General features: G+C 58.2%; 49 protein-coding genes and 2 pseudogenes (1 of these 51 running past the window's edge). 28 read left to right on the forward strand and 23 right to left on the reverse strand.

Annotated features, from left to right (window positions below; translation table 11 throughout):
* Both CKW23_RS26340 and CKW23_RS20005 read left to right on the forward strand, forming a co-directional pair.
* Window positions 1-109: IS3 family transposase (locus tag CKW23_RS26340; RefSeq protein ID WP_130926105.1), on the forward strand; the 109-nt coding region annotated here is incomplete at its 5' end.
* Window positions 110-122: 13 nt separating this feature from the next.
* Window positions 123-959: pseudogene (locus CKW23_RS20005) on the forward strand (Fic family protein); the annotation flags it as partial.
* Between the two features lie 172 nt (window positions 960-1,131).
* Here the strand turns inward: CKW23_RS20005 and CKW23_RS20010 are convergent.
* Both CKW23_RS20010 and CKW23_RS27025 read right to left on the reverse strand, forming a co-directional pair.
* Complete coding sequence (locus CKW23_RS20010; protein ID WP_200986463.1) at window positions 1,132-1,422, reverse strand: DUF6429 family protein; 291 nt, start codon at window positions 1,420-1,422, stop codon at window positions 1,132-1,134.
* A gap of 115 nt (window positions 1,423-1,537) precedes the next feature.
* Complete coding sequence (locus CKW23_RS27025) at window positions 1,538-1,663, reverse strand: hypothetical protein (protein ID WP_095068185.1); 126 nt, start codon at window positions 1,661-1,663, stop codon at window positions 1,538-1,540.
* Window positions 1,664-1,840: 177 nt separating this feature from the next.
* On the opposite strand from CKW23_RS27025, the gene CKW23_RS20020 reads away from it, so the two are divergent.
* On the forward strand, window positions 1,841-2,902 hold the full coding sequence (locus tag CKW23_RS20020) for an SDR family oxidoreductase (RefSeq protein ID WP_095068186.1): 1,062 nt from the start codon (window positions 1,841-1,843) through the stop codon (window positions 2,900-2,902).
* An 85-nt stretch (window positions 2,903-2,987) separates the two neighbouring features.
* Here CKW23_RS20020 and CKW23_RS20025 read toward each other — a convergent pair whose 3' ends face one another.
* From CKW23_RS20025 to yiaY, 4 genes are all read right to left on the reverse strand, one after another.
* Window positions 2,988-4,052 carry a DUF4118 domain-containing protein gene (locus tag CKW23_RS20025; RefSeq protein WP_025261605.1) on the reverse strand — a complete coding sequence of 355 codons (1,065 nt, stop codon included), beginning with the start codon at window positions 4,050-4,052 and terminating at the stop codon, window positions 2,988-2,990.
* Between the two features lie 85 nt (window positions 4,053-4,137).
* A complete protein-coding gene (locus CKW23_RS20030) occupies window positions 4,138-5,652 on the reverse strand; it encodes a sensor domain-containing diguanylate cyclase (protein WP_095068187.1) in 1,515 nt (504 codons plus the stop codon).
* Window positions 5,653-5,766: 114 nt separating this feature from the next.
* Complete coding sequence (locus CKW23_RS20035) at window positions 5,767-6,090, reverse strand: DUF2025 family protein (protein WP_095068188.1); 324 nt, start codon at window positions 6,088-6,090, stop codon at window positions 5,767-5,769.
* A gap of 10 nt (window positions 6,091-6,100) precedes the next feature.
* Entirely contained in the window at window positions 6,101-7,249 is a 1,149-nt protein-coding gene (yiaY, locus tag CKW23_RS20040) for an L-threonine dehydrogenase (RefSeq protein ID WP_095068189.1), read from the reverse strand.
* A gap of 237 nt (window positions 7,250-7,486) precedes the next feature.
* On the opposite strand from yiaY, the gene CKW23_RS20045 reads away from it, so the two are divergent.
* Window positions 7,487-8,386, forward strand: a complete 900-nt coding sequence (locus CKW23_RS20045; RefSeq protein ID WP_025261608.1) for a DMT family transporter — start codon at window positions 7,487-7,489, stop codon at window positions 8,384-8,386.
* Here CKW23_RS20045 and CKW23_RS20050 read toward each other — a convergent pair.
* The 3 genes from CKW23_RS20050 to CKW23_RS20060 form a co-directional block, all read right to left on the reverse strand.
* Entirely contained in the window at window positions 8,379-9,596 is a 1,218-nt protein-coding gene (locus CKW23_RS20050; RefSeq protein WP_025261609.1) for an SAM-dependent methyltransferase, read from the reverse strand. The genes CKW23_RS20045 and CKW23_RS20050 overlap by 8 nt on opposite strands.
* 244 nt (window positions 9,597-9,840) lie before the next feature.
* The gene (locus CKW23_RS20055) at window positions 9,841-10,458 is read right to left on the reverse strand and encodes a TPM domain-containing protein (RefSeq protein ID WP_095068190.1); all 618 of its coding nucleotides are present in this window, start codon (window positions 10,456-10,458) and stop codon (window positions 9,841-9,843) included.
* A 13-nt stretch (window positions 10,459-10,471) separates the two neighbouring features.
* The gene (locus CKW23_RS20060; protein ID WP_095068220.1) at window positions 10,472-11,182 is read right to left on the reverse strand and encodes a YgcG family protein; all 711 of its coding nucleotides are present in this window, start codon (window positions 11,180-11,182) and stop codon (window positions 10,472-10,474) included.
* A 260-nt stretch (window positions 11,183-11,442) separates the two neighbouring features.
* Here CKW23_RS20060 and bglX point away from each other — a divergent pair, with 260 nt between their 5' ends.
* The 8 genes from bglX to CKW23_RS20105 all read left to right on the forward strand — a co-directional run bounded on the left by bglX (window position 11,443) and on the right by CKW23_RS20105 (window position 23,279).
* Window positions 11,443-13,749, forward strand: coding sequence for a beta-glucosidase BglX (gene bglX / locus CKW23_RS20065; RefSeq protein WP_095068191.1), 2,307 nt, complete (start codon window positions 11,443-11,445; stop codon window positions 13,747-13,749).
* 77 nt (window positions 13,750-13,826) lie between these two features.
* Complete coding sequence (locus CKW23_RS20070) at window positions 13,827-15,596, forward strand: ATP-binding protein (protein WP_095068192.1); 1,770 nt, start codon at window positions 13,827-13,829, stop codon at window positions 15,594-15,596.
* Window positions 15,590-16,912, forward strand: coding sequence for a sigma-54 dependent transcriptional regulator (locus CKW23_RS20075; RefSeq protein ID WP_095068193.1), 1,323 nt, complete (start codon window positions 15,590-15,592; stop codon window positions 16,910-16,912). The genes CKW23_RS20070 and CKW23_RS20075 overlap by 7 nt, the downstream gene beginning before the upstream one ends.
* A 78-nt stretch (window positions 16,913-16,990) precedes the next feature.
* A complete protein-coding gene (locus tag CKW23_RS20080; RefSeq protein ID WP_025261615.1) occupies window positions 16,991-18,685 on the forward strand; it encodes a molecular chaperone HscC in 1,695 nt (564 codons plus the stop codon).
* Window positions 18,686-18,690: 5 nt separating this feature from the next.
* On the forward strand, window positions 18,691-20,289 hold the full coding sequence (locus CKW23_RS20085) for a molecular chaperone DnaJ (RefSeq protein WP_095068194.1): 1,599 nt from the start codon (window positions 18,691-18,693) through the stop codon (window positions 20,287-20,289).
* Window positions 20,290-20,472: 183 nt separating this feature from the next.
* Window positions 20,473-21,801, forward strand: coding sequence for an MFS transporter (locus CKW23_RS20090; protein ID WP_025261617.1), 1,329 nt, complete (start codon window positions 20,473-20,475; stop codon window positions 21,799-21,801).
* 355 nt (window positions 21,802-22,156) lie between these two features.
* Entirely contained in the window at window positions 22,157-22,549 is a 393-nt protein-coding gene (locus tag CKW23_RS20100; protein ID WP_095068195.1) for a hypothetical protein, read from the forward strand.
* A 106-nt stretch (window positions 22,550-22,655) separates the two neighbouring features.
* Window positions 22,656-23,279 carry a flavin reductase family protein gene (locus CKW23_RS20105; protein WP_025261620.1) on the forward strand — a complete coding sequence of 208 codons (624 nt, stop codon included), beginning with the start codon at window positions 22,656-22,658 and terminating at the stop codon, window positions 23,277-23,279.
* Here CKW23_RS20105 and CKW23_RS20110 read toward each other — a convergent pair whose 3' ends face one another.
* On the reverse strand, window positions 23,280-23,519 hold the full coding sequence (locus CKW23_RS20110) for a hypothetical protein (protein WP_025261621.1): 240 nt from the start codon (window positions 23,517-23,519) through the stop codon (window positions 23,280-23,282). It abuts the gene before it with no gap.
* A 175-nt stretch (window positions 23,520-23,694) separates the two neighbouring features.
* On the opposite strand from CKW23_RS20110, the gene CKW23_RS26720 reads away from it, so the two are divergent.
* Together CKW23_RS26720 and CKW23_RS20115 are read left to right on the forward strand one after the other, a co-directional pair.
* Complete coding sequence (locus tag CKW23_RS26720) at window positions 23,695-23,865, forward strand: hypothetical protein (RefSeq protein ID WP_162883700.1); 171 nt, start codon at window positions 23,695-23,697, stop codon at window positions 23,863-23,865.
* 86 nt (window positions 23,866-23,951) lie between these two features.
* A pseudogene (locus CKW23_RS20115) lies at window positions 23,952-25,476 on the forward strand (MDR family MFS transporter).
* A 3-nt stretch (window positions 25,477-25,479) separates the two neighbouring features.
* On the opposite strand, the gene CKW23_RS20120 reads toward CKW23_RS20115, so the two are convergent.
* Window positions 25,480-26,610: a DUF3396 domain-containing protein gene (locus tag CKW23_RS20120; protein ID WP_025261623.1), complete on the reverse strand. Its 1,131-nt coding sequence runs from the start codon at window positions 26,608-26,610 to the stop codon at window positions 25,480-25,482.
* Window positions 26,611-27,079: 469 nt separating this feature from the next.
* Window positions 27,080-27,712 (reverse strand): TetR family transcriptional regulator, encoded by a 633-nt coding sequence (locus CKW23_RS20125; protein ID WP_025261624.1) that lies wholly within the window; start codon window positions 27,710-27,712, stop codon window positions 27,080-27,082.
* 236 nt (window positions 27,713-27,948) lie between these two features.
* Here CKW23_RS20125 and CKW23_RS20130 point away from each other — a divergent pair, with 236 nt between their 5' ends.
* The 3 genes from CKW23_RS20130 to CKW23_RS20140 are packed head-to-tail and all read left to right on the forward strand — an operon-like array spanning window position 27,949 to window position 33,704.
* Window positions 27,949-29,109: an efflux RND transporter periplasmic adaptor subunit gene (locus tag CKW23_RS20130; RefSeq protein ID WP_025261625.1), complete on the forward strand. Its 1,161-nt coding sequence runs from the start codon at window positions 27,949-27,951 to the stop codon at window positions 29,107-29,109.
* Window positions 29,110-29,112: 3 nt separating this feature from the next.
* Window positions 29,113-32,247 (forward strand): efflux RND transporter permease subunit, encoded by a 3,135-nt coding sequence (locus CKW23_RS20135; protein WP_025261626.1) that lies wholly within the window; start codon window positions 29,113-29,115, stop codon window positions 32,245-32,247.
* Window positions 32,244-33,704 carry an AdeC/AdeK/OprM family multidrug efflux complex outer membrane factor gene (locus CKW23_RS20140; protein ID WP_025261627.1) on the forward strand — a complete coding sequence of 487 codons (1,461 nt, stop codon included), beginning with the start codon at window positions 32,244-32,246 and terminating at the stop codon, window positions 33,702-33,704. Before CKW23_RS20135 ends, CKW23_RS20140 begins: the two co-directional genes overlap by 4 nt.
* A gap of 58 nt (window positions 33,705-33,762) precedes the next feature.
* Here CKW23_RS20140 and CKW23_RS20145 read toward each other — a convergent pair whose 3' ends face one another.
* The 5 genes from CKW23_RS20145 to pcaR form a co-directional block, all read right to left on the reverse strand.
* A complete protein-coding gene (locus CKW23_RS20145; RefSeq protein WP_025261628.1) occupies window positions 33,763-35,067 on the reverse strand; it encodes an MFS family transporter in 1,305 nt (434 codons plus the stop codon).
* Between the two features lie 128 nt (window positions 35,068-35,195).
* Window positions 35,196-36,407, reverse strand: coding sequence for a 3-oxoadipyl-CoA thiolase (pcaF, locus tag CKW23_RS20150; RefSeq protein ID WP_176767535.1), 1,212 nt, complete (start codon window positions 36,405-36,407; stop codon window positions 35,196-35,198).
* The gene (locus CKW23_RS20155; protein WP_025261630.1) at window positions 36,404-37,183 is read right to left on the reverse strand and encodes a CoA-transferase subunit beta; all 780 of its coding nucleotides are present in this window, start codon (window positions 37,181-37,183) and stop codon (window positions 36,404-36,406) included. Before CKW23_RS20155 ends, pcaF begins: the two co-directional genes overlap by 4 nt.
* On the reverse strand, window positions 37,183-38,040 hold the full coding sequence (locus tag CKW23_RS20160; protein WP_025261631.1) for a CoA transferase subunit A: 858 nt from the start codon (window positions 38,038-38,040) through the stop codon (window positions 37,183-37,185). Before CKW23_RS20160 ends, CKW23_RS20155 begins: the two co-directional genes overlap by 1 nt.
* A 151-nt stretch (window positions 38,041-38,191) precedes the next feature.
* A complete protein-coding gene (pcaR, locus tag CKW23_RS20165) occupies window positions 38,192-39,034 on the reverse strand; it encodes a pca regulon transcriptional regulator PcaR (protein ID WP_025261632.1) in 843 nt (280 codons plus the stop codon).
* 796 nt (window positions 39,035-39,830) lie between these two features.
* Here pcaR and CKW23_RS20170 point away from each other — a divergent pair.
* Complete coding sequence (locus CKW23_RS20170) at window positions 39,831-40,028, forward strand: hypothetical protein (protein ID WP_025261633.1); 198 nt, start codon at window positions 39,831-39,833, stop codon at window positions 40,026-40,028.
* Between the two features lie 210 nt (window positions 40,029-40,238).
* Entirely contained in the window at window positions 40,239-41,711 is a 1,473-nt protein-coding gene (locus tag CKW23_RS20175; protein WP_025261634.1) for an inorganic phosphate transporter, read from the forward strand.
* A gap of 42 nt (window positions 41,712-41,753) precedes the next feature.
* Here CKW23_RS20175 and CKW23_RS20180 read toward each other — a convergent pair whose 3' ends face one another.
* The 3 genes from CKW23_RS20180 to purU form a co-directional block, all read right to left on the reverse strand.
* The gene (locus tag CKW23_RS20180) at window positions 41,754-43,232 is read right to left on the reverse strand and encodes a helicase HerA-like domain-containing protein (RefSeq protein WP_025261635.1); all 1,479 of its coding nucleotides are present in this window, start codon (window positions 43,230-43,232) and stop codon (window positions 41,754-41,756) included.
* Between the two features lie 111 nt (window positions 43,233-43,343).
* On the reverse strand, window positions 43,344-43,520 hold the full coding sequence (locus CKW23_RS26510; protein WP_117148172.1) for a hypothetical protein: 177 nt from the start codon (window positions 43,518-43,520) through the stop codon (window positions 43,344-43,346).
* Between the two features lie 113 nt (window positions 43,521-43,633).
* Entirely contained in the window at window positions 43,634-44,485 is an 852-nt protein-coding gene (purU, locus tag CKW23_RS20190; RefSeq protein WP_025261636.1) for a formyltetrahydrofolate deformylase, read from the reverse strand.
* Between the two features lie 349 nt (window positions 44,486-44,834).
* Between purU and mvaT the strand changes: the two genes are divergently transcribed.
* Window positions 44,835-45,212 carry a histone-like nucleoid-structuring protein MvaT gene (mvaT, locus tag CKW23_RS20195; RefSeq protein ID WP_025261637.1) on the forward strand — a complete coding sequence of 126 codons (378 nt, stop codon included), beginning with the start codon at window positions 44,835-44,837 and terminating at the stop codon, window positions 45,210-45,212.
* Between the two features lie 78 nt (window positions 45,213-45,290).
* Here mvaT and sbcB read toward each other — a convergent pair whose 3' ends face one another.
* Window positions 45,291-46,727: an exodeoxyribonuclease I gene (gene sbcB, locus CKW23_RS20200; RefSeq protein ID WP_025261638.1), complete on the reverse strand. Its 1,437-nt coding sequence runs from the start codon at window positions 46,725-46,727 to the stop codon at window positions 45,291-45,293.
* Between the two features lie 128 nt (window positions 46,728-46,855).
* On the opposite strand from sbcB, the gene CKW23_RS20205 reads away from it, so the two are divergent.
* From CKW23_RS20205 to CKW23_RS20235, 7 genes are all read left to right on the forward strand, one after another.
* The gene (locus tag CKW23_RS20205; protein ID WP_025261639.1) at window positions 46,856-47,581 is read left to right on the forward strand and encodes an RDD family protein; all 726 of its coding nucleotides are present in this window, start codon (window positions 46,856-46,858) and stop codon (window positions 47,579-47,581) included.
* Window positions 47,578-48,558 carry a stage II sporulation protein M gene (locus CKW23_RS20210; protein WP_025262630.1) on the forward strand — a complete coding sequence of 327 codons (981 nt, stop codon included), beginning with the start codon at window positions 47,578-47,580 and terminating at the stop codon, window positions 48,556-48,558. Before CKW23_RS20205 ends, CKW23_RS20210 begins: the two co-directional genes overlap by 4 nt.
* Window positions 48,545-50,134 carry a DUF4129 domain-containing protein gene (locus CKW23_RS20215; protein WP_095068196.1) on the forward strand — a complete coding sequence of 530 codons (1,590 nt, stop codon included), beginning with the start codon at window positions 48,545-48,547 and terminating at the stop codon, window positions 50,132-50,134. The genes CKW23_RS20210 and CKW23_RS20215 overlap by 14 nt, the downstream gene beginning before the upstream one ends.
* Complete coding sequence (locus CKW23_RS20220) at window positions 50,131-51,360, forward strand: DUF4350 domain-containing protein (protein WP_095068197.1); 1,230 nt, start codon at window positions 50,131-50,133, stop codon at window positions 51,358-51,360. Before CKW23_RS20215 ends, CKW23_RS20220 begins: the two co-directional genes overlap by 4 nt.
* Window positions 51,361-51,526: 166 nt before the next feature.
* A complete protein-coding gene (gene hmpA / locus CKW23_RS20225) occupies window positions 51,527-52,714 on the forward strand; it encodes an NO-inducible flavohemoprotein (protein ID WP_025261642.1) in 1,188 nt (395 codons plus the stop codon).
* A gap of 226 nt (window positions 52,715-52,940) precedes the next feature.
* A complete protein-coding gene (locus CKW23_RS20230) occupies window positions 52,941-53,996 on the forward strand; it encodes a MoxR family ATPase (protein WP_025261643.1) in 1,056 nt (351 codons plus the stop codon).
* Complete coding sequence (locus CKW23_RS20235; RefSeq protein ID WP_095068198.1) at window positions 53,993-55,336, forward strand: DUF58 domain-containing protein; 1,344 nt, start codon at window positions 53,993-53,995, stop codon at window positions 55,334-55,336. Before CKW23_RS20230 ends, CKW23_RS20235 begins: the two co-directional genes overlap by 4 nt.
* A 10-nt stretch (window positions 55,337-55,346) precedes the next feature.
* Here the strand turns inward: CKW23_RS20235 and CKW23_RS20240 are convergent, their stop codons facing one another.
* Both CKW23_RS20240 and CKW23_RS20245 read right to left on the reverse strand, forming a co-directional pair.
* Window positions 55,347-55,706: a PilZ domain-containing protein gene (locus tag CKW23_RS20240; protein WP_025261645.1), complete on the reverse strand. Its 360-nt coding sequence runs from the start codon at window positions 55,704-55,706 to the stop codon at window positions 55,347-55,349.
* Between the two features lie 199 nt (window positions 55,707-55,905).
* Window positions 55,906-56,280, reverse strand: coding sequence for a tol-pal system YbgF family protein (locus CKW23_RS20245; protein WP_025261646.1), 375 nt, complete (start codon window positions 56,278-56,280; stop codon window positions 55,906-55,908).
* A gap of 178 nt (window positions 56,281-56,458) precedes the next feature.
* Between CKW23_RS20245 and pyk the strand changes: the two genes are divergently transcribed.
* Window positions 56,459-57,671, forward strand: partial view of a pyruvate kinase gene (pyk, locus tag CKW23_RS20250; protein ID WP_095068199.1) — the 5' portion only. It continues 239 nt past the right edge of the window; the window shows 1,213 of its 1,452 coding nt (coding positions 1-1,213); the start codon lies at window positions 56,459-56,461; the stop codon falls past the right edge of the window.

Genomic DNA, 57,671 nt, shown 5'->3' on the forward strand with positions numbered 1-57,671 from the left:
CGACTACATCGAGATGTTCTACAACGCAAAACGCCGGCATGGTTTCAACAATCAGCTGTCACCGGTAGAGTTTGAAAAGCGTTACGCAATGAGCTTGCAAGGTGTCTAGAGAATCCGGGGCGATTCATCATGCCTGGGAATATAGAGATAGAGCGCTTTCGTTAGACTTGATCACGGGCTTGCATCAAGCGGGCGTCGAAGGAATAGACGATGACCGGTATCACCCAGGAGAATTGTGCCACGATAACGACGTTGTAGTTGAAGACGGAAATGGCGATGTCGTCCACCAACCGCCTCCCGCAGAAACACTCGAGAAACGTTTGAATCTGGTTATCGACTGGGTCAACACGAATCACACTGACATCAATAGCAAAAACTATATTCACCCTTTGATCAAAGCCATCGTCATTCACTTCATCATAGGCTTTGAACACCCCTTCCACGATGGCAACGGCAGGGTCGCAAGATCGCTATTTTACTGGTATTTGTTCAAAAGCGGTTTTGGCGGATTTCGCTATATTGCGATAAGCACGCTTCTGAAGACGGCTCCTGTCCAGTACGGGCAAAGCTACCTGTACACAGAAACCGACAACATGGATTTAACCTATTTCATTGACTATCAATGCCGGGTTATTGCGCGAGCCATCAGCGAATTTAAAAGCTCATACGACTCGACGGTGGAATCCATCAACCAATTCAATACATTCCTCTACGAATCAGGCCTGTACAGCAAGCTTTCTGATAAGCAAAGAGTTGTGTTCAACGTGGCGAAATCAGGTAGCAACCAGGAGTTCACCGTGACAAACGTCAAGGAAAACCTGGGATGCGCCTATAACACTGCCGCCACGGTCTTGAATGGGCTGGTAGAGCTCAAGCTGTTCACAAAGCGCAAGCAAGGTAACGAGTGGACGTATTCGATGATCGACGCCAGGCAAATCTTGAAAAGCTGGAAGGCTTAGGCGCGTGGCTGCAGGAAATCACCCGCGGCTTCGCCAACAGGCAGGAGCAATCGGGCGGCGCTCCGCTTCTTCGCGAGAGGCGCGTACACCCGAACAAAATGTATCGCCTCCAATGACGTCTCGCGGATAAATCCGCTCCTACCTGCTAATACCGATAAATTGAGGTCATAAATCACTTTGTGGGAGGCGGCTTGCTGGCGACTTCAGTTTCAGAGTTTGATATCTGCCCTGCTTCGACAATCCCCCCAAATAACCGGTCAGCTATCTGCCGACCTCGCTCCAGACCTTCCTCCGTCAACCAGATCGATTTATTCCTGTTCACCGGATCACTGATGAAACCGTGCTCATGCAATCGATTCATGACCTCGAAATCGAACCCTTTCCAGGCATTACCTCGGTCAAAACTGAACGTTGCCAAGAGGGCAAGCACGGCGTCTTCAATCAGTTTGTCGTCGTATTTCATGATCGTTGCTCCGCTCGTATTCAGTAGTGACGTCGTTTTTTTGGGATAACGACATAACACTCAAAGCCTGCCTCGGCTATTCGCGGATGACAAGCTTTGACGTGAACACCCGACCTCAGCATGCCCCAGGCGGAATACCGTCTTTGTTGAAGTCCTTCAGCCGCTCCCGTTCCTTCTCGGTCGAATGCGCGGGGGTGTCGTTCTCGGGTTTTTCCTGTTGTTTCTGCTTCTCGTCGCTCATGATTTGATCTCCTTTAGCCATCAGTCCAGACAGGTTTTACGCCTGGTATTCAAAAGAGCCTGACAAGTGGATAACAGTTCCTGCGGATTGCCCCATTGCAGAAAAACGCCGGAGTAACGGCTTTGAACTTTTCCGGAACGATGGGTTTCAGACACCTGAATTCATGGAGAAAACCTTATGACCCAGACAGCATTGGTCGTCGGTGCCAGCGGCATCGTCGGTAGCGAAACTACTCGACTCCTGATTGAAAACGGCTGGCAGGTTGCGGCGCTTTCGCGCAATCCATCCCCCGCGAAAGGCGTGATCCCGGTCGCGGCTGATCTTCAGGACCCCACATCGCTGCGCTCGGCGCTGGCAGACCTGAAACCTACTCATGTATTCATCACGACCTGGTCACGGCAAGCGACCGAAGCCGAGAACATCCGGGTCAACGCCGCCATGGTGCGCAATGTGCTGGATGCCGTTCGCCCAGCCGCAAGCGTGAAGCACGTAGCACTGGTCACGGGCTTGAAGCATTACCTCGGCCCTTTCGAGGCCTATGGCAAAGGCAGCCTTCCACAGACGCCGTTCCGTGAGGATCAGGGCCGTCTGGACATAGAGAATTTCTACTACGCGCAGGAGGATGAAGTGTTCGCCGCCGCCGAAAAGGACGGTTTCACCTGGAGCGTACATCGCCCGCATACAGTCACAGGTGTCGCCGTGGGCAACGCGATGAACATGGCGACAACCCTCGCCGTCTACGCCACCATCAGCAAACACACCGGACGCCCGTTCGTGTTTCCCGGCTCACGGGTGCAATGGGACAGCCTCACTGACATGACCGACGCCCGGCAACTTGCCAGACAGCAGCTCTGGGCCGCGACTACACCAACGGCGGCCAATCAGGCATTCAATATCACCAACGGCGATGTATTTCGCTGGAAATGGATGTGGGGCCAGATCGCCAATTACTTCGGCCTGCAGCCGGCCGACTTTCCATCGGCGCCCTCTCCACTCGAAACGCAGATGGCCAACGACCAGAGCGCCTGGAGTCAGATCGTTGCCGAGCATGATCTGCGCGAAGCCGACATCAGCCGCCTGATATCTCCCTGGCATACCGATGCAGACCTGGGACGCCCGATTGAAGTGGTCACCGACATGTCGAAAAGCCGGACATTGGGGTTCAGCGCCTATCAGGCCAGTGACCAGGCCTTTTTCGATGTCTTCGACAGGTTACGTTCGGAGCGTTTGATACCCTGACTTATAAGGAGAGGCCTTGGCCGCGACAGCATGAAGTCGCGTCCAAAGCCCCTCTCACAGGGTGTAAGTGCCATCCCTGTCTGCATCAATTCTGCACCACCGGAAAACTCAAGACGGTCGTAGCCCCGGTCGGATCTCCCGTGGTCGCGACAAGCTCGCCACCCAATTGCGCAGCCAATGCCCGGGTGAGTTTACGACCCAGCCCTTTGCGTTGCAGCGTGGAGTCATGGGTTTCGTCAGGCAAACCGATCCCGTCATCTGAAACCGTCAGTACAAACTGTTGGTCAGTGCGACAAAAATCCACGGTAATTTTACCTGTGCGCCCATCGGGGAATGCATGCTTCAAGGCATTGGTAATGAGTTCATTGGTGATCAGCCCCACAGAACCGGCACGATCCAGAGGGAGTTTAAGAGCCTGCGCCTCAACGAGTATTTCAACGGGCCGGGTTTCGGCCATGCTGTAATTCAACCCGGTGACCAGGTCCTGGAGGTATTCATTCATGTCTACGGACATTTCACCATCGTGATGAGCCAGCCGATCATGCATGGAAGCGACAACGTTTATCTGGCTGGCCGCCTGCCTGAGGGCAGAGGCGACGTCGGGAGCCGAGTGGACGGCTTGCAGATGCAGGGTGGCGATGGTGCGCTGCATGTCGTTTTTAACCCGGTGCCCGAACTCGACGAGCAGCAACTGCCGTTCGCGCTCGCCTTTTTCGGCCAGGGCACGCGCCTTCTCTGCATCCTCATGGGCGATAGCCGTCTGACGTTGTAATTGCTCGCTTCGGAGGTAGGCATTACGCAATGCCGAGCCCATTACCGTAATAAGCGCGCTGGTCAGGATGAACAACGCGAGGCTGAAGGCGGCATTGGGCGCAGCAATACCCAGATTGCCAATCGGAGGAAGGAAGAAATAAGCAGCGATAACTGAACTCAGGGCTGTGGCAAAAAAACCGAAACGCCGTCCGAAAAAAATCGCCGAGAACAGAATGGCCGGCAAAAAAAACAATATGGGCAACGGTGGAACAGCGGTGAATACTTTTGCTCTCAACAAATACGCGACCCATACAATCAGCAACGTTACTGCCCATTTAAGGGGCTGGGGCACATCCAGACGAATCAATGCGTGTACATCAAACCGGGTAACAGACATTACGTGTTCCTGAATAACCTGACTGACAAAACTCCCTTTCGTGACCGCTCAAACAAAGACTGAGCACAGCGCCATGATGCAAGGATCACCCTGTTTCAACCCGATTACGTCCCTGACTCTTCGCCCGATACAACAACCGATCCGCCACGCCCAGATTTGCAGCATAGCTTTCACCCTCAGCCAACCGTGCAGCAACCACACCGCCACTGATGCTGACGACATTCAAAGGGCTGGCCGAATGTTCAATACCCTCGGCAAATATGGCTGATCGTATGTTTTCGGCCACATTCAATGCACCCGCCAGGTCTGTATCCGGCAGCAGGACGACAAACTCTTCACCGCCATAGCGTGCGAGAAGATCGGCAGGGCGGCGGATGTTGGCTTGTATAAGGCGCGCAACCTGTTTCAGGCATTGGTCGCCTGCGACATGGCCGTAGGTGTCGTTGTATTGCTTGAACCAGTCGATATCGAGAAGGATCAGCCCGATACTTTGTCCGCTGCGTCGGGCCTGGGCTTCTTCTTTCTGCAACGCTGTATCAAAGCATCGTCTGTTGGCCACATTGGTGAGGCTGTCTGTTTGCGCCAGGATTTCAAGTTCGCGGCGGGCGATATTCAGTTCTTTTTCAGCGTTCAGCAGTTTCTGAACCTGGCTGTAAAGTACAACCCCCAGCAAAGTCAGTGCTGAAGTAATCAAGCCGACAATCGCGAACGAGCGATAGGCGTATATCCACCAGTTGGCGAATACGTAATCGTACGAAAAGCCCGCAGCCGCCACCATGGGCAGGCCTTGAAGACGCCGATAAGCATATATGCGCTCTATATCATCCACTACGGAAGTCATGATGGCGGTGCCACTGTCGCTTGTGCTCAAGTACTTGCTGAATATTTCACCCTTGGAAATATTGGTCACCACCAGGGTGCCAACGGCCGGGCGACGGGCCAGCAAGTCGCCATTTTCAAGGGCGAGAAAGATGACGCCTGTGTCATCAACTTCCATACGCTCGAAAAAACGCTGGAAATAAGCGGCTGAAATCGTGGCCAGTGCAACGCCGGCAAAACGACCATCCGGGTACTGGATACGGCGACTGACCGGAATCACCATTTCTCCGGTCGTGCGACTTGTGATGATCGAACCGATATGAATCGAGTCGTCGTTGTTTTCACGGTGATAGATGAAGTAGTCGCGGTCGCTGTTATTTTTCTTGCTGACATTTGGCGAAAAGGAGTTGGCAACCCAGTTTCCGTACTCGTCGTAGATGAAGAGCCCCTGGATGCTCTTCATGACGGCAGTGTCCTCGGACATGAGCTTGTGCAGGCGCAGTTGCTGAGCCCGGTTCATGTCCTCGCTTTCTACCCGTTCAACGATATCGCGCAGCTTGTAGTCAGCCTGACGAATGGTGTCCTGAGCCTGTTGCTCGGCAGCATTCACGATATTGGCAACATCCATTTCTGCATCGGCCAGACGTTCATCGGCCGATTGTTTCATCTGCCAGGCAGTGGCCAATATCAGGGAAGAGCAGACCAAAACGATGAAACCTATGAGCGCTGCCGACAGGCCTCTAGGTGTAAGTCGTGCCGATACGAAAGGTATGGGCTTCATGGTTTCTCGTCATGTTTTTGGCACATCCGTGCTTTCCTGCACATTTCGTACCGAAGGTGATGACGAAAATCGTAGGACACGACCCTGTCGCTGGCAAGCCGCCAACCTCAGACACTACACCTTCACCCAGCGCTCCACCTTGATCTCCGGTAAATCCTGGCGGCGCATGTAAAGACGCAGCGGTTCAGTGATGCTCAGGCGGCTGTCGATGTTCTGGTCGAGCAGCAGTTGCAGGCGTTCGCGGCTCAGGCTCATTTGTGCGCCGCTGCCCACGCTCCAGACGAACTCACTGGTTGGGGTAATGCTGTCTTGCGTGACGTCCATGCCGAAGGCGTCTTCGCTGAAGCGCACGATAAAATGCTTGTGCTTATGGTGGTAGCCCACAAAGCCTTCAAGTTGCTCGGCCGCCGCGCAAATGTCGCTGGAAGTGGTGCTCATCGTGGTGTCCTCAAAGAGCCTGACGGAAGATGCCTTCAATCTGTTGCTGAGTAGCCGGGCGCGGGTTGGTCAGGCCGCAGGCGTCTTTCAGGGCATTGGCGGCGAGCGTCGGTATGTCCTCCTCTTTCACACCCAAGGCCACGAGGCCCGAAGGGATTTCCACCGAAGTGGACAGCTTGCGGATCGCCGCAACTGCCGCACGCGCGCCATCCTGTGGGGACAGACCGCGAATGTCGGCGCCCATGGCGTGGGCCACGTCAGTCAGGCGAGCGGCACTGACCGTTGCGTTGAAGCTTTGTACATGAGGCAGCAATACCGCGTTGCAGACACCATGGGGCAAGTCATAGAAACCGCCCAACTGGTGCGCCATGGCATGCACGTAACCCAGCGAAGCGTTGTTGAACGCCATACCCGCCAGGAACTGCGCATAGGCCATGTTTTCCCGGGCGACGATATCCGTACCGTCAACGACCGCCTTGTACAAGTTGCCCGCGATCAGGTTCACGGCCTTGATCGCACAAGCGTCGGTGATCGGGGTTGCGGCAGTCGATACGTAGGCTTCGATGGCGTGGGTCAGTGCGTCCATGCCAGTGGCCGCGGTCAGGGATCTGGGCATGCCGACCATCATTTTCGGGTCGTTCACCGACAGGATCGGTGTGACGTTACGGTCGATGATCGCCATTTTCACGTGACGCACTTCATCGGTGATGATGCAGAAGCGGGTCATCTCGCTGGCGGTACCGGCAGTGGTGTTGATCGCAATCAGCGGCAGTTGGGGTTTTTCCGAGCGGTCCACGCCTTCGTAGTCGCTGATATGCCCGCCGTTGCTGGCGCACAGGGCAATGCCCTTGGCGCAGTCATGGGGTGAGCCACCGCCGAGGGAGATCACGAAATCGCATTGGCGTTCTTGCAGCAGCGCGAGGCCTTTTTCCACGTTGCTGATGGTCGGGTTGGGCTTGGCACCGTCGTACACCACCGCATCGATGCCCTGCTCCAGCAGCAGACCCGCGACCTGAGCTGCGATACCGGCCTTGGCCAGCCCGGCGTCGGTGACGATCAGGGCCTTGAGGAATCCGTATTTGCGGATGGCTTGCATGGCTTCCTCAATACAACCGGAGCCAATGATGTTCACGGCGGGAATGAAAAAGGTGCTGCTCATGGCTGATCCTCGTCTCTGGCTGGCTCAGATGACGGGCTCCTGAGCCTTGGGTTTGCCAGTAGCTTCGGCCTTCCGGCAGACGGCAGCCTTGATCCAGCTCAATGAAGCGCAACTGCAGGCTACCGGTGGTCGCAACTGTACGGTTGAATCAGTGCATAGCTGTAGGCGTCCGATCTGGCTGACCTGTGGCTATATGCCCATTCTGTATACAAAAAACATTAAAAATGGATTGGGATCATGTCTTCTCGTGAAAACACCGGTATGGCTCTGGGCCTGCTGGGCGTCATCATTTTCAGCCTGACGCTGCCGATGACTCGCATCGTGGTGCAGGAACTTCACCCACTGCTCAACGGCATCGGTCGTGCGCTGCTGGCGGCGATTCCGGCGGCGGCCCTGCTGTACTGGCGTCGTGAAAAATGGCCGACCCGGCAACAGCTCAAAGGCCTGACCCTGGTCATTCTGGGCGTCATCATCGGCTTTCCGGTGCTGTCGGCCTGGGCCATGCAGACCTTGCCCGCCTCCCACGGTGCGCTGGTCAACGGTATACAACCGCTGTTTGTCGCGATCTATGCGGCGTGGCTTTCCCATGAGCGTCCATCCAAGGCATTCTGGGGCTGCGCGGCACTGGGCAGCGCCTTGGTGCTCGCTTATTCACTGATGAGTGGCGCTGGCGGCATTCAGGTCGGGGACCTCTGGATGCTGGCTGCCGTTGCTGTGGGCGGGCTGGGTTACGCGGAAGGTGGCCGACTGGCCAAGGAAATGGGCGGCTGGCAGGTGATCTGCTGGGCCTTGGTGCTGTCGAGCCCCTTGCTGATCGGCCCCTTTATCTATTTCGCCGCACAACACCAAGGGCCCGTGTCTAGCGGAACCTGGTGGGCCTTTGCGTATGTGGCGTTTTTCTCGCAGTTCCTGGGCTTCTTCGCCTGGTATTCAGGGCTGGCGATGGGCGGGATTTCGCGGGTCAGCCAGGTTCAACTGCTGCAGATTTTCTTCACCATCGCCTTGTCGGCGATGTTCTTTGGCGAGCATGTCGAACCCATTACCTGGGTCTTCGCCGCTGCCGTCATTGCCACGGTGATGCTGGGGCGCAAGACCTCGGTCATTGCGCCGCCAAAACCGGCCACGTCACTCAGCTGAGAAATCCGTCTGCCTGGAGCAAGGTTTCCAGGCAGTGCTCGGTAATGCCGTAGAACGCCTTGAGTTCCTGGATGCGCGCCAGCAACTGCGCCGGGTCGACCGGCTCGGCGCGTTTGACCGCCAGGATCATCTTGTTCTTGTTGGTGTGCTCCAGGGAAATGAACTCGAACACCTTGGTTTCGTAGCCACAGGCCTCAAGCAGCAAGGCACGCAGGCTGTCGGTGACCATTTCCGCCTGCTGCCCCATGTGCAGACCGTATTGCAGCATCGGGCGCAGCAAGGTCGGGCTCTGGATCTGCAGGCGGATCTGTTTGTGGCAGCACGGCGAGCACATGATGATCGACGCACCGGAGCGAATGCCCATATGGATCGCGTAGTCGGTGGCGATATCGCAGGCGTGCAGGGCAATCATCACATCCAGGGCGCTGGGCGCCACGCTGCGTACGTCACCATGCTTGAACACCAGGCCAGAATGCTCAAGCCGTTCGGCTGCGGCGTTGCACAGGTTCACCATGTCTTCGCGCAGTTCAACGCCGGTCACCTGCCCTTGGGCCTGCAAGGTGTTACACAGGTAGTCGTGTATCGCGAACGTCAGGTAACCCTTGCCGGAACCGAAGTCCGCCACCTTTACCGGCTGATCGAGCTTGAGCGGCGATGAAGTCAGGGCGTGGGAAAACACTTCGATGAACTTGTTGATCTGCTTCCATTTGCGCGACATGGCCGGGATCAGCTCATGCTGCTTGTTGGTCACGCCCAGATCCGTGAGAAATGGACGGCTGAGTTCCAGATAGCGTTTCTTCTCACGATCATGCCCGGCCGATGGCGCCTCGCGTTCTTGCTGTGCCTTGCTCTTGAACAGCGTGCTCTTGCCCTTCTTGCCGAACTCCAGCTGTACCTCATCGGTCAGCGACAGCAAATGAGCATTCTTGAACGACTCGGGCAGCAGGCCAGCAATGACATCCACGGCCTCGCTCAACGGGAAGTTCTTGGTGATGTCGCGGGTTTTATAGCGATACACGAACGACAGGCAGGGCTGATCCTTGACCGTCAGCGGCTTGATGATGACCCGCTGCAACTCGGCTTCGGAGCCCACGTATCTGGCCAGAACCAGCTTGATGAGGGAGTTCTGGGAAAGGCTGGTATCCAGCAAACCCAGAAACTGCGCGCGATGATCCGGCGCGGGTTTGGAGGAAGTGACAGTGGCTGACATCGAAAAACGCCTCGGGCGGCTGGAGCTGAACAGGAAGCGGGCTATTTTAGGCGGGTTGAAGGTTCAGGGTTAATAAATATGCATGACCACCGGCACTCACGTACCCGTAATGCCGATCAGTGAAGGCCATAAATAATCTTGTGGGTGGCAGCTTGCTGGCGACTTCAACATACAGACGCAGAATATCTGCCGGTTTTCAGGTCTTTTTCGCCAGCAAGCGGCCTCCTGCAAGTTTGTGTGTGCCTTATCCCAGGACCACCAGCCGGTTGGTCAACTCGCTGCGTTCACGGGTCACCGGCACATGATCGGCCAGCAATTCGCCGCAGGCATGAATACAGCCCAGGAAGCCCTGCAATGCCTGCCCGTCCCTGATCTGCTGGGTAAAGACATCGACCATCGCTTTCCAGGTGTCGCTGTGCAGGCGAGTGGCAATGCCGTGATCCACCAGAATTTCGACGTAACGCTCGGCCTCGCAGACGAACACCAGAATCCCGGTGCCTCCCGTCGTCTTGTGCAGGTTCTGTTCGAGAAACAGCCGACGGGCCAGGTTCCCGGCCCGCCAGCGCCGAACCGCGGTCGGGACCAGATGACTGGTGACCGCCGGAATACGACACAGCAGGGCCACGATGATAAAGGTACTCATCTGCGCCAGCAGTAATTCATTGGCGCTCAGCACGTCCATGAAGAAATTGATGATGCCCGGCAGCAGCAAACCGATCAGCCCGGCCCATACCAGCGGCATGTAGGCGTAGTCGTCGGCCCTGGCCGCCAGGACCGTGACCAGCTCGGCATCGGTGCGCAGTTCAAGGCGGTCGATTGCTTCTGCAACCTGCTGTTGTTCGTCTGTATTGAGTAAAGCCATTTCCAGAGTCCTGTTACCAGTTGCCCGAGGCGCCGCCGCCAAATCTGCGAGTGCCGTTTGCCGAACCTTCACGCGAGCTTGCGCAGACAAGCACGGCCCGTCTCAGACAGACGAACACGATGAGCAACACCACGACAATCAATCCACCGGCAATCTGCCAGGCCACATCGCTGCTGGCCTGCACATCATAAACACTGAACTCGGTGGATGGCTCGGGCTCTTCGGGCACATGCCCGCCCAGCGCCATGACCATGGCCCGGGCGCCGCGCTCGATACCCGTGGCAAAACGGCTGCGGTTGAACTCCGGCAGGATCAGCATGTTGATGATGAGCGAAGCCTGGGCGTCGGTAAGACGATCGTCCAGAGCGGAGCCCGCCTCGATCAGGACACTGCGCTTGTCGCGCACGACGATCAGCAGGGCGCTGTCGTCCCGGCCATTGCTGCCCAAGCCCCAGGCGCTGCCCAGTCGTGAACCGTAGTCCGCGAGGGTCGTGCCTTGCAGGTCGACCACGGTCACCAGCACGACCCGTTCCCCGGTCGCCTGCTCATGGGCCTGGAGCATTTTCGCCAGACGCACCGTAGCCTGACTGTCGAGCATCTGCGCCGAATCAACCACATTGCCGGTCATGGGCGGGAACACAAGAGCGACCTGTTCCGCCTGGGCCTTTAATACGACTCCCCACAACACCACCGCATAAAACACATGCTGTAACACAAACTTCAACACCTGACCTCCGGTGATTTTTGTTCTATTGGATGGCCACTCCTTAGCCAAAATAGAAGTTCCCCGGCATAATCCCTCGCCAACGCCCAGGCAAGTCGAATCTGACAGGATTCGATATGCTGCAGGCCACGAAACGAACAGCGTCTACCTGCGTCTATCCTTCGCGCTGTTCGCACAATAAATGCCAAAGGTCTAAAACCCAAAATATGGCTACCCGGTATTAAACGCGAGTTACTGGCAAAAGCCTTGAGAAATCATTCATGAATAAGCTGTGTTTATTAGGTCTGCTGGTCGGTCTGGCCAGTCAATCGGTAATGGCCGACACCACTTCCATTGCAGCTCCATCCGCCCAAGCCACACTGCAAGCCAAGAATGCCTTCATCTCCAAGCTGATGAAACAGATGACCCTCGATGAGAAGATAGGCCAGTTGCGCCTGATCAGCATCAGCGGCGATATGCCTCAGCCAAAGATTCTCAAGGAAATTGCCGCAGGTAGAATCGGCGGAACGTTCAACTCCATTACACGCGCAGAAAACCGTCCATTGCAAGAAGCGGCTGTCGCTCATAGCCGTCTGAAGATTCCGATGTTCTTCGCCTATGACGTGATTCATGGCCATCGCACGATTTTCCCGATCAGCCTGGGCATGGCTGCCAGCTGGGACATGGACGCCATCGCACTGACTGGCCGTGTTTCCGCCAGGGAAGCCAGTGCCGATGGCCTGGACATGACCTTTGCGCCGATGGTCGATATCTCCCGTGACCCACGCTGGGGTCGCAGTTCCGAAGGTTTCGGCGAAGACACTTATCTGGTGTCGCGCATCTCCGAAGTGATGGTCAAGTCCTTCCAGGGCAAGAACGTCGCCGCGAACGACAGCATCATGGCCGCCGTCAAACACTTCGCCCTGTATGGCGCAGTCGAAGGCGGACGTGACTACAACACCGTGGACATGAGCATGACGCGCATGTACCAGGATTACCTGCCGCCTTACCGCGCAGCCACCGATGCCGGTGCGGGTGGCGTCATGGTCGCCCTCAACTCGATCAACGGCGTTCCCTCCACCTCCAACATGTGGCTGATGCAAGACCTGCTGCGCAAGGACTGGGGCTTCAAGGGCGTGACCATCAGTGACCACGGCGCCATCAAGGAATTGATCGAGCACGGCGTGGCCAAGGACTATCGCGAAGCGGCCAAGCTGGCGATCAAGGCAGGCGTCGACCTGAGCATGAATGACGTGGCCTACGGCGAGCAATTGCCGGGGCTGGTGAAGGATGGCGAGGTTTCCATGAAGGAAATCGACAACGCCGTACGCGAAGTGCTGGGCGCCAAGTACGACATGGGCCTGTTCGCGGCACCTTACGGTCGTATCGGCGTTGCTGCCGATGATCCGGCCGACACCTATTCCGATGATCGTCTGCACCGCGCAGAAGCCCGTGATGTGGCTCGCAAGACCCTGGTCCTGCTGAAAAACCAGAACGAAACCCTGCCGCTGAAGAAGGAAGGGACCATCGCTGTGATTGGCGGCCTGGCGAAAAGTCAGCTCGACATGCTGGGCAGTTGGTCAGCAGCCGGCCGGCCGAACCAGTCGGTTACCGTCTTCGACGGTCTGGCCAATGCCGTCGGCGACAAGGCCAAGCTGGTTTATGCCCGTGGCGCGAACGTCAGCGACAACGAACACATCCTCAACTACCTGAACTTCATCGAACACGAAGTGGAAGTCGATCCACGTCCTGCCCAGGAAATGATCGACGAGGCCGTGAAAGTGGCCGAGCAGTCCGACGTGATCGTGGCCGTTGTGGGTGAATCCCGTGGCATGTCCCACGAGTCCGCAAGCCGCAGCAGCCTGAACATTCCGGGCAAGCAACGCGATCTGATCAAGGCCCTGAAAGCCACCGGCAAGCCGCTGGTGCTGGTGTTGATGAATGGCCGTCCGCTGGTACTGGTCGACGAACTGGAACAGGCCGATGCCATGCTCGAAACCTGGTTCCCGGGCACCGAAGGCGGTAACGCCGTGGCTGACGTGCTGTTTGGCGACTATAACCCGTCGGGCAAACTGGCCATGTCCTTCCCGCGTTCGGTTGGCCAGTTGCCGGTCTACTACGCACACCTGAACACCGGTCGTCCCTACACGCCGGGCAAGCCGGGCAACTACACCTCGCACTACTTCGAGGAACCCAATGGCCCGCTCTTCCCGTTCGGTTATGGCCTTAGCTACACAAGCTTCGACGTGTCCGACGTCAAGCTGTCGGACAACAAAATGGCCCGCAAAGGCAAGCTGACCGCCAGTGTCACCGTCAAGAACACCGGCAAGGTCGCTGGCACCACCATCGTGCAGTTGTACTTGCGTGATGTCGCGGCGTCGATCAGCCGTCCGGTAAAAGAGCTGAAAAACTTCGAAAAGGTCACGCTTGAGCCAGGCGAGGAAAAAGTCGTTAACTTTACCCTCAGCGAGGACGACCTGAAGTTCTACGACTCGAAGCTGAAATACGCTGCCGAGCCGGGTGAATTCAAAGTCATGATCGGTCTCGACTCCGAGGCAGTGAAACAGGCGAGCTTCAACCTGCTGTAAATGCCGATAACGGCGTATTCGCGAGTGCAAGCGCTTGCGAATACGCTGGTTTTGAAACCCCAGGCAGCCCACGCGATATGATTTTCAAACATCGCAACTTGCGTATTTCCCTCTATACCCTCCTGATTCTGGCTGGCGCCGCCTTGTCTGCCGGCGTGGCCATGCTGCAGGCTCAGCGACATGCCCTGTCACAGGAAGCCACCCGTGCCAGCGGGCAAATGGTGCTGTACGCCAACACCCTGCATACCCTGATCGAACGCTATCGCGCCCTGCCCTCGGTGCTGGCGCTCGATGCTGAAATTCGCGCAGCCGTGAGCGGCCCGCTCACCGAAGGCGCCCGGCTTTCGCTCAACCTCAAGCTGGAAAAAATCAACGAGGCCGCCCACTCTTCCTCTCTGGAACTGCTGGATCGAAACGGGCTGGCCGTCGGAGCCAGTAACTGGCGACACCCCAACAGCTATGTCGGCCACAACTACGGGTTTCGTCCCTACTTTCAACAGACGAAGACCCAAGGCATCGGGCGCTTCTATGCCGTCGGTGTCACCACCGGTATTCCGGGCTATTTCCTGTCCAATGCCGTGCGCGATGACGAGGGTAATTTCGGCGGCGCCATGGTGGTGAAGCTGGAATTTCCCGATATCGAGCAGGAATGGAGCCAGGGCGACGATCTGCTGCTGGTCAGCGACAACAAAGGCATTGTGTTTATCGCCAGCCGCAGCGAATGGCGCTATCGCGAGCTGGAACCCATTTCCCTCGAAAACCGTGCAGAGCTGCTGCGCACCCGACAGTACGACAAGAAGCCGCTGTCACCGCTGCGCAGTCGCCTTCTCGATCAGGTCGGGCCGCAAAGCCATTTGAGCCGGGTCGACGGCCCCGATGGCACGACTGATTACCTTTGGCAGTCCATGCCGCTTCCCGACGAAAACTGGACATTGCACCTGCTGCGCAAACCACAGTTGGTCAATGACGATATCCGTAATGCCGCACTGGCGGGCGCCGGTATCTGGCTGACGCTGGTGTTTCTGGGACTGTTCCTTTATCAGCGCTGGCGCTTGTCGAAACTGCGCGAACGCAGCCGCGACGAACTGGAACGTCAGGTTCAGGAGCGCACCCGTGACTTGCGCACCGCCCAGGAGGGCCTGGTGCAATCGACCAAGCTGGCGGCGTTGGGACAAATGTCTGCGGCACTCGCCCACGAGATCAACCAGCCGCTGACGGCCCAGCGCATGCAACTGGCAACCTTGCGCCTGCTGCTCGATCAGGGCCGCATCGAGGATGCCTGCAAGTCCCTGGATCCGCTGGATCAGCAACTGACCCGCATGAGCGCACTCACGGGCCATCTGAAAACCTTCGCCCGCAAGAGCCCCAGCGGCCTGCGTGAGCGACTGGATCTGGCGACCGTGGTCGATCAGGCCTTGCTGCTGCTGGACCCGCGCATTCGCGAAGAGCGAGTCAGTTGCGTGTTGCATATGTCCCGTCCGGCCTGGGTACGTGGTGATTCCATTCGCCTGGAACAGGTGCTGATCAACCTGCTGCGCAACGCCCTGGACGCCATGCGCGACAAACCCCTCAAGCGTCTGGAAGTACGCATCGATGCCCAGGCGCAGCACTGGCAACTGAGTGTCATCGACAGTGGCGGTGGTATTGCGCAGGAGCATCTGGGCAATATCTTCGATCCATTCTTCACCACCAAACCGGTGGGCGACGGGCTTGGCCTCGGGCTGGCGGTGTCTTATGCGATCATTCACGAACTCAAGGGTCGCCTGACAGCAGAAAACCGGGATAACGGTGCGGTGTTCTGGTTCAGCCTGCCCAATGACCTCATAGAGACTCAAACCCCATGCTGAACTCGGTCATCGTTGTCGACGACGAAGCCCCCATCCGCCAGGCCATCGAACCCTGGCTGACGCTGTCGGGCTTTCAGGTGCAGGTCTACAGCCGCGCCGAAGAATGCCTGGAGCATTTGCCCGAACACTTTCCCGGCGTGATCCTCACCGACGTGCGCATGCCGGGCATGGGCGGCCTTGAGTTGTTGGCCCGCCTGCAAGCGCTCGACAAAGACCTGCCGGTTATCCTGCTCACCGGCCACGGCGATGTGCCCATGGCGGTCGAGGCCATGCGTGAAGGTGCCTACGACTTTCTGGAAAAACCCTTCAGCCCGCAGACCCTGCTCACCAACCTGAGCCGGGCCATGGAAAAACGCCAGCTGGTCCTGGAGAACCGCCGCCTGACCGAACAGGCCGATGCCCGCACCCAACTGGACGCCACGCTGCTGGGTGTATCGCCCAGCCTGCAAGTCTTGCGACGCAATGTGCTGGAGCTGTCGCAACTGCCGGTCAACGTGATCATTCGTGGCGAAACCGGCAGTGGCAAAGAACTGGTCGCCCGCTGCCTGCATGATTTCGGGCCGCGAGCCAGCAAGCCCTTTGTTGCTCTCAACTGCGCCGCCATTCCCGAGCACTTGTTTGAAGCCGAACTGTTCGGCCACGAAAGCGGAGCCTTTACCGGCGCCCAGGGCAAGCGCATCGGCAGGCTGGAATACGCCGACGGCGGCACGCTGTTTCTCGACGAAATCGAAAGCATGCCCATGGCCCAGCAGGTCAAACTGCTGCGGGTGTTGCAGGACAAACGCCTGGAACGGCTGGGCTCCAATCGCAGCATTGACGTGGACCTGCGGATCGTCGCCGCAACCAAGCCGGACTTGCTGGAAGAGGCACGGGCCGGACGTTTTCGCGAAGACCTGGCCTATCGCCTGAATGTCGCGCAACTGCATCTGCCGCCACTGCGTGAACGGCGCGAAGATATCGTGCAGCTCTTCAATCACTTTGCCCGCACGGCTGCGGCCCGTATGGGTCGCGAAGCGCCTGCCCTCAGCGCCTTGCAACTGGGGCAGTTGCTCAGCCATGACTGGCCGGGCAATGTTCGCGAACTGGCCAACGCTGCCGAGCGCCAGGCACTGGGGCTGGATATCGCCGAAGCCCCACAACAGGGGCAATCGCTGGCGGCGCAACAGGAGGCGTTCGAGGCTCAATGTCTGCGCGCTTCCCTGACCCGTCATAAAGGCGATATCAAATCCGTGCTCAATGAGCTGCAACTGCCGCGTCGCACCTTCAACGAAAAAATGCAGCGTCACGGGCTGGTGCGAGAAATGTTTCTGGCATGAAACTATTCATGGAATCGACCGATCAACCTTATCCCCCTTTAGAATCCGGACAGTGAATACGCAAGGAGAAAGCATCACATGATCGTCGGTATAGATTTGGGCACGACCAACAGTCTGGTCGCCGTCTGGCGCGATGGTAAAACCCAACTGGTTGCCAACGCACTGGGCGAAATGCTGACGCCCAGCGTGGTAGGGCTGGACGACGATGATCAGATCCTGGTGGGAAAAGCCGCACGCGAGCGCCTGCAGACTCATCCTTCCAGAACCGCGGCACTGTTCAAGCGCCACATGGGCAGTGCGCAAAAGGTCAGCCTGGGAGCAAACGCTTACCGGCCCGAAGAGCTTTCGGCACTGGTCCTCAAAAGCCTCAAGGCCGATGTGGAACGGGCTTTCGGAGAAACCGTGACCGAGGCCGTGATCAGCGTGCCCGCCTACTTCAGCGATGCCCAACGCAAGGCAACTCGAGTGGCAGGCGAACTGGCAGGCCTGAAAGTCGACAAGCTGATCAACGAACCCACCGCAGCAGCGCTCGCATACGGCTTGCATCAGAAGGAAGGCGAAACCTCGTTCCTGGTGTTCGACCTGGGTGGCGGCACCTTCGATATCTCGATTCTTGAACTGTTCGACGGCGTGATGGAAGTACGCGCCAGCGCCGGTGACAACTTTCTGGGAGGCGAAGACTTCGACCTTTCGCTGGTCGATCACTTCATTGACCTGCATCGCAACGAAACCGACTTTCCGCCCAAGGCCAGCATCGGCCCGTCTTTGCGCCGCGAAGCCGAGCGCGTGCGCAAGGCGCTGGGACAAGAGAGCAGTGCCGAATTCGTACTGCGCCATGCCGACCGTGAATGGCGCAAGACCATCACTCAGGAGCAACTGAGCGAGTTGTACGCGCCGCTGCTCTCCCGATTGCGCGCCCCCATCGAGCGAGCCCTGCGGGACGCGAAAATCCGGGTGGCCGACCTCGACGAAATCCTGCTGGTGGGCGGCACCACGCGCATGCCGCTGATCCGCAAGCTCGCGGCGGGTCTGTTCGGGCGCTTTCCGTCCATTACGCTCAACCCCGATGAAGTGGTCGCCCAAGGCGCTGCCATCCAGGCGGCGCTCAAGCAAAGAGACGCGGCGCTGGAAGAGATTGTCCTGACCGACGTGTGCCCTTACACCCTGGGCATCGAAACCTCCAATCGCTTTGGCAACTCCATCGAAGGCGGTCATTACCTGCCGATCATCGAGCGCAACAGCGTGGTCCCGGTCAGTCGCGTCAAAACCGTGCAGACCCTGAGCGACAACCAGAAGCATGTGCTGGTGAAGATCTATCAAGGCGAAAGCCGCTTGGTAAAAGACAACATTGCACTGGGTGAACTGGATATTCCGATCCCACCTGCCAAGGCCGGGGAAGTCGAGCTGAATGTGCGTTTCACCTACGACAACAACGGTCTGCTGGAAGCCGACGTTCAGATCCCGATGACCGGCCAGAGCCACAAGCTGGTGATCGAGAACAACCCTGGCGTCATGACCCCGGAGGAAATCCAGGAACGTCTTCAGGTGCTTTCAGCGCTCAAGGTTCATCCTCGCGAGCAGCAGGTCAATACACACATGAGCGCCCGTCTGGAAAGGCTGTATCAGGAATACCTGGGCGAAGCCCGGGAAATGATCGGCTACTGGGCCAGCCAGTTTCAGCGTGTGCTGGAAACCCAGGATGAGCGCCAGATCAGCGAGATGCGCAAAAGCCTCGAACAAGAGATCGATCGTTTCGAGCGGGGCGAGAGGTAACAGGGATGAATTGCTGGAGCGTCCTTGAGCTGGACAGAAATGCCGACGAGCGCAGCATCAAACGCCAGTACGCAAAGCTGCTGAAAGTGAACCGGCCCGATGAGGACCCGGACGCCTTTCAGCGATTGCGCGACGCTTATGAGCAGGCGCTGGATCAGGCACGCAATCGCTATGAGGCGGATGAAGACGAGTACGAAGAAGTCGATGCGAGCCCTGAACCGCTCATGCATCTGCAACTCGTCGAGACCGTACAGGTTTCAGAGCCAACGGTTGTCAGCACGCCTCCGCCTGTGGAGCAGAGCTGGTACGAAGTGGCACACAGGACCACAGCGCAAAACCTGCACTCACAACATCAGTTGGCCAGGGATCTGGGGGCGGATGCTCAGTTTCAGCAACATCTCGTACAGCGCTGCCTGATCGACACCGACGACAATCTGCAACTGCTCAAGGCGGCTGTAGCCCAGTTGCAATGGCTGACGCCCTGGCAAAAGGTGACGCTCAGTGCCCATCAGGAAAAACGCCTGACCCAGGCGCTGCTCGATGAAACCCTGCCCCGCCTGCAAGCCCTGCTGGAAAGCCAGCAGGAGCGCCAGTTCCTGGACGAGCTCAAAGCCCTTGAACAGCAGCCCTGGCTGGAAAAGCTGGAACATCGCGAGCACTTGCAACGCTGGACCATGACCCTGCTGATCAATACCCGGGACTGGACACCGGCCTTGTTCGAGCGCATCTGCCAGCTCTTCGACTGGGATCAGAAGCATTACACCCCGACCGACCCGCCGTCGCTCTGGCAGCGGCTTGTCGAGCGCTGTGAGCGATACGGGTTTGCCAAACGCCTGGAAGAGCTGCTGGCTGAGAACAGCCATCACGGCGATGCGGCGAAGCTGCTGCTCGAACCGCCGCCACTGGACACGCAACTGCGCATGGCCAGAAACAGCGACCCGGCTGTCTGGGAAGGTTGCGAGCAACTGTCCGAAGACCTGACCTATCGCTACCCCGAAGCACTGGAGCAGTACCCGGACGCCGACCTCAAGAGCTGGCGAAAGCTTTATGACCAGGTCCACTTCAACGCTTACCTGAGAGCTTATCTGTTCGGGTTTGTATTCATCCTGATAGCCGGCATCGTCCCTACGTCCCGGGCCGGGAAATTCGACCTGTTCTATACGATTTTCACGGCATTCAGCTTGCCGGTGGTAATTCTTCTGGTGTTCTACGTGTTCATGTCGTTCTGGAAGCCGGTCTCCGCCTCCTTTGCGTCTGTGGATGAATACCTGAGTGAACGGCTGCTGCCTCGCTGGCTGAGCTGGCCGGGGCATCAGGCATTACTGCTGCGTCATGGCATCCCGATAGGCGTCGCAAGCGCCGCCTTCTCCAATAGCGGATCGATCGCAGTGGCCACCTACCTCATCATGCTGGTGGCCTGGATAGCGCTTTCTCCTTACCGGATCTCCAGGTTTCAAAGCCATTGCGCTGAAAAGACCGGAGGATGGCAACACGTGAAGCGCTACTGCTCGGAGAATATCGGCAAGGGCGTCATGATCATCCTCGGTCTGATGTTCGCCTTTGTGCTGGCCGTGCTGATTTTCGGTCCCGGCCACCCTCGATAAACCGGCGCCTCGCTGATATCGGCAATTTTCCGCTTATCCAGAAATGCTGGATAGGCGGATTTCCGCTCACTTCATTCCCTCATCCCCTCTGGAACGGGCCTCTCGGGCCTGGCACAACTCCTGCTATAGCTCAGGTCAGGCTGCGTGCAGCTGCCTTCTAAAAATAATGACTTAAGGAACACCATGGATACCTCCAACACTCTCTCGAAAGAGTCGGCTGGCGCACCCGCCGCTGAAAAGTCCACCTCCAGCCGTCTCAAGTCGATCTTCAGCGGCTCGGTCGGCAACATGGTCGAGTGGTATGACTGGTACGTCTATGCCGCTTTCTCGCTGTACTTCGCCAAAGTCTTCTTCCCCAAGGGCGACAGCACTGCCCAACTGCTCAACACCGCCGCGATCTTTGCCGTAGGCTTTCTGATGCGTCCGATCGGTGGCTGGCTGATGGGTCTGTACGCCGACTACAAAGGACGCAAGGCCGCCTTGATGGCCTCGGTACTGCTGATGTGCTTCGGCTCGCTGATCATTGCCCTGACACCGGGCTATGAAACCATCGGCGTCGGCGCTCCGATCCTGCTGGTCTTTGCACGCCTGCTGCAGGGCCTGTCGGTGGGTGGCGAATACGGCACCTCGGCAACATATCTCAGTGAAATGGCCACCAAGGAACGTCGCGGCTTCTTCTCCAGCTTCCAGTACGTCACCCTGATTTCCGGCCAGCTCATCGCCCTGGCAGTACTGATCGTGCTGCAACAGGTACTGACCACCGAAGAGCTGCACAGCTGGGGCTGGCGTATTCCGTTCGCCATCGGCGCGCTATGTGCCGTCGTTGCGCTGTTCCTGCGTCGCGGCATGGAAGAAACCGAGTCCTTTACCCGCAAACAGAAAGACGACAAGCCCAAAGAAAGCCTGATGCGCACCCTGATGCGTCATCCCAAGGAACTGATGACCGTCGTCGGTCTGACCATGGGCGGCACCCTGGCTTTCTATACCTACACCACTTACATGCAGAAGTATCTGGTGAACACGGTGGGCATGAGCATCAGTGACTCGACCACCATTTCGGCCGCGACGCTGTTCCTGTTCATGCTGCTGCAACCGGTCGTTGGCGGTCTGTCCGACAAGATCGGTCGTCGTCCGATCCTGATCGCCTTCGGCGTACTGGGTACCCTGTGCACCGTGCCGATCCTGACCACCCTGCACACCATCCAGACCTGGTGGGGCGCGTTCTTCCTGATCATGGCCGCACTGATCATCGTCAGCGGCTATACCTCGATCAACGCCGTGGTCAAAGCCGAACTGTTCCCGACCGAAATCCGCGCCCTGGGTGTAGGCCTGCCTTACGCACTGACCGTATCGATCTTCGGTGGCACGGCTGAATACATCGCCCTGTGGTTCAAGAGCATCGGCATGGAAACCGGCTACTACTGGTATGTCACGGCCTGTATCGCATGCTCGCTGCTGGTGTATGTGTTCATGAAGGACACCCGCAAGCATTCGCGTATCGAAACCGACTGATCTCGCGTTTCATTGATGATCAAGGGCAGCCAGCGTCATGGGCTGCCCTTTTTCATGGGCAAGCGAACATGACAAGTTGTTTCAGGCTGGTGCGTTTTTTAGCCTGATTTTGCATGCAAGCCCTTAAATATATTTATGTTTTAATTTGTCAAGAGCCTTTATTACAAAGTTTTTCAGGAAACGCACCAAAAACACCCCTTTCCCGCTGAAAGGCCCGAAAACCGGGCGATGCGACTTACTATCATTTTCAGCGATGGTGGGTAGCAATCCGATTAACTTCTTAATAATCACCAGCCCCGTAACATTGCCTCCATACCGGGATGACAACTCACCCGACCCAAACTGGAGACACACCATGAAAACCACCAAACTGATTTTCGGCCTCGCTTTCTCTGTTCTGGCTTCGTCTGCTTTCGCACTGCCAGCCATCAATGCCAACGATTCGTTGAACGCACCTGTCGTTGCTGAAGGTGGTTCAAACAACACCAATATCGGCCCGAATCGTCAGACCTCCGATGGTGCCGACCGCGTTGGTGCAAATCGTCTGGCCGCTGATGGCGCTGATCGCGTCGGTGCAAACCGCCTGACTTCCGATGGTGCCGACCGTGTTGGTGCAAACCGTCTGGCTGCTGATGGCGCTGACCGCGTCGGTGCAAACCGCCTGACTTCCGATGGCGCAGATCGCGTTGGTGCAAATCGTCTGGCCGCTGATGGTGCAGACCGCGTCGGTGCAAACCGTCGGGTGTGATAGCCACCTGTGACACCCAAGCCCGGCCAGTGCCGGGCTTTGTTGTTCCTGGGCTCAGGTCTACTATGATCGACTCTCCGAAACCGTGGTTACCAGGAATCAAACCATGTCAGACGATATTCACTCCTACGAGCCAGCCAAAGGTCATGGTCTGCCGCACGATCCGTTCAACGCTATCGTAGGTCCGCGCCCGATTGGCTGGATCTCCTCTCAGGACAGCGAGGGCAGGCTGAATCTCGCGCCTTACAGCTTCTTCAACGCGTTCAACTACATTCCACCGATCATTGGTTTCTGCAGTGTCGGGCGCAAAGACAGCCTCAACAATATCGAGCAGACCGGCGAGTTCGTCTGGAACCTGTCCACCCGCGCCCTGGCCGAAGCCATGAACCAAAGCTGCGCGGCCGTGCCACCGGATGTGAACGAATTCGAGCTGGCCGGCCTGACGCCACTGGCCTCGAAGATCGTCGCCGTGCCTCGCGTGCTGGAGACGCCGGTATCATTTGAATGCAAGGTCACCCAGATCGTGCAACTGCAGCGTGCCGACAAGGAGTTGGTACCCAGCTGGCTGATCCTGGGCGAAGTGGTGGCGGTACATATCGCCAAGTGGCTGCTCAAGGATGGCGTCTACGACACCGCAGCCGCCGAACCCATCCTGCGCGGTGGCGGCCCGGCGGACTACTTCCAGCTGGGGCCGGAAGCGCTCTTCAAGATGCACCGTCCAAAGGTCTGATTACGCGCCCGCCCATACCAGTTCACCTTCGCTATCTACGTCGGTCAGCCGCTCCAGTTCCTGAGTGGCGGCCTGATCGGCGTCATGGGCGGTCTTGAATTTTTCTCCCGGCAATACCGGATGAAAACGGGGCGCACCGCCCGCCTCCAGAGCCTTTACCGCAATCGCCGCGCTGTAACCGCCCTCACCCGGAATCACAGCGGAAACCGCCTCATATGCATTGAATGCCTTGCGTGCCATGGATAGCTGACCTGTCTGATGGATAAATCGAAGGGGCGTATTCTAATGCTGCGGCACGCATGAGCGAATTCATTCAAACCGTGTTCGCGAATAAATTCGCACCTACCAGTTGATGTGCAATTCTTGTCCTACAATTTCCTTGTGCCCTTTCTGTAGTGGGAATGAGGAATGCACCATGAACGTAAAAATAAAAAAATGCATGGCTGTATTGGGTGTACTCGCAGTGGTCGGAATGTACGCGGTGGGTGCTTATCGTATTGAGATGGCTCGCCAGGCGCCCAAGGTTGCGGCCTGCAGCTTTGGTCATTGCGTGCCGACCTCTGCAACGCTCAGCGCATTGCGATGACAGCCGCGCTTAAACAAAGTCAGCTATCGATTAGCAGGCTATCGGACTAGACTGGTCAAATTTCCCTCCCGGCTTTCAGGTTTACCTTGACCAGTCTTGCGCACACTACTGTAAAGATCCGCAGCATCTTATCCGCACTGATGATGGCCGTATTTCTCAGTGCTCTGGACCAGACGATCGTGGCCGTCTCGATGCCGGCGATCTCCGCTCAATTCAAGGATATCGGCCTGCTGGCCTGGGTGATCGCTGCCTATATGGTAGCGCTGACCGTTGCCGTGCCCATCTACGGCAAGCTGGGAGACTTGTATGGACGCCGCAGGCTGATGCTGTTCGGCCTTGGGCTGTTTACCCTAGCATCGTTGTTTTGCGGGTTTGCCCAAAGCATGGAACAACTGGTACTGGCACGGGTGCTTCAAGGAATAGGCACGGGTGCTTCAAGGAATAGGCGCTGGCGGCATGGTGTCGGTCAGCCAGGCCATTGTCGCCGACATCGTCCCGCCTCGCGAACGAGGACGTTATCAAGGTTATTTCAGCAGCATGTACGCTGTCGCCAGCGTGGCCGGGCCGGTGCTGGGCGGGCTGATGACCGAATACCTGTCCTGGCGCTGGGTGTTCCTGATCAATCTTCCTTTGGGCCTGCTGGCACTGGTCGTGGCTTATCGCTCCCTGAATGGCCTGCCCGTACCGCAACGCAAACCGGTCATCGATTATCTGGGGACGGTGCTGATGATCATCGGCCTGACCAGCCTGTTGCTGGGCATCACCGAAATCGGTCAGGGTCACGGCCTGGGCAATCCGCGGATTCTGATCATGCTCGGTATCGCCCTGTTCACGCTGTCACTGTTCGTCTGGTACGAACGCAAGGCTCAGGAACCGCTGCTGCCCATGCACCTGTTTGCCAATCGCAGCGCCGTGTTGTGCTGGAGCGCCGTGTTCTTTACCAGCTTCCAGGCCATCTCACTGATCGTGCTGATGCCGATGCGTTACCAGACCGTCACCGGCGGCGGTGCCGACAGTGCAGCCCTGCATCTTCTGCCCTTGGCGATGGGGATTCCCATCGGCGCCTATTGCGCAGGTCGAAGGACCGCCGTGACCGGTCAGTACAAGCCTCTGATCCTGGCCGGCGCAGTGCTCATGCCCATCGCCATTCTGGGAATGGCGTTCACTCCCGCGCACTCAATCCTGCTCACAAGCCTGTTCATGGTCCTGACCGGCATTGCCAGTGGCATGCAGTTCCCCACCTCGTTGGTGGGTAGCCAAAGCGCAGTGGCAATCAAGGATATTGGCGTGGCGACCAGCACCTCCAATCTGTTCCGCTCACTGGGCGGCGCAGTGGGTGTGGCGATGATGTCGGCACTGCTGCTGGCCATGCTGCAAGACACAGGGATCGGCCAGCTCGAACCCGGCTCGCTGGGTGGCGAAGGCGGTACTGGCAATGCCTTGATCGACAGCCTCAATACCACCAGCGGTCCGGCCCTCGAAGCCTTGCGTGCAGAACTGGCGGTGACCTTCCGTCACTTGCTGATGATCAGCGCGGCGGTTTCGCTGCTGGGTCTGGCGACAGCACTGATCATGCCCAACCAGATGCTGCGCGGCGCAGAACGGAAATAAAGCTCAGTCGTCCTGCTGCGCCCAGAACCACTGGGTTCGGCTGGCCTTGATATGGGCGAATGCAGGCATGATTTCACCCTGAGTGAAAAAGCGTCGGGAACGCACCTTGGCATTGCTGAACCAGTAGCCGGATCTGGGACAGGCATCGCCTGCATTGACAGGCGGGACAGGCTTCTCGTCGAAACGGGCGTACCACTGCGCCGTGGTTTCCTTGGTAAACCCCACGCCCGGAACCAGATAAGGGTGAAGGCAGCCGGTGTCCTGCAGGCGGATCGGTTTGATGACCTTGTTGACCTCCCGATAGACATCGGGAGCCACTCCACGGCTGCCCAACTGCGGCACAGCGCCTGCACGAATCATCAAGCCGTTGCTGTAGGTATGGAACACGATATCGCTGCAGCCACTCAATCGGCCACGCACCGTATCGCTACCGCTCAGCCGCTTGACGAATGACTCGCCCAATACGGTGTACCAACCGACGCCCTTGATGTGCTCGAGCAGACGCAGGCTTTCTATATGCGGGCCAGGATCGACCATCAATCCGGGATACTCCTGGGCAAACTGATACTCCAGCGGCAGGTAATGATGGCCGTCCCCTGGCAGCACACAGGCCAGACTGCCAAACCCGTGATCGGCCTGGACCTCACTGCACAGGTATCTGATCCAGTCCTCATAACGCTTCAAGCCATCGGGCTCGGCCAGGTATGACCAGGGCAGAACCATTTTCAGACAGGAACGGTCATTGTCGGCCTGCCCTTGCGAGGTGTTCATCACAAACAGGCTGTAGGTGGCGACTTCGGCCTGGGTAGCGCTGGCGATGGACCATACGAACTGCACATCCGGCGGGCTTTGCAGAACCTGACGCCTGCAAGAAGCAAACCCCGAGGCCGTAAGACGCCGCATCCGGTTGTAGAGCTGCCATTTGAGCATCGGCTTGAAGGCGTTGTAGAAACGCGAGAAACAGGCCTCGACGCGACGCTTGGCTTCCTGGGTATGACCCTGCTTGAAATACAGCGTAGTGACCAGGCCAAGACGGACAACCGGGACGCCTTCGGAACAATCCACTGCCAGATGTTCAGATTGAGCGCCAAGCCGGGCCAATAACCTCACAGGGTCAGATACGGTTTCTGACATGACCGGTCCTCCCGATGATCCTTCGGATCAGGGTGGCGTCCATGCCGTACACGCAAGGCTCTGCCGTGACCCGAGCGGCTGCTCTCCTGCCACAGCCAGAACGGGCTATTTCGATAGTGGTGAAGTTGCTGCCGACTTCAGAGCATATGGGCGCAAGATTCAATAAAAACATGCAACCTCCCTCCCGTTTGTTTGTTAAGGGACGAAGATTGAAGGGAGTTTGAGAGCGGAGCAATACACGGAAATCAGTTTGGGAAATCAGCTACATGCTTCGAGAAATGTCCTACTCGACTCCTACAAGACGATTGTCATCCCGAGGCATCTATATAGCGCTGGCGAGACTGTGCCGATACCGCAAAGGTAAACGATAAGTAAACACACTACCCAAAACGTGGAGAACTCGCGTTAGATACTGGCCTGTACGTGCAAGTCAGGACTATATTGACCTGCCGCACAGCCGGGCTCGCACTCAGGCCCGCAAGGCAGGGCTGTACTGCAACATATCCATGCAGCTGTCGACGAGTTGCTCGGCACTCCCGGACAGCGAAAAGCTCTCGGGCACCAGCAGCCATTGATACATGACGCCATTGATATAGGAAAACAGGCTGACCGCAGCGCGTGTAACGTCCAGTGAAGCAGGCAATTGCCCACGGCGAACGGCATTGCTCAACGCGAGGCGGATGCGTTCATGACACAAGAGGGTGTTGGCTTGACGCTGACGCCGAAAATCACACATTTCATCCGTGAACTCGCACTTATGGAAAAGGATTTCGTTGATGCGCCGGGTTTTCGGATCGACTGCAATGTCATGAAACAAACGAATCAACAGTTTTCTCATGCAGCCCAGAGGATCGACTTCGTTTTCATCCTCGCTGGCCTGGGCCATGTCCTCAAGCGGTTCTTTCAGGCTGTCGAGCATCGCCTGCACCAGTTCAGCCTTGTTGGTGAAGTGCCAATAGATAGCTCCGCGCGTCACGCCAGCAAGCGTCGCGATATCGGCGAGCGTCGTACGGGCAACGCCCCGCTCGTAGAAGGCTTGTTCGGCAGCCTGCATAATCTGGCTGCGAGTAACCTGGGCTTCCTCTTTGGTGCGGCGGACCATGGCAATAAACCTCAAAAAATTCTTCAGGGTCGTTTATCAAGACCTGAAAACGGGCCCGGGCGGCATTTGTATGACCTTGTCCCGAGCTTGCAATCACCGGCGTCTGACAGGTAAGAAGATGTTTACAAACAACCGTGAATGTAAGTATATTCCTTAGCATGCTACTTATCTAGCCGAAATATTTTTTTACATTTCCAACTCCCTTGCGTAAACAGGCTCCTGCCCCGAGGATCTTCATGCAATTCAAGCCAGCTGTTACCGTTCTGGTCACTGCCGTCGCCCTGGCAACACTGCTCAGTGGCTGTAGTAAGAAGGAAGAGGCGGCGCCGCCGGCTCAGATCCCTCAGGTCGGTGTCGTCACCCTCAAAGCCCAGCCTTATGCACTGACCACAGAGCTTCCTGGCCGGACCACCGCCTTCCGTGTGGCCGAAGTGCGCCCACAGGTCAACGGCATCATCCTCAAGCGCCTGTTCACTGAAGGTGGCGATGTCAAAGCCGGCCAGCAGCTGTATCAGATCGACCCTGCGCTCTATGAAGCGACCGCGACCAGCGCCCAGGCAACCTTGCAGTCGGCCAGATCCCTGGCGGATCGCTACAAGCAACTGGTCAACGAACAAGCGGTGAGCCGTCAGGAATACGACACGGCCGTGGCTTCCAGCCAGGAAGCCCAGGCTGCCTTGCAGACCGCCCAGATCAACCTGCGCTACACCAAGGTGCTGGCGCCGATCTCCGGCCGCATCGGTCGCTCCGCAGTGACCGAAGGCGCGCTGGTCAGCAGTGCCCAGACCGAAGCCATGGCTACCATCCAGCAACTCGACCCGATCTACGTCGACGTGGTGCAGTCCTCGGCCAACATGCTCAAACTGCGTAACGACCTCGAGAGCGGCAAACTACAGAAGGCAGGCGACAACGCCGCCAAGGTCAAGCTGACTCTGGAAGACTCCAGCGCTTACCCACTGGAAGGCAAACTGGAGTTCTCGGAAGTCTCGGTTGATCAGGGTACAGGCTCCGTGACCCTGCGCGCTGTCTTCCCGAACCCCGAGCATCGTCTGCTGCCAGGCATGTTCGTTCACGCCCAGTTGCAAGCAGGTATCAGTGCCCAGGCCATCCTCGCTCCACAACAGGGTGTGACCCGCGACCAGAAAGGCACTCCGACTGCCCTGATCGTGAACAAGGACAACAAGGTCGAGCTGCGTACCCTGGTTGCCAACCGCACCGTAGGTAGCGAGTGGCTGATCGAAGAAGGCCTGAACGCCGGTGATCGTGTCATCACCGAAGGCCTGCAGTACGTAAAACCGGGCGCGGAAGTGAAAGTCGCAGAAGCAACCAACGTCAAAGGAGCTAACCCGGCGCCTGCCCCGGCCACTGAAAAAGCCGCAGGCAGCAAAGGGGAGTAACCCATGTCGAAATTTTTTATCGATCGCCCGATTTTCGCCTGGGTAATCGCCCTGGTGATCATGCTGATCGGCTCCCTGTCGATCCTCAGCCTGCCGATCAACCAGTACCCAAGCATCGCACCGCCAGCCATCGCGATTCAGGTGACCTACCCGGGCGCTTCTGCACAGACCGTGCAGGACACTGTGGTGCAGGTCATCGAGCAGCAGCTCAACGGTATCGACAACCTGCGCTATGTCAGTTCGGAAAGTAACTCCGACGGCAGCATGACCATCACTGCGACCTTCAATCAGGGTACCAACCCGGATACGGCGCAGGTTCAGGTGCAGAACAAGCTGAACCTGGCCACACCGTTGCTGCCTCAGGAAGTACAGCAACAAGGCATCCGTGTAACCAAGGCAGTGAGAAACTTCCTGATGGTTATCGGCCTGGTGTCCGAAGATGGCAGCATGGGCAAGGAAGACCTGGCCAACTACATCGTGTCGAACATGCAGGACCCGATTTCCCGGACATCCGGCGTGGGTGACTTCCAGGTCTTCGGTGCCCAGTACTCCATGCGTATCTGGCTTGACCCGGCCAAGCTGAACAACTTCCAGTTGACCCCGGTCGATGTCAGCAACGCTATCACTGCCCAGAACGTCCAGGTGTCTTCCGGTCAACTGGGTGGCCTGCCCGCCATCAGCGGCCAGCAACTTAACGCAACCATCATCGGCAAGACCCGTCTGCAGACCGCAGAGCAGTTCGGCAATATTTTGCTGAAGGTCAACGCCGATGGTTCTCAAGTGCGCGTCAAGGATGTCGCCACCGTGGGCCTGGGTGCAGAAAACTACAGCGTCGACTCCCAGTTCGACGGCAAACCCGCTTCCGGCCTGGCGATCAAGCTGGCACCCGGCGCCAACGCCCTGGACACTGCCAAGGCCATCCGCAAAACCGTTTCATCGCTTGAGCCGTTCTTTCCGCCAGGCATGAAAGTCGTCTACCCGTATGACACCACCCCAGTGGTCAGCGAGTCGATTTCCGGGGTTGTTCATACTCTGGGCGAAGCGATTGTCCTGGTGTTCCTGGTGATGTACCTGTTCCTGCAGAACTTCCGTGCCACGGTCATCACCACACTGACCGTGCCCGTAGTCTTGCTGGGTACCTTCGGCATCCTCGCGGCCTTCGGTTTCACCATCAACACCCTGACCATGTTCGGTATGATCCTGGCCATCGGCTTGTTGGTGGACGACGCCATTGTCGTGGTGGAAAACGTCGAACGGGTCATGGCAGAAGAGAAACTGTCCCCCAGGCAGGCAACCATCAAGTCCATGGAGCAGATCCAGGGTGCATTGGTGGGTATCGCACTGGTTCTGTCGGCGGTTCTGTTGCCAATGGCGTTCTTCGGTGGTTCAACCGGGGTGATCTACAAACAGTTCTCGATCACCATCGTATCGGCGATGGCGCTTTCGGTGGTGGTGGCCCTGATCTTCACCCCTGCCCTTTGCGCCACGATGCTCAAGCCCATCGATCACGAGAAGCATGGCCAACCCAAGCGCGGGTTCTTCGGCTGGTTCAACCGCACCTTCGACCGCAGCGTAGAAAGCTACGAGCGCGGCGTGGGCAATATGCTCAAGCATAAATTCCCGGCGTACCTGGGCTATGTCCTGATCTGCGTTGGCATGATCTGGATGTTCACCCGTATTCCGGCTGCGTTCCTGCCAGAAGAAGATCAGGGCGTACTCTTCGCCCAGATCCAGACGCCGGCCGGTTCGTCGTCGGAGCGTACACAGCAAGTCATCGACAATATGCGCGATTACCTGCTGACCAAGGAAAGCGGCGCCGTCAAATCGGTGTTCTCGGTCAACGGCTTCAACTTCGCCGGTCGCGGCCAGAGCTCTGCGATTGCGTTCGTGATGCTCAAGCCATGGGATGAACGTTCGGCTGAAAACAGCGTTTTCGAGCTGGCCAAGCGTGCCCAGGCACACTTCTTCAGCTTCCGCGATGCCATGGTGTTCGCCGTAGTCCCTCCATCGGTTCTGGAACTGGGTAACGCCACCGGTTTCGACGTTTACCTGCAAGACCAGGGTGGTGTGGGCCATGAAAAACTCATGGAAGCACGTAACCAGTTCCTGGGCATGGCGTCCCAGAGCAAGGTTCTGGCAGGCGTACGTCCCAACGGTCTGAACGATGAGCCGCAGTACCAGTTGATCATTGATGACGAACGGGCCAGCGCCCTTGGGATAACGCTGTCGGACATCAACAACACTCTGTCGATTGCCCTGGGTGGTCGCTACGTCAACGACTTCATCGACCGTGGTCGTGTGAAGAAGGTGTACCTGCAAGGCGACTCTGGCGCCCGGATGACCCCGGAAGACCTGAACAAATGGTACGTGCGCAACAGCGCGGGCGAGATGGTGCCGTTCTCGGCATTCGCCAGCGGCAAGTGGGTCTACGGCTCGCCTAAACTGTCACGCTACAACGGCGTGGCAGCGGAGGAAATTCTCGGTACACCGGCTCCGGGCTACAGTACCGGCGAGGCCATGGCCGAAGTAGAAGCACTGGCCAAGAAACTGCCACCTGGCATCGGCATCTCCTGGACAGGTCTGTCCTATGAGGAGCGTCTGTCCGGGTCGCAGGCACCTGCGCTGTATGCACTTTCCCTGCTGGTGGTCTTCCTCTGTCTGGCAGCGCTGTATGAAAGCTGGTCGATTCCGATCGCGGTCATGCTGGTAGTTCCACTAGGCGTCATCGGTGCGTTGATCGCAACCAGCATGCGCGGCCTGTCGAACGACGTGTTCTTCCAGGTAGGGTTGCTGGTGACAGTCGGTCTGGCTGCGAAAAACGCCATCCTCATCGTGGAGTTCGCCAAGGAACTCCACGAGCAGGGGAAAACCCTGACTGACGCTGCAATTGAGGCTTGCCGGATGCGCCTGCGTCCGATCATCATGACCTCCATGGCCTTCATCCTGGGTGTTGTCCCACTGACAATCTCCACGGGCGCAGGCTCGGGCAGCCAACACTCGATTGGTACAGGCGTCATTGGCGGTATGATCACCGCCGTCGTACTGGCCATCTTTTGGGTGCCACTGTTTTTCGTATCGATATCGGCGCTCTTCAAGAGCAAGCAGAAACCTATCTCTCACGATGAGGCTGGCCAATGAGCAAGTCCCTGATTTCTCTGGCAGTTACCGCGTTCATTCTCAGCGGCTGCTCCCTGATTCCCGAGTACAAGCAGCCGGAATCACCGGTTGCAGCACAGTACCCGCAAGGTCCTGCCTACCTGCCGGCCGAAAACGCCGAAAGAGCGGCCGCCGAGCAAGGCTGGCGTCAGTTCTTCCGTGACCCGGCACTGCAACAGCTGATCCAGACGGCACTGGTCAACAACCGTGACCTGCGGGTCGCGGCCCTGAACATCGACGCTTACCGCGCGCAATACCGCATCCAGCGTTCCGACCTGTTCCCGGCCGTCTCGGCCAATGCCACGGGCTCACGCCAGCGCGTGCCAGCCGACATGTCCACCAGTGGCGAGGCCGGCATCACCAGCTCCTACTCGGCAAACCTGGGTATCAGCTCCTATGAGCTGGACCTGTTCGGTCGTGTGCGCAGCCTCAGCGATCAGGCCTTGCAGACCTACTTCGCCAGTGAAGAAGCACGCCGCAGCACCCAGATCAGTCTGGTGGCCAACGTCGCCAACGCTTACCTGACCTGGCAGGCCGACAAGGAACTGCTCAAGCTGACGCAGGAAACCCTCAAGACCTACGAGGAAAGCTATCGCCTGACTTCGCGCAGCAATGAAGTGGGTGTCGCTTCGGCTCTGGACCTGAGCCAGTCGCGTACCTCGGTTGAAAGTGCCCGTGCCAGACTGGCCCAGTACCAACGACTGGTCGCGCAGGATCAGAACAACCTGACCATGCTGCTGGGCTCTGCCCTGCCTGACAACCTTCCAGAAGCGCAGCCGCTGTCTGCCGACCTGCTGACCGAAATGCCGGTTGGTCTGCCGTCCGACCTGCTGCAACGCCGCCCGGATATCCTGCAGGCCGAACATAACCTGATGGCAGCCAATGCCAACATCGGAGCAGCACGTGCAGCGTTCTTCCCGAGCATCACGCTGACGGCCAATGCCGGTACGGCCAGCCCCGACCTGTCGGGACTGTTCAAGGGCGGTTCGGGGACCTGGCTGTTCCAGCCAAGCATCAACCTGCCGATCTTCAACGCCGGTAACCTGCGTGCCAGCCTGGATTACTCCAAGATCCAGAAGGAAATCAACGTCGCCAACTATGAGAAGGCGATTCAGACCGCATTCCAGGAAGTCTCCGATGGCCTGGCCTCGCGCAAGACCTATAACGAGCAGCTCCAGGCGCAGCGTGATTTCGTCACGGCCAACCAGGACTACTACCGTCTTGCCGAGCGTCGCTATCGCATCGGTATCGACAGCAACCTGACGTTCCTCGACGCACAGCGCTCGCTGTTCAGCGCGCAACAGACGCTGATCACTGATCGCCTGTCCCAGCTCACCAGCGAGGTCAACCTGTACAAGGCCCTCGGTGGCGGCTGGTACGAGCAGACCAGCAGTGCGCAACCGATTGCCAAAGAGAAACCGTCAGTCCAGCTGTTCTGATCGGCCTTCACAAAAAAACCACCGTAACAGGTGGTTTTTTTATGCCCGGAAAACGCGATCAGTGATCGTGATGCAGATACGCAGGCTGCTTCGGCAAGCGCAGGCTGAACAGGAAAGCCACCACCATCATGGCGGTCACGTACCAATAGAAGGTGTTTTCCATGCCGTTGCTCTTCAGGCTCAGGGCAACGTACTCAGCCGAACCGCCAAACACAGCGTTGGCGACCGCATAAGCCAGACCGACACCCAGCGCCCGCACCTGTGGCGGGAACATCTCGGCTTTTACCAAGCCACTGATGGAGGTGTAGAAACTGACAACCGCCAGCGCCAGGGTAATCAGCACAAAAGCAAAGAACGGACTGGTGTTGCTCTTGAGGGTCATCAGGATCGGCACGGTGCACAAGGCGCCCAGCGCGCCGAACCACAGCATCGAGTTACGCCGCCCGATCTTGTCAGCCAGCATGCCGAAGAACGGCTGCATGCACATGTACAGAAACAACGCACCGGTCATGATGTAACTGGCGGTCTTGGGCTCCATGCCGCCCGTGTTGACCAGATACTTCTGCATGTAAGTGGTGAAGGTGTAGAAAATCAGCGAGCCACCGGCGGTGTATCCCAGTACCGTAATGAATGCCGCCTTGTGATGCTTGAACAACGCCGCAATGCTGCCGGCGTCCTTGTCCTGGCGACTTTCGGCCGTGGTGGTTTCATCGAGGGTGCGGCGCAGCAGCAAGGCAATCACTGCGGCACAGGCACCGATCACGAACGGGATACGCCAGCCGTAATCGCGCAGCTCTTCAGTGGTGAGAAATTGCTGCAGAATCACCACCGTCAGCACCGCCAGTAACTGCCCGCCAATCAGGGTCACGTACTGGAAGGATGCATAGAAACCACGCTTGCCACGCAAAGCGACTTCGCTCATGTAAGTGGCCGTGGTGCCGTACTCACCGCCCACCGACAACCCTTGCAGCAGACGCGCCATCAGCAACAGAGCCGGAGCCCAGGCGCCAATCGACGCATAGGTCGGCAAGCAGGCAATGATCAGCGAACCGGCACACATCATGGTCACCGAAATCAGCATGGAGTTCTTGCGGCCATGCTTGTCGGCCACACGTCCGAACAGCCAACCGCCAATCGGACGCATCAAGAACCCGGCCGCGAACACCCCGGCGGTATTGAGCAACTGGACTGTCGGATCATCGGAAGGAAAAAACGCCGGAGCGAAATAAATGGCGCAGAAGGCGTAGATATAGAAGTCGAACCACTCGACGAGATTGCCGGAAGAGGCGCCCACGATGGCGAAGATGCGCTTGCTGCGCTCTTCGCCGGTGTAAGGGGTGTGAGTTGTATTTGTCGTTGTCATTGTTCCCATCCTGGTCAGGCGATCTAGAAACAATCTGTAACACTCAAGCCCGACAAGTACAACCGCTCCGGCATTGCAAACCACACACTTCTGTTGAGTGCACCGGCTTCTCGCGAATGAATTCGCTCCTACGCGGGTTGTACTTCGATTGCCAATGCCAATCCCTGCCCGACGCCCACGCACATGGTCGCCAGACCTTTGCGGCCGCCAGTCTTTTCCAGGTGGTGCAAGGCCGTCAACACCAGCCGTGCGCCGCTCATGCCCAGTGGGTGCCCCAAGGCAATCGCGCCGCCATTCGGGTTGACCTGAGGCGCATCGTCGGCGAGCCCCAGCTCACGCAATACAGCAAGCCCCTGGCTGGCGAAGGCTTCGTTGAGTTCGATGACATCGAAATCGGACACCGCCAACCCCAGCCGCTCGACCAGTTTGCGCACTGCCGGGACCGGGCCAATGCCCATCACTCGCGGTGCAACACCGGCGCTGGCCATTCCCAGAATCCGTGCCCGAGGGGTCAGGCCATGCTTCTTGACCGCTTCTGCCGAAGCCAGGATCAAAGCTGCCGCGCCGTCATTGACCCCCGACGCATTGCCAGCAGTAACAGTCTTTTCAGGGCCATTGACCGGCTTGAGCCTGCCCAGGGTTTCCAGGCTGGTATCGGCACGTGGGTGCTCATCCTTGTCGACAACGGTTTCACCCTTCTTGTGAGCGACCCGCACCGGCACGATCTCTTCCTCGAAAAAGCCCGCAGCCTGGGCAGCAGCAGTGCGCTGCTGGCTGCGCAGGGCGAAAGCGTCCTGATCGGCTCGAGAAATCCTGAAGTCATCCGCCACGTTGTCGGCGGTTTCAGGCATGGAGTCGACGCCGTACGCCGCCTTCATGGCCGGGTTGACGAATCGCCAGCCGATGGTGGTGTCTTCCAGCTTCATGCTGCGCGAGAAAGCGGCATCGGCCTTGCCCATGACAAACGGCGCACGGGACATCGACTCGACACCACCGGCAATCGCCAGCTCCATTTCGCCCGCAGCAATGGCCCGGAAAGCAGTGCCGATAGCGTCCATGCCCGAAGCACACAGGCGATTGAGGGTTACGCCGGGAATGCTCGGCGGCAGGCCGGCCAGCAGAGCAGCCATGCGAGCAACGTTGCGGTTGTCCTCTCCGGCCTGGTTGGCGCAGCCGAGGAATACTTCGTCCACTTCGTCCCAGTTGACCGACGGATTGCGCTCCATCAGGGCCTTGATCGGCACCGCCGCCAGGTCGTCGGCTCGTACCGAAGACAGGCCGCCGCCAAAACGCCCGATGGGGGTACGGATTGCATCGCAGATAAAGACGTCACGCATCATGCTTCTCCTGCAACCTGGCCATGAGCCGCCGCAGTCCGTGCTTCCAGCTCACGCAGGGCGTTGAGTTCCACATCAGTGGGCTCTTCGGAATAAACGACCTGCTCGGCAAAGCGGATTTCCCAGCCGGTGGCCGCGATGACCTGCTCGCGAGTAACACCCGGATGCAGCGTAGTCACCACGAATTCGTTGGTGCCGGCTTCCGGCTCCATGATGCACAAGTCCGTGATGATCCCCACAGGCCCGGCGCCGGGCAGGCCGAGACGCTTGCGCGAGTCGCCGCCTTCGCCATGCCCGACCGAAGTCACGAAGTCGAGTTTGTTGACGAACGAACGGGCCGACTGCTTGAGGATGATCAGCACCGACTTGGCAGAACCGGCAATTTCCGGTGCGCCACCGGCACCCGGCAAACGGACTTTCGGGTTGTGGTAATCGCCCACCACCGTGGTGTTGATATTGCCGAAACGGTCGACCTGGGCTGCGCCCAGAAAGCCTACATCCACACGTCCGCCTTGCAGCCAGTAGCGGAATATTTCGCTGGTCGCTACCACGGTGTCGGCAGTTTCAGCCAGCTCACCGTCACCAATGGACAGCGGCAGTACCGTGGGTTTGGCACCAATCGGACCCGATTCGTAGATCAGAACCACATCCGGCGAAGAGGTCAGGCGCGCCAGGTTCGCCGCCTTGGAAGGCAGGCCGATGCCGACGAAGCAGACCGCACCATTGCGCAAGCGACGAGCGGCGGCGATGGTCATCATTTCACTGGTGGTGTAAGTCATTATTTTGCCTCCGCAGCGCTGGCCAACTTGCTCTGGAACTCACTGAAATCCGCTGTTCCATGAATGTATTCAGCAATCCACGCGCTGAAGGTTTCGCGGTCCCGGGCAATCGGGTCCCAGGCCTGGTAGAAAGGATTGTCCCGCTCGTAGTAGCCATGGGCGTAGGACGGATGCGCGCCGCCGGGCACCAGACAGACCGCGCTCAAGGCCCAGGTCGGCAAGACGCAGGCGTTCATCGGTGCCTTGAGATCGTCGACGACTTCCTCAACCGTCACGATGCAGCGTTTGGCAGCCAGTGCCGCTTCTTTTTGTGCCCCGAGAATCCCCCACAGCAGCACATTGCCCTTGCGGTCGGCTTTCTGGGCATGAATAACCGTGACATCCGGGCGCACCGAGGGCACGGCAGCCAGCACTTCACCGGTAAACGGGCAGGTTACGGTCTTGATCAGCGGGTTGACCTTGGGCAGGTCGGAGCCGGCATACGCGCGCAGCACCGCGAACGGCAAACCCGAGGCACCGGCTACATAGGCGTTGGCCAGGTCGGCATGGCTGTGCTCTTCGATTTCAATGGAATGGGGCCACTGCTTTTCGACGGCGTCCCGCAAGCGATGCAGAGAGCCCACACCCGGATTGCCGCCCCACGAAAAAACCAGCCGTTTCGCACAACCGGCACCGATCAATTGGTCGTAGATCAGATCCGGCGTCATGCGCACCAGCGTCAGGTCCTTTTTGCCCTGACGAATGATTTCATGGCCTGCTGCCGTGGGGATCAAATGCGTGAAGCCTTCAAGTGCGACGGTATCGCCATCGTTGACCAGTTGCTTCACTGCATCGCGTAGAGAAAGAATTTCAGCCATGAGGTGCTCCCGAACCCAACATCACGTTCAATGACCGGCGCGAAGAGCGCCGCAATGAAAATGAGGTTATGCCTGAGCACGAGCGCAAACAATCCGATAATCGACTAAGCGTTCGATAATCGAACGCATTAAAAAGTGGCTGTTCCGCTCATCAGGTAAACAACTGTGTGCTCAGATCCCGACTCGCATCGAGCATGATCGGCAGGAATCGCTGCTCCAGTTCACTGCGGGCCACGCGCCCGGCACTGGTACTGACATTCAGCGCGGCCAATACCTGACCCGATGCGTCATAGACAGGCACGGCAATCGAGCGCAGCCCCTGCTCCAGTTCCTGGTCGACGATGCACCAGCCTTGCTGACGAACCAGTTGCAAGCATTCCAGCAGCGCTTCGGTGGTACGGATGGTGCGGCTGGTCTTGGGCTGCAAATCCACATGATCCAGATATTCACGCAGCGACACATCGTCCAGCGCCGCCAGCAGGATACGCCCCATGGATGTGCAATAGGCCGGCAGCCGACCACCGACCGAAAGGTCGACGGAGATAAGCCGCTGAGTAGTCGCCGAGCGGGCGATATAAAGAATGTCGTCGCCTTCGAGGGTCGCCATGTTGCAGGCCTCGTGCAACATATCGCTCATGCGGTCCAGATAAGGCTGCGAAGAAACCGCCAGCGGCGTCGAAGACAGATAAGCGTGCCCCAGGGTAAGAACCTTGGGTAATAACGAATAGGTTCGACCGTCCGTCGTCGCGTAACCCAGTTTGATCAGGGTATGCAGGCAACGACGAACGGCCGCCCGGGGAATTTCCGTGCGGTGGCTGATCTGGGCAATGGTCAGATGTCGCTTGCGCTCCTGGAAGGCATGAATCACGGCCAGGCCACGCGCCAGCGAGGTCATGAAATCGGGGTCGCCTGTCAGCGCCTGGATACGCTTTGCAGGCGAAGCCACGATGGGCGGTGCCAGCGATGCAAAAGAATTACGCAGTTCATCATTCATTGCCAACACCTCTGTAACAGCTCTCAGGCCTTGTAAACCGCTGGCTTCAGCCCTTTTTCAGGACGTTTTGAGAAACCCGGCCTGTGCGATTATCGAACCAATGGCCGATAATCGCAATTGACCCATCGCAAATATACTTATACCTTTACCTCTGCCATGAAGTGGCTTCTTGGAAAATCCTGGTCAGGTACCCACTAAGAAGTCCATGGCAGCGGCCTTGCCCACGAAGCAAGGCCGTTTTCATTAGGGCAATCACAACTGCGACATTCTGACGCACCCTCCGATGATTGCCGATTAATCGCCCTGCCGAATTTCATTTGAATTTTGTCGTCAGTATTCTGTCTATGGATGCCGGACTTTCGATGATGAAAGTTCTGTCATATTCATTACTCACCAAAACTTCGGAAGAGTCTCACAAAAAAAACATTATTCATGAAATCTCCCGGCAACCGGACAACGCCTATAGTTGACGAGACTGTACTTCTTGGAGATAGTATCGATCACTTGATTGGCGATACCTTGCCCTCCTGCGCAACATGCAGTTAGTTTTTCGGCGCAAGGACCAGTCAATGTCAGCCCTAGTGCTTAACCCAAAAAACGAATGTCGCTACGACAGCTGTTTTTTCTGGTGCCCGTAGCCGCGAGCAGCAACGTGTCAAAGGCCTTGTGAAAAAAGCCGGAAGCCCTGCGTGGCCAGACAGCCACGAATGTATTTCGCCGGTCAGCTCACACGAGCGAACACTTTTGCGTGCTCAGCGTTATCACCAGACTCAATTGACTTAGATCAGGTAACTCAGTGACTAAAGATGAACTGCGCGCGGAACTTGAGCGCCAGGAGCAACGTTACAAGGATGTCTACGGCGGGGAAGTCACCACCTACGCCGCGCAGCCCGAACCGGAACGCAAGCCCTGGCGTAAAAGAGCCAGTCTGCTGGATCAGGCTTTCAAAGAAGAGCTGCAGAAAATGGAAAAAGGCCTGAAAGAAGAAACATGACAAACCCCAGGGTCTGAACGGCTTCAACCGTTCGTGCAGGCCTTGAGAATGCTGGCAGCAAAGGCGTCACCGTCCCATTTGAGCGATCAACCGGGCACTCCCGTCATGCCTTTTTTTTGACTTTAAGCGATACCAATCAGCGGCTGGCAAGTCGATCCGTATTTTTTCTGTCATAATCGCGCCCCCTTCAGACCGGGTCAGAAAACCTACATGATCGATTTATTCAGCGGGCTAGATGCTTGGGTGTTAGTGAGCCTGTTGCTCGCCCTGGCATTCGTCCTAACGTTCGAGTTCATCAACGGCTTTCATGACACCGCCAACGCGGTGGCGACAGTCATTTACACCAAGGCAATGCCGCCTCATCTGGCCGTGTTCTTCTCGGGTGTCTTCAACTTCCTCGGCGTCCTGCTGGGCGGTGTCGGCGTGGCCTATGCCATCGTCCACCTGCTTCCGGTGGAAATGCTGATCAACGTCAATACCGGACACGGGCTGGCGATGGTGTTCTCGCTGCTGGCCGCGGCGATCGCCTGGAACCTGGGTACGTGGTACTTCGGTATTCCGGCATCGAGTTCCCACACGCTGATCGGCTCGATCCTGGGTGTGGGCCTGGCCAACGCTCTGATCAACGACATCCCGTTGAGCGATGGCGTCAACTGGCAGAAAGCAATGGATATCGGCGCATCGCTGGTGTTCTCGCCACTGGCCGGCTTCCTGATTGCAGGCCTGGTGCTCATCGCTCTGAAATGGTGGCGCCCACTGTCCAAGATGCACAAGACGCCTGAACAGCGCCGCAAGATCGACGACAAGAAGCACCCGCCCTTCTGGAACCGTCTGGTGCTGGTCATCTCGGCCATGGCCGTGAGCTTTGTACACGGCTCCAACGATGGCCAGAAAGGCATCGGCCTGATCATGCTGGTGCTGATCGGTATCGTGCCAAGCCAGTTCGTTCTGGACCTCAACAGCACGACCTACCAGATCGAACGTACCCGTGATGCAACCCTGCACCTGAGCCAGTTCTATCAGCGCAACAGCAGCACGCTGGGCGAATACCTGGCCATGGGCAAATCCTTCAAGGGTGATCTGCCGTCCAGCTCCGCCTGTAATCCGGAGCAGACCGAGCCGACGATCGACGCACTGCTCGACACCCTGAAGGGCGTTGCCGATTACCACTCGCTGTCTGCGGAACAACGCATCGAAGTGCGCCGTTACCTGCTGTGCCTGGATGACACTGCACGCAAGGTCGGCAAGCTGCCGCACCTGGGCGCCCGTGAAAAATCCGACCTGGAAAAACTGCGCAAGGACCTGACCGGTACGACCGAATACGCACCGTTCTGGGTAATCCTGGCCGTTGCACTGGCGCTGGGTATCGGCACCATGGTCGGCTGGAAACGTGTGGTACTGACCATTGGCGAGAAGATCGGCAAGCAGGGCATGACTTACGCTCAAGGCATGTCTGCGCAGATCACCACGGCCTGCGCCATCGGTATGGCCAACATCTTCAGCCTGCCTGTTTCGACCACCCACATTCTGTCGTCGGGTGTTGCCGGAACCATGGTCGCCAACCGCAGCGGCCTGCAAGGCGGCACCGTACGTACGATTCTGCTGGCCTGGGTCCTGACCCTTCCAGCCACTGTCGCACTGTCGGCTTGCCTGTTCTGGCTCGCGTCCAAGGCGCTGGCCTGATACACCTGACAAAGGCGGTGCGCCCGCACCGCCTTTGTCGCCTCACCTGCGCTTCTTGCCGCCCAGCAACGACCCCATCAAACCCCGCACCAGCTCACGACCCAACTGAGTCGCCGCCTGACGCATGGCATTTTTCACGGCTTGCCCTGCAACGCTGCCCAGGAATTCACTGGCCTTGTCACCAAAACTTTCCGACTCCTGCGCAGGCACATCGGCCTGATTCGCCTCGCTTGCCTTGCGGGTCACAAGTATTTCATAGGCTGATTCCCGGTCGATGGGCTTGTCATAGCGCCCCGCAAGCGGTGACTGGCTGATCAGGCCTGCGCGCTCGGCATCGCTCAGTGGCCCGATGCGTGACTGAGGAGGAGCAATCAGCACACGCTGAACCATGGCCGGCGTGCCCTTGTCCTCCAGGGTACCCACCAGCGCTTCGCCGATCCCCAGTTCAGTCAGCACACTCAACGCATTGAACGCGGGATTGGGCCTGAAACCATCGGCCACCGCCCGCAGCGACTTCTGCTCCTTGGCCGTGAACGCTCGCAGCCCGTGCTGAATGCGCAACCCCAACTGCGCCAGAATGTCGTCCGGCAAATCTCCGGGCGATTGAGTGACGAAATACACACCGACGCCCTTGGAGCGAATCAAGCGCACAACCTGCTCAAGCCGTTCCTGCAAAGCCTTGGGCGTATCAGCAAACAACAGGTGCGCCTCATCGAAGAACAGGGCCAGCAGCGGCTTGTCCGCATCCCCTCGCTCGGGCAATTGCTCAAAGAGTTCTGCCAGCAACCACAGCAGGAAAGTGGCGTAGACCTTGGGAGCTTCGTGCACCAGACGGCTGGCATCCAGCAGATGAATGCGCCCTCGCCCATCGCTGGCGGGCCGCAGAATATCTTCCAGTTGCAAGGCCGGTTCGCCAAACAAGGCTTCTGCGCCCTGCTGCTCAAGGACAGCGAGACGCCGCTGCAAGGCCTGGCCGGACCCCGTGGTCATCAACGCGCCATCTTCGCCCAGCAATTGCGGGTTATCGCGCAAATGGTTGAGCAGCGCCTTGAGGTCCTTGATATCCAGCAGCAGAAGACCTTCGCGGTCAGCCACCTTGAAGGCTGCATACAGTGCCGATTGCTGGCTGTCGCTCAATTCAAGCAGGTTACCCAGCAGCAACGGCCCCATTTCACTCAAGGTTGTGCGCAAGGGATGGCCGGACTTGCCGTCGATATCCCATAGCGTGACCGGATAAGCCTGAGGACGATGATTGAGCCAGGGCATGCCGGCAATCCGTTCAGCAATCTTGCCTTGGGGATTGCCCGCAGCGCCGAGACCACAGAGATCGCCCTTGATGTCGGCGGCGAAAACCGCAACGCCCGCATCGCTGAAGGCTTCAGCCAGACGCTGCAGCGTGACGGTCTTGCCTGTCCCGGTTGCACCGGCCACCAGACCATGGCGATTGGTCAGGCGTAACGCCTGAAAGACAGGTTGGCCACCAAGGTCGGCCCCCAATGCAATTTCCTGAGAATCGGGCATTTCATCACCTGCTCAATACGACATGCACGGCTGTGGGAAGCCGCTGATCGGCAGCCAGCAGCTCTTGTGGAATGCTTAGTATTGATCAGTTTGCGCCGAACGGCTGAATACTCAAGCGTCGCTGTCGGGCTCGGGAGATTGCTGCTGAAGCTGACGCCACAATCTGGCGGCTTCGGAGAAGTCGGCACCGTTTTCGGGTGTCAGCTCATCGGGGTCGTAACGGCTCAGACAGCCTTCGCCCAGGGTGGGAGGTGCGGTGGAGGTGGCTTTATCGAGGGGATCGGTCATTCGCAAGGCACCCGTACATTCAAAGAACATCTATCGCCTTCAATGACGTCTCGCGAATGAATTCGCTCCTTCAGAGGCGTAGGAACGAATTTATTCGCGAAGGGCGCAAATGATCAATCAAAAACCACGGTCTTGTTGTCGTGCACCAACACCCGGTCTTCCAGGTGAGCGCGCAGACCACGGGCCAGGACCATTTTTTCCACGTCACGACCGAAACGCACCATGTTTTCGATGCTGTCGCGATGACTGACGCGCACCACGTCCTGCTCGATGATAGGACCGGCGTCCAGCTCTTCAGTGACGTAGTGACAAGTGGCACCAATCAACTTCACGCCTCGCAGCGAAGCCTGATGGTAAGGCTTGGCACCGACGAACGATGGCAGGAAGCTGTGGTGAATGTTGATCACTTGGTGAGCATATTCGCTGCACAGTTGCGGCGGCAGGATCTGCATGTAACGCGCCAGCACAACGACGTCAGCCTTGTGATGCCCCACCAGACGCGAGACTTCGGCAAATGCCGGCTCCTTGTCCTTGGGGTCCACAGGCACATGGTAATAAGGGATGTCGTGCCACTCGACCATGCTGCGCAGGTCCTGGTGATTGGAGATCACGCAGGCGATGTCGCAGTCGAGCTCATCGCTGTGCCAGCGGTGCAGCAGGTCGGCCAGGCAATGGGATTCGCGGCTGGCCATCAGCACCACGCGCTTTTTTTGCGCGGAGTCGGTGATGCGCCAGTCCATCGAGAACTCTTCGGCAATAGGCGTAAATGCCTCGCGGAAACCATCGAGGTCAAAAGGCAATGTATCGGCACGGATCTCGTGGCGCATGAAGAACCAGCCACTGAGATTGTCCGAATGGTGGCTCGCTTCGGTAATCCAGCCATTATGGGATGCCAAAAAGTTACTGACTTTGGCAACGATGCCAACACGGTCCGGGCAAGCAATCACCAGACGAAAAGTGCGCATTTAGGGAAACTCCAGAACTTCGCAAAGGCGCTATTCTAGCGACTGCGCGGCAAAACTGCAGTATTCCCTTTGCCCTTGGCCAGAAGAAAAACGGTGTCCCGGGATTGCACCCTGCCATCATCCCGTTTTCAGCGTTCAAGCCTCAAACAAGCCCTCTATTTAGAGGGGGGTTTAATAGGGACATCTTTGGTGATCCCTGACCTCATCGCTAGTTCCATGAATCTGTAGAAGGGGTGCTGTATTCTAAATAATTCAATAAAACTTTTATTTAATGTTTACTTGCTCAATTCCTCTGACTATTATTGCGTGACTGTCTCCCTGAAACCCATCACAACATAAGGTCCCCCTCATGTCCCTGATCAACGAATACCGCGCCACAGAAGAAGCAATCAAAGAACTGCAAGCCCGTTTGAAAAATCTGTCGCAAGACGACAAACTGCAAACCGAGCTGGAATTTGAAGGTAAACTGCGCACGCTGATGGGCGAATACCAGAAATCGCTGCGTGACATCATTGCACTTCTGGATCCAGAATCGAAAGTTAAAGCGCCTCGTGGCGGTGCAGTGAAAACTACCGGCACCAAGCGTGCTCGTAAAGTCAAGCAATACAAAAACCCGCACAACGGCGAAGTCATCGAAACCAAAGGTGGCAACCATAAAACTCTGAAAGAGTGGAAAGCCAAGTGGGGCGGTGACGAGGTTGAAAGCTGGGCCACTCTGCTGGGCTAAGCTTCATGGGCTGCACAACTGCACCCTTTAAAAACGCCAGCTTGCTGGCGTTTTTTATTAGTCCGATTTCCTTCAGTCTTATCCCTTTACGCCCAATCGCTCACTTAAATGTTGTACATAATCCTGCCACTGGCTCAACACGTCTAGCTGCTCTGTGGTGGCATTAAGGGACAACTCCACCAGCGCCTTTGTAAAACCTTGTAATGTGTTGGGAGCCCCTGCCTCAGGGCTGCGCAGCCTTGTCTGACAAAAACTGCGCCAGCGGTGTTGCTCTTCGCTATTCAAGGTTTCCGGAAAGTTGCGGGCGCGATAACGAAACAGCAACTCGGGCATACGCCCATCGTCAAAAGGCCACGCCTCACGGGCCAGTTGTTCTGGCTCGGCACAGCGCACTTGCTCACAAAGACGACGGTCACGATCACCAATAAAGCCATCATACAATTGCTGCTCGGGATCTTCAGAGGCCGTGAAGTCATCCTTGCCATACACGGCAGGCAATTTGTTCTGCCAAAGTTCACGGCTCTCGTTCAGCTGTGCCACTCGTGCCTGACAGGCCGCCATATCCAGCTGCAAGCGCTGTTGATCTTCACTGCGCAAGACAGACAGCGGCGCAATCACCGGACAGCGGTTTATATGCAGCAACTTGAGCGGTACCGGCAATTCACCTTCCGCCAGCTCCTCACGACGTGTATATAAACGCCGTTTCAAAACTTCGGCATCTTGATCCAGCAATGGCGAATGATCCAGATGCAGGTCGCACACAATCAGTGCATTGCGATTATGAGGATGCCAGGCCAGGGGTAATATGACGCCCAGATAATTACGAGCCGCCGAGAATCGTCCTGAGATATGTACCAGCGGTTGCATCAGACGAATCTGTTCCTGAACCTTCTGTTTACTGCGCAGCGCGAAGAGATAATCATAAAGCCGCGGTTGTTTATCACGCACAAGACGCGCCAGGGCAATCGTTGCCCGTACATCCGACAATGCATCGTGGGCATGACCGTGGTCGATACCGTTGGCCGCAGTCAGACGCTCCAGCTTGAGCGTCACCCTTCCCTCTTCCTGCGGCCATACAATCCCGTCGGGGCGCAGCGCATAGGCCGCCCGCACCACATCGATCAGGTCCCAGCGGCTGTTACCGCCCTGCCATTCCCGGGCATAGGGGTCGAAAAAGTTTCGGTAGAGGCTGTAACGGGTCATTTCGTCATCGAAGCGCAACGTGTTATAGCCAGAACCGCAAGTCCCGGGCGCTGACAACTCAGCGTGTACCCGCGTCATGAAGTCTGCTTCGCAGAGCCCTTTCTCAGCCAGACGCCCGGGCGTGATCCCGGTAATCATGCACGCGGCAGGGTGTGGCAGGATGTCGTCGGCGGGCTGGCAGTACAGGTTTACCGGCGCGGCGATTTCATTGAGGTCGAAGTCGGTACGAATGCCGGCCATTTGCAATGGACGATCATTGCGTGGATTGATACCGGTGGTTTCATAGTCGTACCAGAAAATGCTGGAAGTCACGGGCTGATCCTGAACAAAAGACCAACAAAGTGTAGGTCTTCGGGCATGCCTGTGGCGAATGCCTTGTTGCGCACCACTGCCGTGCTCGATAGCATCACAAATCGCTTTCAGGTGCCCCGCCCCCGACAATGTCATCGCCTCCAGCCTCGCCAAGGAATGCAGCGCCGCCCGCGCCACTGGATACCCGCATCGGGATCGAGACCCCGGAAGGCATCGATCTGGTCATGCGTCCGGCCGGCCTTATGCCCCGCGCATTGGCCTTCGGGATCGACCTGAGCATCCGCGTGCTGGTTATCGGCGCACTCCTCCTGTTTTTTCAGCTGTTCGACAAGCTCGGCACAGGCCTGAGCTCCATCGCCATCTTTCTGGTGACCTGGTGGTACATGGTGCTGTTCGAAGTCCTGAACCAGGGCTGCACGCCGGGCAAGCACATCATGGGGCTGCGGGTGGTTCATGACGACGGCACGCCCATCGGCTGGGGATCGTCGCTGATCCGCAACCTGCTGCGCGTGGTCGACATGCTGCCCTTTGGCTACAGCGTCGGAGCCATCAGTTGCCTGAGTCATCCCCAGTTCAAGCGCCTGGGCGATCTGGCAGCGGGAACCTGCGTGATCTATCGCGATGTACCGGTCCAGCGACCGGTCCTGCCGCAGGCCGATCCGGTCATCGCGCCCTTTACCCTGACGCTGGACGAACAGCGTGCCGTGCTGGGTCTGGCAGAACGCCAGGGCGAACTCTCCGCCGCCCGCACCGCTGAACTGGCCAGTATTCTCGCCGAGCCCTTGCACGTCGCTCCCGACCAAGCGGTTGACCACATCAATGGCCTGGCCCGCGGCCTGCTGGGGCCGACATGAAGCAGAGCCAGTTTGAAGCACGACACCAGCCACACTGGCTGCTCTTCGGCCAGCGACTGGATGCACTCGAGCGTGGCAAACACGATCCCGAAACCGGCGAGAACTTTGCCAGCGATTACCGGCGAATCTGCCACCATCTGGCGCTGGCCAGGGAGCGTGGCTACAGCAGCCACCTGATCGACCCGTTGCAGCAATTGGCAATGCGTGGCCATCAACAACTCTATCGCCATCGCAGCAGCCTCGCCGCGCAGTTCCTGAGTTTCATCCTCGCCGGGTTCCCGCGTCTGGTGCGCGAGCAATGGCATTTCGTGCTGGTCGCCAGCCTGCTGTTCTTCGCCAGCCTGATCGGCATGGGCGTGCTGGTGTATTTCTTTCCGGACCTGATCTACAGCATCGTCAGCCCGGCGCAGGTCAGCGACATGGAAAGCATGTACGACCCCGCCGCCCGGCGTATCGGGCAGGCACTGGAGCGAGAGTCCAGCTCGGACTGGATGATGTTCGGCTACTACATCATGAACAACATCGGCATCGCGTTTCAGACCTACGCCAGCGGGTTGCTGTTCGGCCTGGGCAGCCTGTTCTTCCTACTGTTCAACGGCCTGATGATCGGTGCTGTCGCCGGGCACCTGACACAGATCGGCTTTGGTCAGACATTCTGGTCATTCGTGGTCGGTCACGGAGCCTTTGAACTGACGGCGATTGCCCTGGCGGGCGCGGCAGGGCTGAAACTGGGTTGGGCCTTACTGGCGCCGGGTCGCCTGACGCGCGCCGAAGCCTTGCGTCAGGCCGCCAGAGTCAGTGTGCAACTGATCGGCGGTGTCATTCTGTTCCTGTTGATTGCAGCCTTTATAGAAGCCTACTGGTCATCCATGACCTGGCCCACGCCGCTGATCAAATACCTGGTGGGCGCTGCGCTCTGGACCCTGGTGATTGCCTATCTGACTCTGGCAGGACGGACAGCCCATGCGCCTGACTGACGCCAGCGTCACCATACGCCCGCGCAATCCCTGGGAAGCCATGGACCTGGGCGTGTTGCTGGCTCGCGAGCACCGAGGCCTGCTGATGAGCAGTTGGGCCATCGTCACCCTGCCATTCTTCGCGCTGCTGACCCTGTTGCTGTGGGATTACCCTTCGCTGGTGTTCTTTGTGTTCTGGTGGCTCAAACCGGTTTATGAACGCCTGCCGCTGCTGATTCTTTCAAAGGCATTGTTCGGCCCGGCGCCCACACTCAAGCAGGCGCTCCAGGGCTGGCCTGCGACCCTCAGGAACGAGTTGCTCCCCTGCCTGGTTTCGCGGCGCCTGAGCCCGAGCCGCAGTTTCCTGCTGCCGGTGCAACAACTGGAAAACCTGTCAGGTATCGAACGAAGCCAGCGCATCGCCCTGCTCAGCCAGAAAGACATGCGCGCCGCCCGCTGCCTGACCATCCTCGGCAGCCATCTGGAATTTGCGCTGTGGTTCGGCCTGATCCTGCTGTTCTATGCCTTCATTCCCCAACAGATCGAACTCGACTGGCGCTGGTACAGCATGCTCAATGCCAACGGCAGCTGGAACTGGCTGGAACACCTGAGCAATGCGCTGTATGCCTTGATGCTGGTGTTCTGGGGGCCGATCTACGTTTCCTGCGGATTCACCCTGTACCTCAATCGCCGCACCACACTGGAAGCCTGGGATATCGAACTGGTCTTCAGGCGCCTGCGCCAACGCCTGACCGGCAGCGCCTATGTGGTGCTGATCGCTGCCGGCCTGGCCCTGTCAGCCTTGCCAACATCGAGCTGGGCAGACGAACCCCAGAGCTACAGTTGCCCGCTCCCGGAGCCGGAACAAGACAGCAACGCCCAACCCTCCGCCGCCCCCGATACGCCACGCCTGACGCTTCAGGACCTGACCAGCGAAGAAGCCAGAAAAGACATCCGGGCCCTGTTGCAACAGCCGCCGTTCAAGAACCCCAAGACCGTCACCGGCTGGCGTTTCCCGGAGCACAAAGATCCGGCTGCCCAGGCAAAAGCAGGCAACGAGACCACCCTGCTCAAATGGCTGAACGGCTTGCTGAGATCGGCCGGCGTCATCGCCAACGTATTGGAAACCGTGCTCTGGGCAACCGCCATCGCCCTGACCGGCTGGCTGATCTGGCGTTATCGCCTGTGGTTCAAGACCTTCGTCAGCCGTGGCAGCAGCAAACGCAAAACCCTGCGCGACAAACCCGAGCAACTGTTCGGCCTGTCCATCACGGCCCAAAGCCTGCCTGACGACATCGCCGCCCACGCGCAGCGACTCTGGGCCAGCCAACCACGAGAAGCCTTGAGCCTGCTGTATCGCGGCCTGCTCAACCGCTTGCTGAGCGACTATCACCTGCCCCTCAAGAATGCCGACACCGAAGGCCAGGTGCTGGAGCAGGTCGCAAAACTCAACCAGCCACTGTTGAGCGAGTTCAGCCGCAGCCTGACCACCCATTGGCAAAACCTCGCCTACGGCCATCGCCTGCCACCTGCACATCTGCAACAGGAACTCTGCGACGGCTGGCGCCGACTGTTCGATGCCGGGGCAAAACGATGAACCGGCGCAAGCAGATACTGATCGGCCTGCTGGTGCTCGTGGCGCTGATGCTGGGCGGTGTCTATGCCTACAAGCATCTTGAGCCCTATGAGGAAGTCATCGATCAGGGGCCTTCGCCGGAGGTCGCGGCCAATCCGTATCTGGCGGCCGAGCACTTCCTGCGCCAGCGCTCACCTCTGGTCAACACCACCCGCAACCTGCTTGAGTTGCCCGATGTCAGCCAGCAGCCACAGACGCTCTTGCTGCTCGACAGTCGCGAAAACATGACGCCTGCCCAGGTCGAACGGCTGCTGGACTGGGCTAGATCCGGCGGTCACCTGCTATTTGTCGCCGAACAGATATGGGATGAGAAAAAGAACCGCAGCGGCGACCTGCTGCTGGACCGGGTCGAGATCCGCCAGTACTTCACACGGGACATCAAGCTGCAGGATCGCGAAGAGGAACGACTGGAAAACGATGCGCTCCCCAAACCGTCTATTCCACTGATCGCGCCCCGAACCAGCAAACCGTCCATGCGCTGGCCGGAACTGACGCGCCTGTATCTGGAAAACGAAAAAGAACCGGCCTACATGAGCTTCAACCCGGCCTTCCACCTGGAAGACCCGCAGGATCATGCCCAGTCCTGGGCCAACAGCGCCGATGCCACGCACATGATGCAAATGGTCTACGGCAAGGGGCTGATCACCGTGGTCACGGATTCAGATCTGTGGAAAAACCGCGCCATCACCCGATACGACAACGCCTGGCTGCTGTGGTACCTCACTCAGGACAGCGCGGTGACCATGGTCCTGGAAACCGGCCATGACAATCTGGCGAGCCTGTTGCTGCGCAACTTCCCGCTGGCGCTGGTGACACTTGCGCTGCTGCTCGGCCTGACGCTCTGGCATGCAGGCCTGCGCGAAGGCCCGTTGCAAGCGCCCGCGGCACGAGGTCGGCGTCAACTGGCCGAACACCTGCGTGCCAGTGCCGACTTTGTACGCCGACGCAGCGGCCATCAGGCCCTGATCAAAAGCCTGCAAACAGACATCCTGCGCCGCGCCCGCCAACGTCATCCCGGCTTTGAACGACTGGGCGTGACCGACCAATGGCAAGTCCTGGCGCGCCTGACCCGCCAACCCACCAGCGCCATCAGCGACGCCCTGCGGCCAAGGCCCAGCCAGCGGATGTCCAGTGCCGAATTCACCCGGCAGGTTGCACACCTCCAGAGTCTCAGGAATGCCTTGTGAGCACCCCGGCAGCGAACGAGTCGAATTGACCTCCCACGCCAAAAAAGAGTCTTTTTGACAAAGTCATAAAGACTCCAACCCCGCCTTTAAGGCCAGTTTTACACGGTTTTTCTGCTGGCATAGCTGTTGCTATGTCAGTAACACCAACCGAATGACTGGAGTCCACATGCTCACCCAATCGCAGCGCGACATCATCAAGGCGACCGTTCCTCTCCTGGAAACGGGTGGCGAAGCACTGACCACACACTTCTACACCATCATGCTGGCCGGGCACCCGGAAGTCCGCCCTCTGTTCAATCAAGCCCATCAGGCAAACGGAACGCAGCCCCGGGCTCTGGCGAACGGCGTCCTGATGTATGCCAAAAATATTGATCGCCTGGAAAACCTGGGGCCGCTTGCAGGCCAGATCGTGAACAAACATGTGGCTCTGCAGATCCTTCCTGAACACTACCCGATCGTCGGTGCCTGTCTGTTACGTGCCATCCGGGAAGTGCTGGGTGAAGAAATCGCCACTGATGAGGTGATTGCCGCATGGGCGGCTGCCTATCAGCAACTGGCTGATATCCTGATCGACGCCGAAGAGGGAATGTACAAAAGCATCGCTTCGGCTCCTGGCGGCTGGCGAGGGGGCCGACCGTTCAAGGTGTCCGCCAGGATTCCTGAAAGCTGCGAGATCACATCGTTCTACCTTGAACCGGTCGACGGCAAGCCTGTTGTGGCGCACAAGGCAGGCCAATACATCGGGGTTCGCCTGAACGTGAACGGGACGGAAGTTCGCAGGAACTACTCGCTCTCGGCACCTGCCACCGGTTCCGGTCTGCGCATCAGCGTCAAACGCGAACCCGGCGGCGTTGCGTCCAACTACCTGCATGATCAGGTTACTGTCGGTGCAGTACTGGAGCTGTTTCCGCCTGCGGGTAATTTCACTCTGGCTGAAGGCACCAGACCCCTGGTACTGATCAGCGGCGGCGTCGGGATCACTCCGACCCTCGCCATGGCTGAAACGGCGCTGAACGCCGGTAACCGGCAGGTCGTGTTTCTCCACTACGCGCGTAATGCCAGAGCGCAGGCGTTCCAGAAGGTGCTGGAGGGCTGGCAGGAACGCTTCCCGCTTTTCAAGGCCAATGTGGTCCACAACGAACTGGACACCGGGATAGAAAAACGCCCGAGCGCCGTGGGCATGCCTTCGATCGAACACTTACAGGAATGGCTGCCCGCCGACAGGGATCTGGATGTGTATTTCCTGGGGCCAAAACCTTTCATGGCCTTCATGAAACGGTCTCTTCAGGAGCTGGGAGTGCCACAAGACCAGATGCACTACGAATTCTTCGGCCCTGCTGAAGCATTGGTCTAGGCACCCGCAAGACGGCGCACGGAATACTTCTGCCGTGCGCCATTAACCGAAACGCAACAAAACCTCTGACGAACACTCAACATCGGGAGCTATCATGGGATTGCAGTTGCGAAGGTCAGTCGTCACTTACCCTCTCCAACCATAGAAAACTGAAAGGTCAGATAAGGTAAGCAGCTGATTTATGGACGATAAAACACATGTAACAGTCAGTAAGACTGCGGAACCCATGAGCGATCAACCGACCGACCAGCCCCACAACCTCGACAGCCTCCCGCCCACCGAAGCCTCGGTCAGCGCCGAACCTGCGCCCAGCAATCAGGCGCAGCAACGCCAGCGTGCCAGCCATCTGGCACAGGCGCTGCGCAACGAGCTGCAAAAGGCCGTGATCGGCCAGAATGCGGTGATCGACGATGTGTTGACCGCTTTGATTGGTGGCGGGCATGTGTTGCTTGAAGGTGTTCCGGGGCTGGGCAAAACCTTGCTGGTCCGCGCCCTGGCCCGCTGCTTCGGTGGTGAGTTCGCGCGTATTCAGTTCACACCCGACCTGATGCCCAGCGATGTCACCGGCCATGCGGTGTATGACATGCAGACCGAGCAGTTCAAGCTGCGCAAGGGACCGCTGTTCACCAATCTGCTGCTGGCCGACGAGATCAACCGTGCTCCGGCCAAGACCCAGGCCGCGCTGCTTGAAGCCATGCAGGAGCGGCAAGTCACCCTTGAAGGCCGTGCGCTGCCGATTGCCCAGCCTTTCATGGTGCTGGCCACGCAAAACCCCATCGAGCAGGAAGGCACTTATCCTCTGCCGGAAGCCGAACTGGATCGCTTCATGCTCAAGCTGCGCATGGATTACCCGGACACTCAGGAAGAGCTGGCCATGGTGCGGCAAGTGACTCGCTCGCCTCGGGCCGACATCCTCGAAGTGCAACCGTTACGGGTCATCCTGCAGGCTCGTGAGGTTCAGGCGCTGCAACGTATCGCCAGCGAGTTGCCCATGGACGAACAGGTGCTGGATTACGCCGTGCGTCTGGCGCGCAGCACCCGGACCTGGCCAGGCCTGAGCCTCGGTGCCGGGCCACGCGCTTCCATCGCCCTGGTTCGTGGTGGCCGGGCACGTGCGCTGTTGCGCGGTGGCGAATTCGTCATACCGGACGATATCAAGGGCTGCGCACTGGCGGTGTTGCGCCATCGGGTAAGGCTTTCGGCCGAGCTGGACATCGAAGGGCTTTCGGTGGATCAGGTGCTCAAACAATTGCTCGATCAGGTTCCGGCACCACGCCTATGAAACAGGCATTCAGGCCATCGACACGATTGCTGTGCTGGTTTGGCGGATTGGCGGGGGTTGCCTTGCTGCATGGCAGCCTCAAGGCGCTGGGTGTCGATCTGCCTCAACAGATCACCACCCTCTTCTGGGCCGCATTACTGAGCCTGATCGGCACGAGCCTGTTCGACCTCGTGCGCCTTGCGCGCCTGCCGTCACCCAGCGTGCAGCGCCAGTTGCCGGGCAGCCTGGCACTGGGACGCTGGAGCGAAGTGCGGCTGGATATCGAGCATTCATCTGTGAACACCCTGGCCCTGCAGGTGTTCGATCACATTCCCGACGGCCTGGAATTTGAAAACATGCCGCTGTCGGTCACCCTGGCCAGCGGCGAAAAAGTCCAGGCGGGTTATCGCCTTCGTCCTGTGAAGCGCGGGCAATTCGTCTTTGAACACTGTGAAGTCAGCCTGCCCAGCCGATTGGGCCTGTGGTCGGCACGCCGCTACCTGCCAGTGTCTGGCAGCACCCGCGTATACCCGGATTTCGCCAGGCTGTATGGCGGGCAGTTGCTGGCTGTGGATAACTGGCTCAGCCAGATCGGCGTGCATCAACGTCAGCGCCGTGGACTGGGGCTGGAATTCAATCAATTGCGTGAGTTTCGCGAAGGCGACAGCCTGCGGCAGATCGACTGGAAAGCCACTGCCCGGCAACGCACGCCGATTGCCCGGGAATATCAGGACGAGCGCGACCAGCAGATCATCCTCATGCTCGACTGCGGCCGACGCATGCGCAGCCAGGATGGCGACCTCTCGCATTTCGATCACAGCCTCAACGCCTGTCTGTTACTCAGCTACGTCGCCTTGCGCCAGGGTGACGCCGTGGGGCTGACGACCTTTGCCGGCGATCAGCATCGCTATCTGGCGCCCGTCAAAGGGCAGAGCCATTTGAACCTGCTGCTCAACACGGTTTATGACCTGCAAAGCACTCAACATGCAGCCGACTACAGCGCGGCAGTGCGCCAGGTGCTGGCACGGCAGAAACGCCGGGCTCTGGTGATTCTGGTGACCAATCTGCGCGATGAAGACGATGAGGAATTACCGGCAGCCGTGAAACAGCTCAGCCGTCATCATCGAGTATTAGTGGCCAGTCTGCGGGAGGAGGTACTGGATAGCCTGCGTCAATCGTCGGTACAGACCTACGACCAGGCACTGGCTTATTGCGGGACAATCGACTTCAGCAATGCAAGGGCCGGTCTTCATGAACGTCTGGCAGCCCAGGGCATACCGGTCATGGATGTACGCCCAGCGGAACTGGGCGCACAACTGGTCACTCGCTACTTGAGCTGGAAGAAAGCCGGAACACTGTAAATTTCCTGCGTCAGGCTGAAGCTTCTACAAGGTAGAAACAGAAATATTGGCGCAGTGCATCGGCAAGGTCACGATAGCCCTCAGGCACCGTATTCAGTGTAAAACCCGAGTTGTAATTTCCAGGTGTTTCATCTTCGTTGCACCACAGACAAGTGGCTTTTACGTCGACTACTTTTTGCCCTTCTGCGTTAACAGGCATCTTCATGCGCAAATCGAATATGGCGCCGACCAGCAGGGGTAAATCACTGATGAGCATCAATCCCTCTTCGGAGACATTGCCCAGCCAACCCATTGATCTACCTGTGTGACGATTCGATACTTGAAGATAATCTTGCAGTTGGTGACGTTCAATCCTTCGATTCCTTAGCATCTCAGCCGCCTTCTGAACCATTGGGCGTGATCCTGCACGCAAACAATTCAAATTCCATGGGGCTACGACCCACTCATGCCACATGGAAAGCCCTTGAAACAGGTTTAGCTCTGTACATTTCATTCCCTTGACACAGAGCCTAGCCGAGATTTTTCTAACATCCACCCGAAAACGCTACTTTTCCCCCAATTGGGTGTAATCATTTTGAAGCAGGGAAAGGCTTGGCAGGCTGTCCGGCGAGGTTGTGACCCAGCTGGGCCAAGGTATCGAGACGTGCGCGTGCGCGGTATGCATATTCACTCGATGGATATTTGGCAATCAGGAACTGATAGGTCTGCACCGCATCGACATACAGCTTCTGGCGCTCCAGGCATTGCCCGCGCAGCATCGACACCTCGGGCCACACATAAGAGCGCTCGCGGCTCTGACGCTCGACCTTGGACAAAGACAGCATCACACTGTCGCAATCGCCGCGTTCATAAGCGTGATAAGCCTCGTTGAGGTTGGCGTTCATCGCCCAACGGGTACAGCCGCTGACAGCAACCAGTAATACAAGAATCGTTAGAATGCGCATGAGAGTCTCCTGTTCTGTGCCTTGATATCGGCCTGCTGCCCCTTTTCTTCAGGGCAGATTCAATACCGATCATCAGCCGATTGCCCTGTCGATTCCCGAAGAGGTAGTGCAAAGGAACAATGACTACAGCCCCGGACAGGAGTAGCCTCTCGCTGCGCTTCAATTAAGGAGTTTGTGCATGACCGTTCGCCGCACCAAAATCGTTGCCACACTTGGCCCTGCCAGTAATTCGCCAGAAGTCATCGAACAACTCATTCTCTCGGGACTGGACGTTGCTCGCCTGAACTTCTCCCACGGCACCCCGGATGAGCACAAGGCACGCGCCAGGCTGATCCGTGAAATCGCCGCCAGACACGGGCGTTTCGTTGCCCTGCTGGGTGACCTGCAAGGTCCGAAAATCCGCATTGCCAAGTTCACCAACAAACGAATAGAGCTTAAGGTCGGTGACAAGTTCACCTTCTCCACCGCTCATCCATTGACCGACGGCAATCAGGAAATCGTGGGCATCGATTACCCCGATCTGGTCAAGGACTGCGGCGTGGGCGACGAGCTGCTGCTCGACGACGGTCGCGTGGTCATGCGCGTCGATACACAAACCGCTGAAGAACTGCATTGCACCGTGTTGATCGGTGGCCCGCTCTCGGACCACAAAGGCATCAACCGTCGCGGTGGTGGCCTCACGGCACCGGCGCTGACCGAAAAAGACAAGCAGGACATCAAGCTGGCTGCAGAAATGGAGCTGGACTACCTGGCCGTTTCCTTCCCGCGCGATGCTGCAGACATGGAATACGCTCGCAAGCTGCGTGACGAAGCCGGCGGCACTGCCTGGCTGGTCGCCAAAATCGAGCGCGCTGAAGCCGTTGCCAACGACGAAGTGCTCGACGAACTGATCCGCGCCAGCGATGCCGTGATGGTTGCCCGTGGCGACCTGGGCGTTGAAATCGGTGACGCAGAGCTGGTTGGCGTCCAGAAGCGCATCATTCTGCACGCACGTCGCCACAACAAGGCGGTGATCGTTGCCACGCAGATGATGGAATCGATGATTTCCAGCCCGATGCCGACCCGTGCCGAAGTGTCCGACGTGGCCAACGCCGTGCTCGACTACACCGACGCCGTGATGCTCTCGGCTGAAAGTGCCGCCGGTTCCTACCCGATCGAAGCTGTTCAGGCCATGGCACGTATCTGCCTGGGCGCTGAAAAGCACCCGACCGGCAAGACCTCCAGCCACCGCATCGGTCACTCGTTCACCCGTTGTGACGAAAGCATCGCGCTGGCCGCCATGTACACCGCCAACCACTTCCCGGGCGTCAAGGCGATCATTGCCCTGACCGAAAGTGGCTACACCCCGCTGATCATGTCGCGCATCCGTTCTTCGGTGCCGATCTATGCGT

This window comes from Pseudomonas sp. Irchel 3A18, from assembly GCF_900187465.1.
Classification (GTDB): Bacteria; Pseudomonadota; Gammaproteobacteria; order Pseudomonadales; family Pseudomonadaceae; genus Aquipseudomonas; species Aquipseudomonas cichorii.

Bases quoted from the DNA above. Each gene is read 5' to 3' on its own strand.
- CKW23_RS20010 (WP_200986463.1), bottom strand. From the start codon at position 1,422: ATGAAATACGACGACAAACTGATTGAAGACGCCGTGCTTGCCCTCTTG.
- CKW23_RS27025 (WP_095068185.1), bottom strand. From the start codon at position 1,663: ATGAGCGACGAGAAGCAGAAACAACAGGAAAAACCCGAGAACGACACC.
- CKW23_RS20020 (WP_095068186.1), top strand. From the start codon at position 1,841: ATGACCCAGACAGCATTGGTCGTCGGTGCCAGCGGCATCGTCGGTAGC.
- CKW23_RS20025 (WP_025261605.1), bottom strand. From the start codon at position 4,052: ATGTCTGTTACCCGGTTTGATGTACACGCATTGATTCGTCTGGATGTG.
- CKW23_RS20030 (WP_095068187.1), bottom strand. From the start codon at position 5,652: ATGAAGCCCATACCTTTCGTATCGGCACGACTTACACCTAGAGGCCTG.
- CKW23_RS20035 (WP_095068188.1), bottom strand. From the start codon at position 6,090: ATGAGCACCACTTCCAGCGACATTTGCGCGGCGGCCGAGCAACTTGAA.
- yiaY (WP_095068189.1), bottom strand. From the start codon at position 7,249: ATGAGCAGCACCTTTTTCATTCCCGCCGTGAACATCATTGGCTCCGGT.
- CKW23_RS20045 (WP_025261608.1), top strand. From the start codon at position 7,487: ATGTCTTCTCGTGAAAACACCGGTATGGCTCTGGGCCTGCTGGGCGTC.
- CKW23_RS20050 (WP_025261609.1), bottom strand. From the start codon at position 9,596: ATGTCAGCCACTGTCACTTCCTCCAAACCCGCGCCGGATCATCGCGCG.
- CKW23_RS20055 (WP_095068190.1), bottom strand. From the start codon at position 10,458: ATGGCTTTACTCAATACAGACGAACAACAGCAGGTTGCAGAAGCAATC.
- bglX (WP_095068191.1), top strand. From the start codon at position 11,443: ATGAATAAGCTGTGTTTATTAGGTCTGCTGGTCGGTCTGGCCAGTCAA.
- CKW23_RS20070 (WP_095068192.1), top strand. From the start codon at position 13,827: ATGATTTTCAAACATCGCAACTTGCGTATTTCCCTCTATACCCTCCTG.
- CKW23_RS20075 (WP_095068193.1), top strand. From the start codon at position 15,590: ATGCTGAACTCGGTCATCGTTGTCGACGACGAAGCCCCCATCCGCCAG.
- CKW23_RS20080 (WP_025261615.1), top strand. From the start codon at position 16,991: ATGATCGTCGGTATAGATTTGGGCACGACCAACAGTCTGGTCGCCGTC.
- CKW23_RS20085 (WP_095068194.1), top strand. From the start codon at position 18,691: ATGAATTGCTGGAGCGTCCTTGAGCTGGACAGAAATGCCGACGAGCGC.
- CKW23_RS20090 (WP_025261617.1), top strand. From the start codon at position 20,473: ATGGATACCTCCAACACTCTCTCGAAAGAGTCGGCTGGCGCACCCGCC.
- CKW23_RS20100 (WP_095068195.1), top strand. From the start codon at position 22,157: ATGAAAACCACCAAACTGATTTTCGGCCTCGCTTTCTCTGTTCTGGCT.
- CKW23_RS20105 (WP_025261620.1), top strand. From the start codon at position 22,656: ATGTCAGACGATATTCACTCCTACGAGCCAGCCAAAGGTCATGGTCTG.
- CKW23_RS20110 (WP_025261621.1), bottom strand. From the start codon at position 23,519: ATGGCACGCAAGGCATTCAATGCATATGAGGCGGTTTCCGCTGTGATT.
- CKW23_RS26720 (WP_162883700.1), top strand. From the start codon at position 23,695: ATGAACGTAAAAATAAAAAAATGCATGGCTGTATTGGGTGTACTCGCA.
- CKW23_RS20120 (WP_025261623.1), bottom strand. From the start codon at position 26,610: ATGTCAGAAACCGTATCTGACCCTGTGAGGTTATTGGCCCGGCTTGGC.
- CKW23_RS20125 (WP_025261624.1), bottom strand. From the start codon at position 27,712: ATGGTCCGCCGCACCAAAGAGGAAGCCCAGGTTACTCGCAGCCAGATT.
- CKW23_RS20130 (WP_025261625.1), top strand. From the start codon at position 27,949: ATGCAATTCAAGCCAGCTGTTACCGTTCTGGTCACTGCCGTCGCCCTG.
- CKW23_RS20135 (WP_025261626.1), top strand. From the start codon at position 29,113: ATGTCGAAATTTTTTATCGATCGCCCGATTTTCGCCTGGGTAATCGCC.
- CKW23_RS20140 (WP_025261627.1), top strand. From the start codon at position 32,244: ATGAGCAAGTCCCTGATTTCTCTGGCAGTTACCGCGTTCATTCTCAGC.
- CKW23_RS20145 (WP_025261628.1), bottom strand. From the start codon at position 35,067: ATGACAACGACAAATACAACTCACACCCCTTACACCGGCGAAGAGCGC.
- pcaF (WP_176767535.1), bottom strand. From the start codon at position 36,407: ATGATGCGTGACGTCTTTATCTGCGATGCAATCCGTACCCCCATCGGG.
- CKW23_RS20155 (WP_025261630.1), bottom strand. From the start codon at position 37,183: ATGACTTACACCACCAGTGAAATGATGACCATCGCCGCCGCTCGTCGC.
- CKW23_RS20160 (WP_025261631.1), bottom strand. From the start codon at position 38,040: ATGGCTGAAATTCTTTCTCTACGCGATGCAGTGAAGCAACTGGTCAAC.
- pcaR (WP_025261632.1), bottom strand. From the start codon at position 39,034: ATGAATGATGAACTGCGTAATTCTTTTGCATCGCTGGCACCGCCCATC.
- CKW23_RS20175 (WP_025261634.1), top strand. From the start codon at position 40,239: ATGATCGATTTATTCAGCGGGCTAGATGCTTGGGTGTTAGTGAGCCTG.
- CKW23_RS20180 (WP_025261635.1), bottom strand. From the start codon at position 43,232: ATGCCCGATTCTCAGGAAATTGCATTGGGGGCCGACCTTGGTGGCCAA.
- CKW23_RS26510 (WP_117148172.1), bottom strand. From the start codon at position 43,520: ATGACCGATCCCCTCGATAAAGCCACCTCCACCGCACCTCCCACCCTG.
- purU (WP_025261636.1), bottom strand. From the start codon at position 44,485: ATGCGCACTTTTCGTCTGGTGATTGCTTGCCCGGACCGTGTTGGCATC.
- mvaT (WP_025261637.1), top strand. From the start codon at position 44,835: ATGTCCCTGATCAACGAATACCGCGCCACAGAAGAAGCAATCAAAGAA.
- CKW23_RS20205 (WP_025261639.1), top strand. From the start codon at position 46,856: ATGTCATCGCCTCCAGCCTCGCCAAGGAATGCAGCGCCGCCCGCGCCA.
- CKW23_RS20210 (WP_025262630.1), top strand. From the start codon at position 47,578: ATGAAGCAGAGCCAGTTTGAAGCACGACACCAGCCACACTGGCTGCTC.
- CKW23_RS20215 (WP_095068196.1), top strand. From the start codon at position 48,545: ATGCGCCTGACTGACGCCAGCGTCACCATACGCCCGCGCAATCCCTGG.
- CKW23_RS20220 (WP_095068197.1), top strand. From the start codon at position 50,131: ATGAACCGGCGCAAGCAGATACTGATCGGCCTGCTGGTGCTCGTGGCG.
- hmpA (WP_025261642.1), top strand. From the start codon at position 51,527: ATGCTCACCCAATCGCAGCGCGACATCATCAAGGCGACCGTTCCTCTC.
- CKW23_RS20230 (WP_025261643.1), top strand. From the start codon at position 52,941: ATGAGCGATCAACCGACCGACCAGCCCCACAACCTCGACAGCCTCCCG.
- CKW23_RS20235 (WP_095068198.1), top strand. From the start codon at position 53,993: ATGAAACAGGCATTCAGGCCATCGACACGATTGCTGTGCTGGTTTGGC.
- CKW23_RS20240 (WP_025261645.1), bottom strand. From the start codon at position 55,706: ATGCTAAGGAATCGAAGGATTGAACGTCACCAACTGCAAGATTATCTT.
- CKW23_RS20245 (WP_025261646.1), bottom strand. From the start codon at position 56,280: ATGCGCATTCTAACGATTCTTGTATTACTGGTTGCTGTCAGCGGCTGT.